The following is a 57,322-nucleotide window of genomic DNA, read 5'->3' on the forward strand; positions in this document are numbered from 1 at the left end:
GTGGGAGGGGGCTTGCCCCGGTACAAACCGGGGACATCGTTTACATTTCTAACCGGGGACATGGTTTACAGGCTAATACGCATGATCAGGAGGTAACTGATCATGCCCTGGAACCAAGAGTCCCCCATGAATCAAAGAATCAAGCTGGTAGCTGATTGGCTTTCTGGCAACTTCACCAAAAGCCAGTTGGCACGCCGCTTTGACGTTAGCCGACCTACCGTCGATAAGTGGATTGCCCGGCACGACGGCGATTTGAGGTCTTTATCCGAACTGTCCCGGCGACCTCACAACAGCCCAAATAAAACCGACGACGAGATTTTGGCCCGTGTAGTCGCGATGAAGGAGGCTCACGATAAATGGGGGCCGAAAAAGCTTCTCGAGCTATTACGGCTGGAAGATCCCTCCGTCACCTGGCCCTCTCCAAGTACGGCCGGTCAATGGCTTGACCGACTTGGGCTCGTCAAAAAGCGGCGCTTCAAACGCCGACACAGCATTTCCCACGCACAAATGCGAAAGGCCGACGAACCTAACAAGACGTGGTGTGCTGACTACAAAGGGCAGTTCAAGATGCTTAATGCTCAGATGTGCTTCCCTTTGACCGTCACAGACCATGCGTCGCGGCTGATTTTAGCGTGCAGGGCCCATCCCAAGATCATGACCCAGCCTGTAAAACAGGCCTTTGAGAGGCTTTTTCAGGAGTACGGCATGCCGGAAGTTATCCGTTCGGACAACGGGGTACCGTTCGCCTCTCCTGGCCTGGCAAGAATATCCACACTGGCAGTTTGGTGGATTCGGCTGGGTATTTATCCCGAGCGAACCATGCCGGGAAGACCCGCCCAGAATGGTCGCCATGAACGAATGCACCGTAGCTTGAAACTTGAGTTGCCCTTAGGGAAAAACTTAGTCGAGCAGCAGCTTTTGCTGGAGCATTTCAGGCATGAGTTTAATTACGTACGCCCTCACGAAGCGCTCGGCATGAAACGTCCGGGAGACTTGTATGTGCCGTCCACCCGAATTTATCCAGGATGCTTGCCCGATGTGGAATATCCGGCAGAAATGAAAGTTCGAAGCGTCAGGCAGGACGGATCGATCAAGTGGAACGGCAAGTTGGTATTTATCAGCGAGGCGCTGTCCGGGGAAAGGATAGGGCTCAAAGAAGCTGAAGATGAAGCTTGGGATTTGTACCTGTGTGATTATCCCTTGGGGAGGCTTGGACGAGGTATGACCCGCGTCCAGGCCTCAAATGTGTAAACGATGTCCCCGGTTTCAGATGTAAACGATGTCTACGGTTCTACACCCCGATGGCGGCGTAGCAGTCGATACTTCCATTGACTGACAGACCACTATCGGGGGCAAGCCCCCTCCCACATTCAAGCATTCAAGCATTCAAGCGGTGTCGTTATTGAAACAACGACTCACTCGACAAGCCATTCTTCTCCAGGATCTCGCGCAAGCGCTTGAGCCCTTCCACCTGGATCTGCCGCACCCGCTCACGGGTCAGGCCAATCTCCAGGCCTACGTCCTCCAGCGTGCTGCTCTCATGGCCACGCAGGCCGAAGCGGCGAATCACCACCTCACGCTGCTTGTCCGTGAGCTCCGACAGCCACTGGTCAATGCTTTGGGAAAGATCATCGTCCTGCAGCAGCTCGCAGGGATCCGTAGGACGATCATCCGTCAGGGTGTCCAGCAGGGTTTTATCCGAGTCCGGACCCAGCGAGACGTCGACCGAAGACACACGCTCGTTAAGACCCAGCATGCGCTTGACCTCCCCTACCGGTTTTTCCAGCAGGTTGGCGATTTCTTCGGGCGAGGGTTCATGATCGAGTTTTTGAGTGAGCTCACGTGCCGCCCGGAGGTAGACGTTGAGTTCCTTGACCACATGGATCGGCAACCGGATCGTGCGGGTCTGATTCATGATCGCCCGTTCGATGGTCTGGCGAATCCACCAGGTGGCATAGGTCGAGAAGCGGAAGCCCCGCTCAGGATCGAACTTCTCCACCGCCCGGATCAAGCCCAGGTTGCCCTCCTCGATCAGGTCCAACAAGGACAGCCCACGATTGACGTAGCGTCGGGCGATTTTCACCACTAGGCGCAGGTTGCTTTCAATCATGCGCTTGCGCCCAGCCGGATCACCCTTTTGCGACAAGCGCGCAAAATGGACTTCTTCTTCGGGAGTCAGCAGAGGGGAAAAGCCGATTTCATTGAGGTACAGCTGGGTCGCATCGAGCGCCCGCGTGTAATCAATGTATTTGTGTTGCTTTAACGCGGTGGAGTTCTTGGATTTGGTGCGAACTGAAGGTACAGCAGGTCCCTCATTCGACATCGATTCCGTAGCGATGCCGGTCTCCATAAGGAGAACCTCATCGTCGATGTCAAACTCCGGCGCTTCTTTACTGAGAGCCATTGTTATAGTCCTTTGGTGAGTTCGACCTCAAGCTCAAGCGACGCCTTTATCCTTGGCAACGCTGGAGCCTGTTCCTTCTACGTGAGGAACAGGCTGTGCAACATATCAACGACGGGGTAGGAATTGCAGTGGATCTACAGGCTTCCCTTGACGGCGAATCTCAAAGTGCAGTTTCACCCGGTCCGTACCAGTTGACCCCATTTCGGCAATTGTCTGTCCGACTTTGACCTGCTGCCCCTCCCGAACCAACAGCCTACGGTTGTGGCCGTAAGCACTGACGTAGGTATCGCTGTGTTTGATGATGACCAGTTCGCCGTAGCCCCGCAAACCACTCCCGGCGTACACCACCGTCCCATCAGACGCAGCTAAAACAGGCTGTCCCAAATCCCCGGCAATATCAATGCCTTTATTCAAACTGCCGTTTGAAGAGAATTTTCCAATTAACACTCCATTTGAGGGCCATCCCCAACCGGTCGGCGCAGGCCCTGCGGGGGGCAACGGCGCGGGTGCCGGCTTGTTCGCAGCACTCGGCGCAGCGGTACCCGCAGGCCGGGTAATGATGGTGGTTTTGCTCGAAGACGACGGCGAAGATCCGGTGTTTGTCACAACTGCCGTAGGGGTAGAACCGGTGCGACCGTCAAAGCGAATCGTCTGACCCGGATGTATCGTGTAGGGCACAGGAATATTGTTACGGGCTGCGAGGGCCTTGTAGTCCCAGCCATAACGGAAGGCAATCGAGAACAAGGTGTCGCCCTTGCGCACGACATATTGCCCGGTGGTCACCGTCGGCTTTTGTGGTGCAGCGTTATTGCGGTCAACCACCCGTGCACCGCTGCTTGGCGAGCTGGAACACCCTACCAGAAGGGAACCAAAGACAAGGCCAAGCACCAGTCGCTGAAAACTTGTTTTACTCATACGCTGCGCAAGACCTGTGAGACTCACCCGCCGCTCCCTTTGTGGTGGCTGAACATGAATGCCTGTATCAGGCTTGAAATATGACGCAAGTATAACTGGGCATTGAAGTTTTACCGTCACGCGACTGAAACGAATCATTCAGCGCGTTGAATCGCTCTGTCCATCATGTTGACTTGATAGACCCCGCCGTAAGACACATCCTCACCAACAGAATTCACTGCCCGCGAAAAATGATCAGGCCAGCGGGCCATTGAGCAACGGCACAAAGCGCACGGCACCCAGTACATGTCGGGAAAAACCGTCGTCTTCACGGACAATAAGCATCAATTGTTGCACTTCACCGGATCCCACCGGAATGACCAGCCGCCCGCCCGGGGCCAGTTGGTCGAGCAACGCTTGCGGCACATCGGTGGCCACGGCAGTGACGATAATCCCGTTGTAAGGTGCCAGTGCCGGCCACCCCTCCCAACCATCGCCCCAGCGGAATACCACGTTGCGCAGGTTCAACTCCACCAGGCGTTCCTTGGCGCGGTCCTGCAGCACCTTGATGCGCTCCACCGAGAACACCCGCTCCACCAGTTGCGACAGCACCGCCGTCTGGTAGCCGGAACCGGTGCCAATCTCCAGCACCTTGTCCAACGGCCCCGCCGCCAGCAGCAGCTCGCTCATGCGCGCAACCATATAAGGCTGGGAGATGGTCTGGTTATGGCCGATGGGCAATGCTGTGTCTTCGTAGGCACGATGGGCCAAGGCTTCATCGACAAAGAGGTGCCGAGGCGTACGCCGGATCACTTCCAACACCTGGGCGTTGGAAAGCCCCTCTTCGTACAGGCGCTGGATCAAACGCTCACGGGTGCGCTGGGAGGTCATCCCGATGCCCCGGCGCAGCAGGTCGTCTTGTTCACGAGCCATCAGCGCAGCCCCTCCAGCCAGCCATCGAGACCACTGAAGGCATCACTGAAGGTGCGATCAAGTTGCAACGGGGTAATCGACACATAGCCTTGCATCACCGCGTGAAAGTCCGTGCCTGGGCCACCGTCTTCGGCATCGCCCGCTGCCGCGATCCAGTAGCCTTCCTTGCCACGCGGGTCGACGACCTTCAACGGCGCTGCCGCGCGGGCGCGATGGCCCAGGCGTGTAAGCTGGATACCGCGAATGTGGTCGAGGGGCAAATTGGGAATGTTGACGTTGAGCACCGTGCGCGGCGGCAGGTCCAGGGCGCCATGGGCCTCCACCAGCTTGCGCGCGAAATAGGCCGCGGTGGGCAGGTTGTCCAGTTGACGCGATGCCAACGAAAACGCAAACGAGGTCCGGCCGAGGAAGCGTCCTTCAAGCGCCGCCGCCACCGTGCCGGAATACAGCACGTCGTCGCCAAGGTTGGCGCCGAGGTTGATGCCCGACACCACCAGGTCCGGCTCCTGGTCCAACAAACTGTTGATCGCCAGGTGCACGCAGTCGGTGGGGGTGCCGTTCACACTGATGAAGCCATTGGCCAGAACCTGCGGGTGCAGCGGACGGTCGAGCGTCAGCGAACTGCTGGCGCCGCTCTTGTCCTGGTCGGGGGCAACCACCACGCACTCGGCGTAATCCTGCAGCGCAGCATAGAGCGCGGCAAGACCGGGTGCGGTGGCACCGTCATCGTTTGATATCAGAATACGCATGGGCTGTCCGTCTGCCCCACCGGCACCAGATCAACAAGCTCGCGCACCAAGACAGTGGCGAAGCATCCGGCCGGCAGGACGAATTCCAATTGCAGAATGTCAGGCCCGGGATAATGCCACGTCAACCCGCCAATGGGCAGTCGCAGAATGCGACGTTCCTGGCTCATGCCGGCACTCACCAGCCAATCACGCAGGTCGGCTTCACCGGCGGCAACCGCCTGCTCCAACTCAAACGTGGCGCCTGTCGCCGGAGAATCACCCTCGCCCCACTGCGGCCCGGTGGGGTGCAGGTCCAGGATCGCCAGGCGCGGGTCGCTGCACTCAGCCTCCCCCGCCGGAAAAAAGCTGCGGCTGTCGGTAAACGCCAGCAGATCACCCACTTGCGCGCGCTGCCAGGAACCGTCGGCGACACGTGCCGCCAACACTTTGTTGAAGAGGAAGCTACGCGCGGTGGACAACAACCGCGAACGCACATTGCGTTGCTCCGGCAGGGCCTTGCGCGCGGCCCATTCGCGGGCGTCGACGACATTGCCACCGTTGTGGCCAAAACGCTGGGTGCCGAAATAGTTGGGAATGCCGTACTGGGCAATCAATTGCAGCCGCGCGTCGATGGCGGCGGTATCACCGGCCAATTGGGTCAGGCGCAAGGTAAAGCCGTTGGCCGAGTGCGCGCCACGTTGCAGCTTGCGCTTGTGGCGGGCGGTTTTCAGGATCCTGAGGGTGTCGTTTTCCGCAGCGCTCATGTCCGGATCGGCCTTGCCCGGCAGTTGTACGCTGAACCACTGGCGGGTCAACGCCTGACGGTCCTTGAGCCCGGCATAGCTGACGGTGCGCAACGGCACGCCAGCCGCCTTGGCGATACGCCGCGCGGCTTCCTCAGTATTGAGCCCGCGCTTCTCAACCCACAGCCACAGGTGCTCGCCTTCGCCGGTAAGCGGAATATCGAGCACTTCGTCGACCTGGAAATCTTCAGCCGTGGCCTTCAGGACCGCGCTGCCCAGGGCCTCGCCATAGGCACGCGGGCCCAGCAGTTGCAGGTCGTTCATGCGCGCAGCAACAAGGCGACGGAGTGCACCGCGATGCCCTCTTCACGACCGGTGAACCCGAGTTTTTCGGTGGTGGTGGCTTTCACGTTGACTTGATCCAATTCAATTTGCAGGTCTGCGGCAATCAGTGCGCGCATGGATTCGATATGCGGGGCCATTTTCGGCGCCTGGGCCACGATGGTGTTATCGACATTGCCGACCTTCCAGCCCTTGGCATGGATCAGGCCGACCACATGGCGCAGCAGGACACGGCTGTCCGCGCCCTTGAAGGTGGGATCGGTATCCGGAAAGTGCTTGCCGATATCGCCCAGTGCCGCCGCGCCGAGCAAGGCGTCGCTCAAGGCATGCAGGACAACGTCGCCGTCGGAATGGGCCAGCAACCCATGGTGGTGCGCAATGCGCACGCCGCCCAGGGTGATGAAATCGCCTTCAGCGAAACGGTGCACATCGTAGCCGTGGCCAATACGCATAAAAAAACGCCCCGATTTAATTCAGGGCGTGATTCTACCTACTTTTGCCTCACATTAACCGAGCAAAGCACGACCATGATGTCGCAAATGGTCCTCGATGAAGCTGGCGATAAAGAAGTAGCTGTGGTCGTAGCCAGGCTGCAGGCGCAGTTCCAGCGGATGGCTGGCCGCCTTGGCCGCTTGCTGCAAGGCTTCGGGCTTGAGCTGCACGGCAAGGAAATCGTCGCGGTCGCCCTGGTCCACCAGCAACGGCAGCTTTTCCGAGGCTTCGCCGATCAGCACACAGGCATCCCATTCACGCCATTTGGCGCGCTCTTCACCCAGATAACGGGAGAAAGCTTTCTGGCCCCACGGGCAATCCATCGGATTATTGATCGGCGAAAACGCCGACACCGACAGGTAACGCCCAGGGTTGCGCAGGGCACACACCAACGCACCGTGGCCGCCCATGGAGTGGCCGCTGATACCCCGTTTGTCCGAAGCCGGGAAATGCGCTTCAACCAATGCCGGCAATTCCTGCACCACGTAGTCATGCATCCTGTAGTGCTTGGCCCAAGGTTCCTGGGTGGCATTCAGGTAGAAGCCGGCACCCAGGCCAAAATCCCAGGCGTTGTCCGGGTCGCCCGGCACACCGGCGCCACGGGGGCTGGTGTCGGGCGCGACAATGATAAGCCCCAGTTCTGCAGCCATGCGCTGAGCACCGGCTTTCTGCATGAAGTTCTCATCGGTGCAGGTCAAGCCGGACAGCCAGTACAGCACCGGCAATTTGCTGCCCTGCTCCGCTTGCGGCGGCAGGTAGACGGCGAAAGTCATGTCGCAGCCGAGCACGTGGGAACTGTGTTTGTAGCGTTTGTGCCAGCCGCCAAAACTCTTCTGGCAGGAGATATTTTCCAGGGTCATGGGAGTGCTCCCAGCTGCAAGTTGCAAGCCTCAAGCGGCAAGTAAGGCGTACACCCACTTGCTGCTGATAGCTTGCCGCTTGCCGCTGCTTCAAAAGTGAATGACGGTACGAATGCTCTTGCCTTCATGCATCAGGTCAAACGCTTTGTTGATGTCTTCCAGGCCCATGGTGTGGGTGATGAAAGTGTCCAGCGGAATCTCGCCGGTCTGGGCCATTTCCACGTAGCTTGGCAATTCAGTACGGCCGCGTACGCCACCGAACGCCGAGCCACGCCAGACACGACCGGTCACCAGCTGGAATGGGCGGGTGGAGATTTCCTGGCCGGCACCGGCAACCCCGATGATCACCGATTCACCCCAACCCTTGTGGCAGCACTCGAGCGCGGCACGCATCAGTTGCACGTTGCCGATGCACTCGAAGGAAAAGTCCACGCCGCCGTCAGTCAAATCGACAATCACGTCCTGGATCGGACGGTCATAGTCTTTCGGGTTGATGCAGTCGGTGGCGCCCAGTTGCTTGGCGATCTCGAACTTGGCCGGGTTGATGTCAATCGCAATGATACGGCCGGCCTTAGCCTTGACCGCACCGATCACGGCCGACAGGCCAATACCGCCAAGACCGAAGATCGCCACGGTGTCGCCCGGCTTGACCTTGGCGGTGTTGAGCACCGCACCGATGCCGGTGGTGACGCCACAGCCGAGCAGGCAGACCTTCTCCAGCGGCGCTTCTTTAGGAATCTTGGCGACGGAAATTTCCGGCAGCACGGTGTACTCGGAGAACGTCGAAGTCCCCATGTAGTGGAAAATCGGCTGCCCCTTGTAGGAAAAGCGCGTGGTGCCATCCGGCATCAGGCCTTTGCCTTGGGTGGAACGAATGGCCTGGCACAGGTTGGTCTTACCCGACAGGCAGAACTTGCACTTGCCGCACTCCGGGGTGTACAGCGGGATCACATGGTCGCCCACCGCCACCGAAGTCACGCCCTCGCCGATGGCTTCGACCACCGCACCGCCTTCATGGCCAAGGATGGACGGGAAGATGCCTTCCGGGTCGGCGCCGGAGAGGGTGTAGGCGTCGGTATGGCAAACCCCGGAGGCGACCACACGCAACAGCACTTCGCCCGCCTTGGGCATGGCCACATCGACTTCCACGATCTCGAGGGGTTTCTTGGCTTCAAAGGCAACGGCAGCGCGGGACTTGATCATCCAGGTTTCTCCAGGGCGTTAAAAATGATGGAGAGAGTGTAAAACATGGCTCCATGATTAATAATCCAGGCAAAAGCAAAACTTTATTGCTGTACAGGGATAATCGCCATGCTGGAGAACCGCTGGGAAGGCATCGATGAGTTCGTTGCCGTCGCCGAATGCAGCCAATTTACGGCGGCTGCCGAGCGGCTGGGTGTGTCTTCGTCCCACATCAGCCGCCAGGTGGCACGCCTGGAAGAGCGCCTGCAAACGCGGTTGCTGTATCGCAGTACCCGTAAGGTGACGCTGACTGAAGCGGGTCAGACCTTTCTGCAACATTGCCAGCGCCTACAGGACGGCCGCGAAGAAGCCCTGCGCGCCGTGGGTGACCTGACCAGCGAACCGAAAGGCATGTTGCGCATGACCTGCGCGGTGGCCTATGGCGAGCGGTTTATCGTGCCACTGGTGACGCGGTTCATGGGCCTGTACCCACAATTGCGGGTGGACATCGAACTGAGCAACCGTCAATTGGATCTGGTGCACGAAGGACTCGACCTGGCGATTCGCCTGGGGCGATTGCAGGATTCGCGCATGGTCGCCAGCCGCCTCGCGCCTCGGCGCATGTACCTGTGCGCGTCGCCGTCCTACCTGGCCCGGTATGGTCGGCCACATAGTTTGTCGGAATTGAGTCGGCATAATTGCCTGATCGGCAGCTCGGACATTTGGCAACTGGCCCAGGACGGGAGGGAATTTTCCCAGCGAGTGCAAGGCAACTGGCGCTGCAACAGTGGGCAAGCGGTGTTGGATGCGGCGTTGCAAGGGGTGGGATTGTGCCAACTGCCGGACTATTACGTACTGGAGCATCTGCACAGCGGCGCGCTGGTGTCGCTGCTGGAGGCGCATCAGCCACCGAATACGGCGGTGTGGGGGCTGTATCCGCAACAACGGCACTTGTCGCCGAAGGTCAGGAAGTTGGTGGATTTCTTGAAAGAGGGCTTGGCCGAGCGGCCGGAGTACAGCGGTTGATTAACGACGATTCACCCACCGCAACCGCAGCCACTCCAGGTCTTCCGGCCGAGTCACCTTGATATTGTCCGAGCGCCCTTCGATCAAGCGCGGCGCCTGCCCGGACCACTCCATGGCCGAGGCTTCATCGGTGATCACTGCATCGGCCACCAGGCTATCAGCCAATGCGCGGTGCAAGGCCCCGAGGCGGAACATCTGCGGTGTATAGGCTTGCCAGATCAAGCTGCGGTCGACGGTTTCCACCACCCGCCCCTGCTTGTCGACGCGCTTGAGGGTATCGCGGGCCGGCACGGCCAGCAGACCGCCGACCGGGTCGTTCGCCAGTTCGGTGAGCAACTTATCCAGATCATCGCGACTCAGATTCGGCCGCGCCGCATCGTGGACCAGTACCCAATCGTCATCGCTGGCGCCCAGGGCATTGAGTTGCAGCAACGCATTGAGCACCGAGCCAGAACGCTCCGAACCACCGTCCGCACGCACGATACGCGGGTCAGCGGCACATGCCAGGCTTGGCCAATACGGGTCATCAGCAGCAAGACTGACCACCAACCCCTTGAGGTTGGGATGATCGAGAAAACAGCCAAGGCTGTGTTCGAGAATAGTGCGCCCGCCCAACTGCAAGTATTGCTTGGGACGGTCCGCGGCCATACGGGCACCGACGCCCGCGGCAGGTATCACGGCCCAGAAGGCCGGCAAACGGTAACTCATTGGGCCAACTGGTAGAGGGTTTCGCCCTCCTTGACCATGCCCAACTCATGACGGGCCCGTTCTTCAACGGTCTCGGTACCCTTTTTCAGCTCAAGCACTTCAGCATCGAGGACGCGGTTGCGCTCCAGCAGGCGTTCGTTCTCGGCGTGCTGGTCGGCAATTTGCTGGGTCAGGTCTTTTACCTGCGCAAAGCTGCCATTACCTACCCATAGGCGGTACTGCAGGCCAGCCAGCAACAAGAGCAAGACGAGGAACAACCAATTGGGACTGCGCATCGAATATCGGGTATCCAGTGGAAAAACACGCCATGCAAAACTTTTACAGCAACTGATAGCACGAAGCCTGGAAGAACCAGGCTTGTGCTTGATCGCCATCAGATTAGCGTCGAAACTCGCACCTTCGTGATCTTTCCGACGCAATCCACCGACTTTTTACCACTTACCGATCAGCCGCGAAACTCGCCGCGACCGTTGTACTTGGCTTTGCCGGCCAGTTGCTCTTCGATACGCAGCAATTGGTTGTACTTGGACACACGGTCAGAGCGGCACAGGGAGCCGGTCTTGATCTGGCCCGCCGAAGTGCCCACGGCCAGGTCGGCGATGGTCGAATCTTCGGTTTCGCCGGAGCGGTGCGAGATCACGGCAGTGTAGCCCGCAGCCTTGGCCATCTGGATGGCTTCCAGGGTTTCGGTCAGGGTGCCGATCTGGTTGAACTTGATCAGGATCGAGTTGGCGATCTTTTTGTCGATGCCTTCTTTCAGGATCTTGGTGTTGGTCACGAACAGGTCGTCACCCACCAGCTGGACTTTTTCGCCGATCTTGTCGGTGAGGATCTTCCAGCCATCCCAGTCGGACTCGTCCAGGCCGTCTTCGATCGAGATGATCGGGTAGCGCTGGGTCAGGCCCTTCAGGTAGTCGGCAAAGCCTTCGGAGTTGAACACCTGGCCTTCACCGGACAGGTTGTATTTGCCATCTTCGTAGAACTCGCTGGCAGCGCAGTCCAGGGCCAGGGTCACGTCGGTGCCCAGTGTGTAGCCGGCGTTGGCCACGGCTTCGGAGATCACTTTCAGTGCATCTTCGTTGGACGCCAGGTTCGGTGCGAAACCACCTTCGTCACCCACGGCAGTGCTCAGGCCACGAGCTTTCAGCACGGCTTTGAGGTGATGGAAAATCTCGGTGCCCATGCGCAGGCCTTCGGAGAAGGTCTTGGCGCCGACCGGCTGCACCATGAATTCCTGGATGTCGACGTTGTTATCGGCATGCTCGCCACCGTTGATGATGTTCATCATCGGAACCGGCATCGAGTAGACACCCGGCGTACCGTTCAAGTTGGCGATGTGGGCGTAAAGCGGCAGGTCCTGGTCCTGGGCGGCGGCCTTGGCAGCAGCCAGGGACACGGCGAGGATGGCGTTGGCGCCGAGGCTGCCTTTGTTTTCAGTGCCGTCGAGCTTGATCATCGCGTGGTCCAGGGCTTTCTGGTCCAGCGGGTCCTTGCCCAGCAGCAGGTCACGGATCGGGCCGTTGATGTTGGCTACAGCCTTGAGGACACCCTTGCCCAGGTAACGGCTCTTGTCGCCATCACGCAGTTCCAGCGCTTCGCGCGAACCTGTGGAGGCACCGGACGGCGCGCAGGCGCTGCCGATGATGCCGTTATCGAGAAGCACGTCGGCTTCGACGGTGGGGTTACCACGGGAGTCGAGAACTTCACGACCTTTGATGTCGACGATTTTTGCCATTGTTGTAAACACTCCAAAGTTGACGAAAACGACGCAGCTGAAGGAAATCTTTTGACCGACCGCAAGGGTGGAACAACGGGGCAGGCTTGCAGGCGACAAGGCTCAGGCCCGTAGGCCTGAGCGTAAAGCGTGGGAAAGTCTACCGGAGAATCAACGCTTACGCGGTCTCTACCGTCGGAAAACTCTTGACCAGTTCGTCCAACTGCTTGAGCTGGGCCAGGAATGGCTCCAGCTTGTCCAGGCGCAGGGCGCATGGGCCGTCGCATTTGGCGTTGTCCGGGTCCGGGTGGGCTTCGAGGAACAGGCCCGCCAGGGACTGGCTGATGCCGGCTTTGGCCAGGTCCAGTACCTGGGCACGGCGACCACCGGCGGAATCGGCACGACCACCGGGCATTTGCAGCGCGTGGGTCACGTCGAAGAACACCGGGTATTCGAACTGCTTCATGATGCCGAAACCGAGCATGTCCACCACGAGGTTGTTGTAGCCGAAGCTAGAACCACGCTCGCAGAGGATCAACTGGTCGTTACCCGCTTCCACGCACTTGTTCAGGATGTGTTTCATCTCCTGGGGCGCGAGGAACTGGGCTTTCTTGATATTGATCACCGCACCGGTCCTGGCCATCGCGACCACGAGGTCGGTCTGGCGCGACAGGAAGGCCGGCAGCTGGATGATGTCGCACACCTCGGCGACCACGGCAGCCTGTTCAGGCTCGTGGACGTCGGTGATGATCGGCACGCCGAAGGCTTGCTTGATGTCCTGGAAGATCCGCATGCCTTCTTCAAGGCCCGGGCCGCGATAGGAGGTCACGGACGAACGGTTGGCCTTGTCGAAGCTGGCCTTGAACACGTAGGGGATACCCAGTTTCTCGGTAACCTTGACGTACTCTTCACAGACCTGCATCGCCATGTCACGGCTTTCCAGCACGTTCATGCCGCCGAACAGCACCATGGGCTTGTCGTTGGCAATCTCGATGTCGCCTACGCGAATGATCTTCTGGGCCATCAGGTTTACGCCTTCTTCTGGTGTTGCGTCAGTGCAGCCTTGACGAAACCGCTGAACAACGGGTGACCGTCGCGCGGTGTCGAGGTGAACTCAGGGTGGAACTGGCAAGCGACGAACCATGGATGATCCGGGGCCTCGACCACTTCAACCAGCGCGCCATCACCGGAGCGACCGGAGATTTTCAGGCCAGCCTCTTTGATCTGCGGCAGCAGGTTGTTGTTCACTTCGTAGCGGTGACGGTGACGTTCGACGATCACGTCCTTGCCATAGCAGTCGTGAACCAGGGAACCCGGCTCCAGCAGGCAGTCTTGCGCGCCAAGGCGCATGGTGCCGCCCAGGTCGGAGCTTTCGGTACGGGTTTCGACGGCGCCGGTGGCGTCTTCCCACTCGGTGATCAGGCCCACGACCGGGTGGCCGCTCTTGCTGTCGAACTCGGTGGAGTTGGCGTCTTTCCAGCCCATCACGTTACGGGCGAACTCGATAACGGCCACTTGCATGCCCAGGCAGATGCCCAGGTACGGCACCTTGTTCTCGCGAGCGTACTGCACGGCAGTGATCTTGCCTTCCACGCCACGCAGGCCGAAACCGCCTGGAACGAGGATCGCATCGACACCTTCGAGCAGCGCGGTGCCCTGGTTCTCGATGTCTTCTGAATCGATGTAGCGCAGGTTGACCTTGGTACGGTTGCTGATACCCGCGTGGCTCATCGCTTCGATCAGCGACTTGTACGCGTCCAGCAGTTCCATGTACTTGCCGACCATGGCGATGGTGACTTCGTGCTCAGGGTTGAGCTTGGCGTCAACCACGGCTTCCCACTCGGACAAATCCGCGCCGTTGCACTGCAGGCCGAAACGCTCGACCACAAAATCATCCAGGCCTTGCGAATGCAGGATGCCCGGGATCTTGTAGATGGTGTCGGCGTCTTCCAGGGCGATCACTGCACGTTCTTCAACGTTGGTGAACTGCGCGATCTTGCGACGCGAGGAAATATCGATCGGGTGGTCGGAGCGGCACACCAGCACGTCCGGCTGCAGGCCGATGGAACGCAGTTCCTTGACCGAGTGCTGGGTAGGCTTGGTTTTGGTTTCGCCGGCGGTGGCGATGTAAGGCACCAACGTGAGGTGCATCAGCATCGCGCGCTTGGCGCCGACTTCGAAACGCAACTGGCGGATGGCTTCGAGGAACGGCTGGGATTCGATGTCACCCACGGTGCCACCGATCTCGACCATCGCAACGTCGGCATCGCCTGCACCCTTGATGATGCGGCGCTTGATTTCGTCGGTGATGTGCGGGATCACCTGGATGGTTGCACCCAGGTAGTCACCACGGCGCTCTTTGCGCAGCACGTGCTCGTAGACGCGGCCAGTGGTGAAGTTGTTGTTCTGGGTCATGGTCGTGCGGATGAACCGCTCGTAGTGGCCCAGGTCCAGGTCGGTCTCGGCGCCGTCGTGTGTGACGAACACTTCACCGTGCTGGAACGGGCTCATGGTGCCCGGGTCGACGTTGATGTACGGGTCCAGCTTGAGCATGGTGACTTTAAGCCCCCGCGCCTCCAGGATGGCCGCCAATGAAGCGGAGGCAATGCCTTTCCCCAATGAAGAAACAACACCGCCCGTGACGAATATGTAGCGCGTCATGAAAAACCCTAGAAGTCTGCGTTAAAGCGGTCCGAGCCGCCGGGGAAAGCGAAGAGAGGCCGAAGCCCCCGATCACCTGCATTAATCACAGTGCACCTTTCAAAAAAACCGCCGCGTTGTGACAGACCAGCAGTGAAACTGCCGGTACGTTGATCGCTACACATTTTTTGGAATCGCCCAGCAAAGACTGCTTGGTAATCGGCAACTGCTGCGATTCAGGCGAATCCACAGAAGTTGTATCAAGAAGGGAGCGTAGTCTACCGGAAAGGCGCTATCAGCTCAAACCTTGATCGCAGCTCCGTGGCATCCAATGTAATTGCCAAGCTTCACTCGGTGCGGCCCAGAGTCCAGCGAGGAGGGGCACACCGAGCAATTGCTCGCCCTGATACAGCAGCGGCAATCTGCCACGGATGAAGCCCGGCACCCCCTGTTCATTAAGCAGGCGCTTCAAGTCACGCCGGCCTCGGCCTGGTAGTTCAAGCATTTCGCCGCCCTGGCGATAACGGACCTCCAGCGGGCCTTCGGGCACCTCGCCGCTCATTTCCAGCAGGCCATTACCGGGTAACTCTAGTGGCTTTTGCGGATCAGGCCAGCTCACCGATGCGTGGGAAAACTCCGACCAGCCGCGAGGCAACCACCAGATGCGTGCGCCGCAACGTTGCAAATCTCCATCAGCCAGACGCCATAAGGGCTGTGCGTCGCCCTTGGCGTCGCGCAGGGAATACCAGCCGGCCCAATGGTCGCTGTCGGGTAACCGGGTCAACGGCGCCAGCCAATGGCGCAGGACATTGCGCTGACGAGCATCGGAAAGTTCGCGCAGTGGACCAAGGACCAATGATGGCACCGCCAGCCAAGGAAACCGCGAAGGCTGATCGGCGGCTTGCAGGTCCATGCAGGCCAATTCGCCCAGCAGCGCCTGGGCTTCACCGAGGTGGTCGGCAGTCCGGGCCAGACTGGAGATGGCTTGGGGCCAACGCGCCGTCAGCGTCGGGATCACGCGGTGACGCAGGTAATTACGGGAGAAACGTGGATCGGTGTTGGAAGGATCTTCAATCCACTTGAGTTGATGCTCATCGCCGTAGGCTTCCAGCTCGGCGCGCGAGAGCTCCAGCAACGGCCGCACCAGGAAACCACCTGCCAACGGGCGATGCGTAGGCATTGCGGCGAGCCCTCGCACTCCGGCACCGCGCAGCAGACGGAATAGCAGCGTTTCGGCTTGATCATCGCGATGCTGGCCGGTGAGTAACACTTCCCCTGCCCCGATCACCTCGGTAAACGCCCGGTAACGCGCATCACGCGCTGCACGCTCAAGACTGGCGCCGGGCTGCACGTGCACGCGCATGACCCGCAAGGGGACGCCCAGGCTGTCGCACACCGACTGGCAATGACCTGGCCAGGCGTCGGCGACAGCCTGCAGGCCATGATGGACATGGACAGCGCTTAGAGGCGGAAGGGCTTCGGCGTTGGCCAGGAGATGCAGCAGGACAGTGGAATCAAGACCACCAGAGAAGGCGATATGCCAAGCCGGGGCGTTGCGCCAGGGGGCTAGGGCGTGCAGGAGCTTGGCGGATAAAGTCGGTTTCATCACAGGTTACCGCCGCAAATCTGGAATACCCAAGCCAAGCATACACAAAGCAAATGTGGGAGGGGGCTTGCCCCCCGATAGCGGTGCACCAGCCAGTGAATACAGTGACTGACACTCAGCAATCGGGGGCAAGCCCCCTCCCACATTAGTGCTGCTGCGACCTTAGAGACCGTAGCTCATCAGGCGCTCGTAGCGACGGGCCAGCAGCGCTTCGTTATCCAGCTTTTTGAGCATCGCCAGTTGCGAACCCAGTTCGGCACGGATAGTGGCAGCGGCGGCGGCCGGATCGCGGTGGGCGCCGCCCAATGGCTCGGCGATCACTTTGTCGACGATACCCAGGCCCTTGAGGCGATCGGCAGTGATGCCCATGGCTTCGGCAGCGTCCGGCGCCTTCTCTGCGGTTTTCCACAGGATCGAGGCGCAACCTTCCGGCGAGATCACCGCGTAGGTCGAATATTGCAGCATGTTCAACTGATCGCAGACGCCAATGGCCAGTGCACCGCCGGAACCACCTTCACCAATCACGGTAGCGATGATCGGGGTTTTCAGGCGGGCCATCACTCGCAGGTTCCAGGCAATCGCTTCGCTCTGGTTGCGCTCTTCGGCATCGATACCCGGGTAAGCACCCGGGGTGTCGATGAAAGTCAGGATCGGCATCTTGAAGCGCTCGGCCATTTCCATCAGGCGGCACGCCTTGCGGTAGCCTTCCGGACGCGGCATGCCGAAGTTGCGGCGTACTTTCTCGCGCACTTCACGGCCTTTCTGGTGACCGATGACCATGACCGGCTGGTCGTCCAGGCGAGCGATACCGCCCACGATGGCCGCGTCGTCGGAGAAATGGCGGTCGCCGTGCAGCTCGTCGAACTCGGTGAAGATGTGCTGAATGTAGTCCAGGGTATACGGACGGCGCGGGTGGCGGGCCAGGCGCGCGATCTGCCAGCTGGTCAGCTTGCCGAAGATGTCTTCGGTGAGCGTGCTGCTCTTGTCTTGCAGGCGAGCGATCTCATCGCCGATATTCAGCGAATTGTCATTGCCGACCAGGCGCAGCTCTTCGATCTTGGCTTGCAGGTCAGCGATCGGCTGTTCGAAATCAAGAAAATTCGGGTTCATAAGCGTCCGTCTTGGGTCGACGGCCAAGGGTTGCCTGGCCAGCCGGTTGTCTATTCGCGCCCTACCTTAAGGGAGAGGCGCGTTTAGGTCGAGATTAAATGTTCAGCCGAGGTCAGGCGTTCTGACCGTCAACGGTATTGGAGGAAGACGTTGTCACGGCCGAACTGGTCACGCAAAGCTTGAATCAAGCCGTCAGCGGGATCAATTCGCCACGTCTCGCCAAACTGCAACATGGCCTTGGCGTCGTTGCCGGTGTACTCCATGGTCACCGGGCAGGCGCCACGATGACGCTTGAGCAGGTCACCCAACCAGCGTAGCTGATCGCCCTTGAGGGCTTCGGTCTTCACCTTCAGGCGCAGGCTTTCGGCCAGGTTGGTGCGCGCATCTTCCATGCTCATCACCCGCTTGATCCGCAGGCGCAAGCCGCCGGAGAAGTCATCGTTGCTGACCTCCCCTTCCACCACCACCATGGCGTCGGTTTGCAGCAGCGATTGCGCAGAGTGAAAGGCGTCGGCAAACAGCGACGCCTCGATCCGGCCCGAGCGGTCGTCGAGGGTGATAAAGCCCATCTTGTCGCCCTTTTTGTTTTTCATCACCCGCAGGGCGATGATCATGCCGGCGACGGTCTGGGTATCCCGCGCCGGTTTCAGGTCGATGATGCGTTGACGAGCGAAACGACGGATCTCGCCTTCATATTCGTCAATCGGGTGACCGGTGAGGTACAGGCCCAAGGTGTCTTTCTCACCCTTGAGGCGCTCCTTGAGGGTCAGTTCCTTGGCCTTGCGGTGGTTGGCGTACACATCCGCATCTTCTTCGACGAACAACCCGCCAAACAGGTCGGCGTGGCCGCTGTCGTGGGTGCGGGCGGTCTGTTCGGCGGCCTTGATCGCTTCTTCCATGGCGGTGAGCAGCACCGCGCGATTGCGATCGATATTCGCCTGATACGCCTTCGGCTCATCGTGGAAATACGGCCCGAGACGGTCGAGCGCACCGCTGCGGATCAGGCCATCGAGGGTACGTTTGTTGATGCGCTTGAGGTCAACCCGTGCGCAGAAGTCGAACAGATCCTTGAACGGCCCGTCCTGGCGCGCTTCGGTGATGGCTTCCACCGGGCCTTCGCCCACGCCCTTGATCGCGCCCAGGCCATAGATGATGCGACCTTCGTCGTTCACCGTGAACTTGAACTCCGAGGCGTTCACGTCCGGTGCGTCGAGGCGCAGCTTCATGGTGCGCACTTCCTCGATCAAGGTCACGACCTTGTCGGTGTTGTGCATATCCGCCGAGAGTACCGCAGCCATGAACGGCGCCGGGTAGTGGGCTTTCAGCCAGGCCGTCTGGTACGACACCAGGCCGTAGGCGGCGGAGTGGGATTTGTTGAAGCCATAACCGGCGAATTTTTCCACCAGGTCGAAAATGTTACCGGCCAGGTCGGCGTCGATATTGTTGGTGGCGCACCCTTCAATGAAACCGCCGCGTTGCTTGGCCATTTCCTCGGGCTTTTTCTTACCCATGGCCCGCCGCAGCATGTCCGCGCCACCGAGGGTGTAGCCGGCCATCACCTGGGCGATCTGCATCACCTGTTCCTGGTACAGGATGATGCCGTAGGTCGGCGCCAATACCGGCTTGAGGCCTTCGTACTGGTAATCGGAGTGCGGGTACGCCAACTCGGCGCGGCCGTGCTTACGGTTGATGAAGTCATCCACCATGCCCGATTGCAGCGGGCCCGGACGGAACAGGGCCACCAGTGCGATCAAGTCTTCCAGGCAGTCGGGCTTGAGCTTTTTGATCAGCTCTTTCATGCCGCGGGATTCAAGCTGGAACACCGCCGTGGTTTCGGCTTTTTGCAGCAAGGTGTAGGTCGGCTTGTCGTCCAGCGGGATGAAGGCGATATCCAGCGGTTCTTCGTTGACCTTGGCGCGGTCGCGGTTGATGGTCTTGAGCGCCCAGTCGATGATCGTCAGGGTGCGCAGGCCGAGGAAGTCGAACTTCACCAGGCCGGCCGCCTCCACATCGTCCTTGTCGAACTGGGTGACCAGGCCGCCGCCCTCTTCATCGCAATAGATAGGCGAAAAATCAGTCAGCTTGGTCGGCGCGATCACCACGCCACCGGCGTGCTTACCGACGTTACGCACCACGCCCTCGAGCTTGCGCGCCATCTCCCAGATTTCGGCGGCCTCTTCATCGACCTTGATGAAGTCGCGCAGGATCTCTTCCTGCTCGTAGGCTTTTTCCAGGGTCATGCCGACTTCGAACGGGATCATCTTCGACAGGCGGTCCGCCAGGCCGTAGGACTTTCCCTGCACCCGCGCTACGTCACGGATAACCGCCTTGGCCGCCATGGAACCGAAGGTGATGATCTGGCTCACGGCGTTGCGGCCGTATTTCTCGGCCACGTATTCGATCACACGGTCGCGGCCGTCCATGCAGAAGTCGACGTCGAAGTCGGGCATGGAGACCCGTTCCGGGTTCAGGAACCGTTCGAACAGCAGGTCATATTCCAGGGGGTCGAGGTCGGTGATCTTCTGTACATAGGCGACCAGCGAGCCGGCGCCCGACCCCCGGCCCGGACCTACCGGCACGCCGTTGCTCTTGGCCCACTGGATAAAGTCCATCACGATCAGGAAGTAACCGGGGAACCCCATCTGGATGATGATATCCAGCTCGAAATTCAGCCGATCGACATAGACCTGGCGCTTGGCCTCGTAATCTTCGGTGGTGTCCTTGGGCAGCAGGACGGAGAGACGCTCCTCCAGACCATCAAACGACACCTTGCGGAAATACTCGTCGATGGTCATGCCATCGGGAATCGGGAAGTTGGGCAAAAAGTGCTTGCCCAGCTTCACTTCGATATTGCAGCGCTTGGCAATCTCGACGGAGTTTTCCAGGGCCTCGGGCAGGTCGCTGAACAGCTCGGCCATTTCGTCCGCGCTCTTGAGGTACTGCTCTTCGCTGTAGTTCTTGGAACGACGCGGGTCATCCAGGGCCCGGCCTTCACCGATGCACACGCGGGTTTCGTGGGCCTCGAAATCTTCCTTCTTGATAAAGCGCACATCGTTGGTCGCCACCAAGGGCGCGCCCAGCTTGTCGGCCAGGGCTACGGCGGCGTGCAGATGCTCTTCATCGTTGGGGCGGTTGGTGCGCTGGACTTCCAGGTAGAAACGGTCGGGGAAGACCTGCATCCACTCCCTCGCCAGCACTTCGGCTTCATGGGGATTGCCACCCAGCAGTGCGATACCGATCTCGCCCTCCTTGGCGGCCGACAGCATGATCAGGCCTTCGCTGGCCTCGGCGACCCATTCGCGCTCGATGATGATCGAGCCGTTGCGCTGGCCGTCGATAAAGCCACGGGAAATCAATTCGGTGAGGTTGCGATAACCCACGCCATTCATCGCCAGCAGGCTGATGCGGCTCAGGGGGTTATCCGGGTCTTTGTTGGACAGCCACAGGTCGGCGCCGCAGATCGGCTTGATGCCGGCGCCCATGGCGTTCTTGTAGAACTTGACCAGGGAGCACATGTTGTTCTGATCGGTAACCGCGACCGCAGGCATGTTCATGCCCACCAGGGTCTTGACCAGCGGTTTGATCCGTACAAGGCCGTCGACCAGGGAGTATTCAGTGTGCAGGCGCAGGTGAACGAATGAAGCCGGCATAGTGATCCTGTCCAGAAACTTAGAAACAACAAGGCCCGGGATTGTACCGGGCCTTGGCAAAAACATCAGCCTTGCGACTAAACCTCGCTGAGGTTCTCGCGCAGCTCATAAGCCTGGCGCACCGGGGCAAACGAGCGCCGATGGATCGGCGTTGGGCCGAGACGGGCCAGGGCTTCCAGATGAACGGGCGTCGGATAGCCTTTATGGCCCCCGATGCCGTAGCCGGGGTAAATCAATTCGAAGGCAGCCATTTCACGGTCTCGGCTGACCTTGGCCAGGATCGACGCGGCGGCAATGGCTGGAACCTTGCTATCGCCCTTGACCACCGCCTCAGCCGGCATCGCCAGCTTCGGGCAACGGTTGCCGTCGATCATCGCCAGTTTTGGCGTGATATGCAGGCCTTCAACGGCACGCTGCATGGCCAGCATCGTGGCGTGCAGGATGTTCAATTCGTCGATTTCTTCGACTTCGGCCCGAGCGATATGCCAGCTCAAGGCCTTTTCACAGATTTCGTCGTAGAGTTTTTCACGACGCGCTTCGGTGAGTTTTTTCGAGTCGTTGAGGCCCAGGATCGGGCGGTTCGGATCCAGGATCACGGCCGCCGTCACCACCGCGCCACACAGCGGGCCGCGCCCCACTTCGTCAACGCCGGCCACAAGTTCGTGGGTTTGGGCAACCAGGCTGAAATCCAGGCCTATTTGCGTGCTCATAAAGCTTCCTGTTTTTGGCCGATCAAGGTCAATACGGCGTCGGCCGCCTGGTTCGATGCATCACGGCGCAGGGTGCGGTGAATGTCGTCAAAACCGCGGGTCTGTTCTTCGCCGCCGTCGATCAAGGGTAGTAGGGTTTGCGCGAGGGCTTCGGGCGTTGCATCGTCCTGCAACAACTCCGGCACCAACAGACGCTGGGCCAGCAAGTTGGGCAAGGAGATGTAGGGACTTTTGACCATGCGCTTGAGAATCCAGAAGGTCAGTGGCGCCAGGCGATAGGCCACGACCATCGGGCGCTTGTAGAGCAGGGCCTCCAAGGTCGCGGTACCTGAAGCGATCAGCACCGCATCACAGGCCGCCAGGGCCAGGTGCGACCGACCGTCGAGCAGGGTCAATGGCAGATTGCGACCGACCAGCAGTGTCTCGATTTGTGCACGCCGTTGCGGGCTGGCGCAGGGCAACACGAACCGTACCCCGGGCTTCAAGGCTTGAAGGCGCTCGGCAGCATCGAAAAACACGCTGGCAAGACGGCCCACTTCGCCGCCTCGACTGCCCGGCATCAGCGCAACGAGCGGGCCTTCGGGCAACCCCAGTTCGGCACGCGCGGCTGCGCGGTCAGCCTGCAAAGGAATGCTGTCGGCCAGGGTATGCCCGACAAACCTTACCGGCACGCCCTTCTCCTCGTAGAACCTGGCTTCGAACGGCAGCAGGGTCAACATCAGGTCGCAGCCTTCGCGGATCTTCAACACACGCTTCTGCCGCCACGCCCACACAGAGGGGCTGACGTAGTGCACGGTCTTGATCCCGGCCTGACGCAACTTGAGTTCGATATTGAGGGTGAAGTCCGGCGCATCGATGCCGATAAAGACATCGGGCTTTTCTTCGATCAACGTCTGGATCAGCAGCTTGCGACGAGCCAGGAGCTCACGCAGGCGACCCAGCACCTCGACCAGGCCCATGACCGACAGACGCTCCATAGGGAAGTACGACGTCAGGCCTTCGGCCTGCATCAGCGGGCCGCCGACGCCGATAAACTCCACCGCAGGGTGCCGGGCCTTGAGTGCCCGCATCAGACCTGCGCCCAAAATGTCGCCGGAAGCTTCTCCGGCCACCAGCGCGATACGCAGAGTAGCCATGATCAGCGGGTGATGCCGCGGGTCGACGCCTGGATCGAGTCACGGAACACCGCGACTTCCGGAAACAACGCTGCCGGCTCGGCCAGTTGGATCAACGCCTGGTCCACCGTCAGCCCCTGACGGTAGACCACCTTGTAGGCGCGGCGCAGGGCGTGGATCGCCTCTTCGCTGAAGCCACGACGGCGCATGCCTTCGAAGTTCATGCTGCGGGCTTCGGCCGGGTTGCCGAACACCGTGACGAACGCCGGAACGTCCTTGCCGATGGCAGTGCCCATGCCGGAAAAGCTGTGGGCGCCGATATGGCAATACTGATGCACCAGGGTAAAACCGGACAGGATCGCCCAATCGTCAACGTGTACATGGCCAGCCAACGCGGTGTTGTTGACCAGGATGCAGTGGTTGCCGATCACGCTGTCATGACCGATATGGGCATAGGCCATGACCAGGTTGTGATCACCCAGCGTGGTCTCGGCACGATCCTGCACGGTGCCACGGTGAATGGTCACGCCTTCACGGATGATGTTGTGATCACCGATTACCAGGCGGGTTTCTTCACCCTTGTACTTCATGTCCGGGGTGTCTTCGCCTACCGAGGAAAACTGGTAGATGCGGTTATGTTTGCCAATGCGGGTCGGACCCTTGAGGATCACGTGCGGCCCGATGACAGTCCCCTCGCCGATTTCCACACCTGCGCCGATGATCGACCAGGGGCCGACCTCAACGTCGGCGGCCAGTACGGCCGACGGATCGATGATTGCGCGAGGGTCAATCAAACTCATAGTTTGCGTTCCGCACAGATGATCTCGGCAGAGCAAACCGGCTTGCCATCTACCGAGGCCTGGCATTCGAACTTCCAGATCTGGCGCTTGCAGCTGATGAACTTGGCTTCCAGGATCAACTGGTCACCCGGGGTAACCGGGTTGCGAAAGCGCAACTTGTCGGAGCCGACGAAATAGTAAAGCGTGCCGTCGGCAGGCTTGAGGTCGAGCATTTTGAAACCAAGGATACCGGCAGCCTGGGCCATTGCTTCGATGATCAATACGCCCGGCATGATGGGATGCGCGGGAAAGTGACCGTTGAAGAACGGTTCGTTGATGCTGACATTCTTGTAGGCACGAATGCGCTTTTCCTCAACATTGAGGTCCACTACACGGTCCACCAGCAGGAACGGGTAACGGTGAGGCAGGTATTCGCGAATCTCGTTGATGTCCATCATTTCGGGGGGAAGCCTGTAATAAAGATTGGGGGCGGGCGACTAAACGCACGCCCCGCTAGCAAATCAAGGAGGCAGTCTAGCGGCTGTGCACACTTGATATGGAAATGGTATCAGCCTTCTGATGAAGCATTACCGCCAGGGGTCACGTCCCCAACACGCTTTTCCAGCTGTTTGAGACGTCGAGCCATGTCGTCGAGCTGCCTCAAACGTGCTGCGCTCTTGCGCCATTCAGCTGCGGGCTGCATGGCGGTACCAGATGAGTAGGCCCCCGGTTCGGTAATCGAGTGGGTCACCATGGTCATACCGGTGATGAAAACGTTGTCGCAAATATCGATATGCCCCACCAGCCCTACGCCACCGGCGAGCATGCAATGCTTGCCGATCCGGGTGCTGCCGGAAATGCCTACACACGCGGCCATGGCGGTGTGATCGCCAATCTGCACGTTGTGGGCGATCTGGATCTGGTTGTCGAGCTTCACGCCGTTACCGATCACGGTATCGGCCAGGGCTCCGCGATCGACAGCCGTGTTGACACCGATTTCCACGTCGTCGCCGATCAATACACCGCCGACCTGGGCAATCTTGTGCCAGACGCCCTTGGCGTTGGCAAAACCGAAGCCTTCACCACCGATCACGGCACCCGACTGAATGACCACACGTTCACCGATGCGCACGTCGTGGTACAGGGTCACGCGAGGTGCCAGCCAACCGTCGGCGCCGATTACACAGCGAGCGCCGATAAAGCAATGCGCACCGACCGTTACACCGGCCGCGATGCGTGCACCGCTCTCGATCACCGCAAACGCACCGATGCTGGCCGCAGGGTCAACCTGGGCATCATCGGCGATAACCGCAGACGGATGAACACCACCTGCTGCCTTGGGCTTCGGGTCGAACAGATGCGACGCCTTTGCGTACGACAAGTAGGGGTCAGCCACTACCAGGGCATCCCCGGCATAACTCTCGGCGTCAGCGGCCTTCAGCAACACGGCTGCGGCCTGGCAGTCGACCAGGTATTTACGGTATTGGGGGTTTGCGAGGAAGCTCAACTGAGCTGGGCCAGCCTCCTGCAAGGTGGCTAGCCCAGTAATTTCCTTCTCCGGGGAACCACGCAAGGTGGCTCCCAGGAACTCGGCCAACTCGCCGAGCTTGATAGTCGCGGTCATGGCTTACTTCAGCTGGTTCATGCGCTCGATCACCTGACGGGTGATGTCGTATTGAGGCTTGACGTCAATCACTGCGCCACGCTCGAACACCAGGTCAAAGGCACCTTTCTTGATGACTTCTTCCACGGCGCTGTCGAGTTTAGGCTTCAGCTGTTTCAGCATTTCACGGTCGGCAACAGCCTTGGCTTCGTTCAGCTCCTTGGATTGGAACTGGTAGTCACGGGCCTTTTGCTTGAACTCAAGCTCCAGACGCTCGCGCTCGCCTTGCTGCATCTTGTCGCCACCCGCTACCAGACGGTCCTGGATACCCTTGGCGCTGCTTTCCAACGTCTTGAGCTTGGTCAGTTGCGGACCGAATTTTTTCTCGGCATCCACGGCGTATTTCTTGGCCGCATCGGATTCCAGCAGGGCCATCTGATAGTTCAGGACGGCGATTTTCATTTCGGCGAAGGCCGGGGTGGCTACCAGCACGGTGGCCAGCAGAACCAATTGAGTCAACTTACGCACGATGTACTCCTACAGAATCCGTTGTCGTTATCTTGGGTCAGACGCTTAGAACGTCTGGCCGAGGGAGAATTGGAAAATCTGGGTTTCAGCGTTATCCGGTTTCTTGATCGGCATGGCCAGAGCAAAGCTCAACGGGCCAAGCGCAGTCACCCAGGTCACACCGACACCCACCGAGCTCGCCAGGTTGCTGAGGCTCACGTCGTTGCACTCAGTCCGTGACTTCACGCCGCTTGGGTTGGTGATCTGTTCGCACTTGGAGTCGAAAACGTTACCCACATCCCAGAAGACCGAAGTACGCAGGGACCGCTGATCCTTGACGAACGGCAGCGGGAACAGGATTTCCGCACCACCCTGGATCAACACGTTACCACCGAATGGCAGCGGGTCGTTGTCGGAGTCAGCTACGGTGCCCTGGTTACCGGTCACACCAACGCCACGGCTCGGTGTACCACGTGGACCCAGGGTGCTGTCCTTGAAGCCCCGCACGGAGTTGAAGCCACCCGCGTAGTAGTTCTCGTAGAACGGCAGCCCATTGGTGGAACCATAACCGTCGCCATAACCCAGCTCGGTGTGCAGGCGCATGGTGTAGTTATCGCTCAGCGGCTGGAACAACTGGCCACGGTAATCGAGCTTGAAGAACGACAGGTCGCTGCCCGGCGTCGTTGCTTCCAGCGTCAGGCTCTGGGAATGGCCACGGGTGGCAAGCACGCCTTTGTTCAGGGTCGACTCGGACCAGCCGGCGGACGCCTTGAAGTTCAGGAACTTGTCGCCTTCCTTGCGAGTGAAGTCGAAGATCTCGTCCACGGTGTACACACCGGTCTTGATCTCATCCTGTTGCGCAGTCAGGCCGAAGGTCAGGCGCGAGGTCTCGCTGATCGGGTAACCGATGTTGGCGCCTACGCCCAGGCTGTCGATTGCATAGCTGGCTACGTCGACGTCAAGGTCTTTGTAGTCGGTGGTGCGATAGAAGGCGTTGTAGCCCAGGCTGACACCGTCCGCGGTCCAGTAGGGGTCGACATAACCGAAGTTATAACGGCTCTGGTATTCGCTTCGGGTCAGGCCGATGGACACCTTGTTACCGGTACCCAGGAAGTTGTTCTGGGTGATGGAACCACCGAGGATCAGGCCGGCACTCTGTGCGAAACCGACACTGGCGGTGATCGAACCCGACGCTTGCTCTTCCACGGCGTAGTTCACGTCAACCTGGTCATCCACACCCGGTACGGCTGGCGTTTCGACGTTCACTTCCTTGAAGAAGCCCAGGCGCTCAAGACGGGTCTTGGACTGGTCGATCAGGTAAGTCGATGCCCAGCCACCTTCCATCTGGCGCATTTCGCGGCGCAGCACTTCGTCCGCGGACTTGGTGTTGCCACGGAAGTTGATGCGGTTCACGTAGGCACGCTTGCCTGGGTCGACGACAAAGGTGATGTCCACGGTGTGGTCTTCATCGTGGGGGGTAGGCACGCCGTTGACGTTGGCGAAGGTATAGCCTTCGTTACCCAGGCGACGGGTGATCAGTTCGGACGTGGTGGTCATCAGCTTGCGCGAGAACACCTGGTCTTTCTGCACCAGCAACAGGGCCTTGACCTGGTCTTCAGGCACTTTCAAGTCGCCGCTGAGCTTCACGTCACGAACCTTGTACTTCTCGCCTTCGTTGACGTTGACAGTAATGTAGACGTGCTTCTTGTCCGGGGTGATGGACACCTGGGTCGAAGCGATATCCATGTTGATATAGCCACGGTCCAGGTAGTAGGAACGCAGGCGTTCCAGGTCACCGGAGAGTTTTTCGCGGGCGTACTTGTCATCGTTCTTGAAGAAAGACAACCAGTTGGTGGTCTTGAGCTCGAACAGGTCGATCAGGTCTTCATCAGCGAACTTGGTGTTGCCCACCACGTTGATGTGCTGAATGGCCGCCACAGTACCTTCGTTGATGTTGACCTTGAGGCCGACACGGTTACGAGGCTGCGGCACGACTTCCGTTTCCACGGTCGCGGAGTAGCGACCCTGGGCAACGTACTGGCGCTGCAGTTCGTTACGCACACCTTCAAGGGTGGCGCGCTGGAAGATCTCGCCCTCGGCCAGGCCGGATTGCTTCAAGCCTTTCATCAGGTCTTCAGTGGAGATCGCCTTGTTGCCTTCGATCTCGATACTGGCGACGGAAGGTCGCTCGACGACGGTGATGACCAGGACGTTACCTTCGCGACCCAGTTGGATGTCTTGAAAGAACCCGGTTTTGAACAGCGCACGAGTGGATTCCACCAGGCGACGGTCATCAGCCTGTTCCCCGACGTTCAACGGCAAGGCACCAAAGACACTACCCGCGGAAACCCGCTGGAGGCCGTTGACGCGAATATCGGAGATGGTGAAGGACTCGGCGTGAACTTCGGCGATCATCAATACGGTGAGAACCGCAGTTAGCAGCAGACGTTTCATGAAGTCCTTTCTTATTCCAACTGGCAATAAACAAACTGCCGCAAAATGCGGCAGATTCGCAATTCAGCGAAGCGTTACAGTCGACCCAGATCGTTGACCAAGGCTAATAACATCACCCCGACCACCAAGCTGATACCGATCTGTATCCCCCAACCCTGCACCCGATCCGACAAGGGGCGACCACGCACCCACTCGACCAGATAAAACAACAGATGCCCCCCATCCAATACTGGAATGGGCAGCAAATTCAGAACACCCAGGCTGATACTCAGATAAGCCAGGAAATTCAGGAAATCCGCGACACCCGACTGGGCAGAAGCGCCCGCCACTTTAGCAATGGTTATCGGTCCACTCAAGTTTTTTACCGAGAGCTCGCCGAACAACATTTTCTTGAGGGATTCGAGGGTCAGCACACTCATGGTCCAGGTGCGTTTTGCACCCTCGCCAATGGCCGCCAGCGGCCCGAAACTGACCTCACGCACCATCGAGGGCGGCCACTCCGGACTCTTGACGCCTGCACCCAGGTAACCCCCGGCCGCCTTGGCTTCCCCACGTACAGCCAGGGTCACGGGGACGTCAATTTGAGCACCGTCACGCTCAATTTTCAGCACAATCCTTGTATCAGGGCGTACGCGCACCAGGTCGACTACCTGCTGCCACTCACCCAACGCCTGGCCATCGAGGGCCAGCAAGCGATCGCCGGTTTTCAGACCCGCGGCCTGGGCCGGACCCTTCGGATCCAGCTCGGCAAGCACTGGCGGCAGCGCAGGACGCCATGGACGGATGCCCAGGGACTTGATCGGATCAGGCTCGTCAGCGCCCTTGAGCCAATGGTCCAAGGCCAACGTGCGCGGGGTCTCGGCACTGGAATCCTGCTCACGCACCACGACGTTGACGGTGCCGCTTTCACCCAAACGACGTACCAGCTGCAAATTGACCGCGCCCCAACCCGTCGTCGGCTCACCATCAATGGAAACAATTTCCTGCCCTGCGACCAGACCTGCCTTGGCGGCGATACTGTCCGCCTCGACCGCGCCGATGACAGGACGCACCTGCTCGCTGCCGAGCATGGCCAGGACCCAGAAAAACAGCATCGCCAGGAGGAAGTTGGCGATCGGACCGGCCGCAACAATGGCGATACGCTGACGAACGGTCTTGCGATTGAAGGATTGGTCCACCTGATCGGCCGGCACTTCGCCTTCACGCTCATCGAGCATCTTGACATAGCCACCCAACGGGATGGCCGCGATCACGAACTCGGTGCCGTGCCGGTCGTGCCAGCGAACCAGCGGCATGCCGAAGCCGACGGAAAAGCGCAGTACCTTGACGCCGCAACGACGTGCCACCCAGAAGTGGCCGAATTCGTGGAAGGTAACCAGCACACCCAGAGCAACCAGGGTGCCGACAATCATGTAAAGCGCACTCATCTAATTTCTCCGCATTCCAATCCAGTGCCCCAAGGCTCAATCGCGCCCACAAGACTAACGCGCGTTGCGGTCCAACCATTGCTCGGCCAAGGCGCGCGCCTTGGTGTCCGCCTCGAATACCGCGCCGAGGTCGTTCACCGCGACCACGGGCTCAAGACTCAGGACGTCCTCGATGATACTCGCGATCTGCGGAAAGCGGATGCGCCGTTCGAGAAACGCCGCCACGGCCACTTCATTCGCCGCATTGAGCATCGCCGGCGCGCTGTTACCCGCCTCCGCGGCCTCACGTGCCAGACGCAGGCACGGAAAACGTTGCTCGTCCGGCGCCTCGAAGTCCAAGCGGGCAATGGCAAACAGATCCAGTGGCGCCACGCCGGAATCAATTCGCTCCGGCCAGGCCAGGGCATTGGCGATCGGGGTGCGCATATCCGGATTGCCCAATTGGGCCAATACCGAGCCATCCACGTAGTCGACCAGTGAATGAATCACACTTTGCGGGTGAATCACCACCTCGACCTGATCCGGTCGCGCATCGAACAACCAGCAGGCTTCGATCAACTCCAGGCCTTTATTCATCATGCTTGCCGAGTCCACGGAGATCTTGCGCCCCATCGACCAGTTAGGATGAGCGCACGCCTGGTCCGGAGACACCTGCTCCAACTCCCCCAAGGGAGTTTGCCGGAAAGGACCACCCGACGCGGTCAGCAGAATCCGACGCACACCCACCTGGCCCAGACCGCGAGCAAAGTCGCCGGGCATGCATTGGAAGATCGCATTGTGTTCACTGTCGAGGGGCAGCAGTACGGCGCCGCTCTTGCGCACCGCCTGCATGAAGAGCGCGCCGGACATCACCAACGCTTCTTTGTTGGCCAGCAGGATTTTCTTGCCCGCATCCACGGCAGCCAAGGTCGGACGCAAGCCGGCGGCACCGACGATAGCGGCCACCACCGTATCCACCTCGGCATCGGCCGAGACCTGGCACAACCCCTCCTCCCCCACCAGCACCTGAGTGGCCAGCCCGGCAGCCCGCAGATCATCCTGCAGGCCCCGTGCCGCCGAACGCCCGGGCACCACGGCAAAGCGCGGCACGTGACGCACGCACAGTGCCAGCAGTTCGCTGAGGCGGGTGAACCCGGTCAGGGCAAACACTTGATAGCGGTCAGGATGACGAGCGATCACATCCAGGGTGCTCAACCCTACCGAGCCGGTTGCACCCAGCACGGTCACTTGTTGCAGGCGGCTCACGAAGCGGTCATCCACAACAGCACGGCAAAGATCGGGATGGCTGCGGTAAGGCTATCGATACGATCCAGCACCCCGCCATGACCCGGCAGCAGGTTGCTGCTGTCCTTGATCCCGGCCTGGCGCTTGAACATGCTTTCGGTGAGATCACCGACCACCGAGATAAATACGACGATGGCCGTGCCCAGCAGGGCCAGGAAGATTTCCTTCGCCGACCAGTCGCGCACCAGACCCACCACAAGCGTGATCACCAGCGTCAACGCCAGGCCGCCATACACGCCTTCCCAACTCTTGCCCGGACTGACTGACGGCGCCAGCTTGCGCTTGCCGAATGCCCGGCCAGAGAAGTAGGCGCCGATGTCTGCACCCCAGACCAGCACCATCACCGCCATGATCAGCCAGTTACCCATCGGCGAATTCTTGATCTCCACCAGCCCTTGCCAGGCAGGCAACAGAATCAACAAGCCAATCACCAGCTTGCTGGCGACACTGGACCACTGGCCACTGCTGCGCGGAAAAGTCAGCACCAGGTAGGTCGCAAGCGCCCACCACAGCACCGCTGCCCCCAACACCCAGGGCACGATAATGCTCGACAGGGTATGCATCAGAAACAGCAGTACCGCCACCACAAGGGCATACGCCACACGCGGCAGCTGCGCATTGAAACCTGCCAATCGCGCCCATTCCCAGGCACCCAGGGTGACCACCAGGCCGATAAACAGCGCAAAGCCGGAGCCATCCAGCAGGAAAAACCCGCACAAGGCAATCGGCAACAGTATCAGTGCTGTGATGATTCGTTGTTTAAGCATTTAAACCCGGGCTCCAGCTTCGATCTGCTCACTCGTTTTACCGAAGCGACGCTGACGGGAAGCGAAATCGGCCAGCGCAGTGCGCATGGCATCGTGTTTGAAGTCCGGCCAGAACAGGTCGGAGAAGTACAGCTCGGTATAGGCCAATTGCCATAAGAGGAAATTGCTGATGCGATGCTCACCACCGGTACGGATACACAAGTCAGGCAACGGCAGGTCGCCGGTCACCAGGCAGGTCTGTAACAGTTCAGGCGTGATGTCGTCCGGCCGCAGATGACCGGCCTGCACTTCGCGGGCCAGTCGCTGCGCAGCCTGGGCAATGTCCCACTGGCCACCGTAATTGGCGGCGATTTGCAGCACAAAGCGGTCAGTGCCGGCAGTGATCGCCTCGGCTTCACGCATGGCCGCCTGCAGTTCCGGGTGAAAGCGCGAGCGGTCGCCGATGATGCGCAGGCTGATGTTGTTGTCATTCAGGCGCTTGGCCTCACGACGCAGGGCCTTGAAGAACAGATCCATCAAGGCACTGACTTCTTCGGCGGGCCGCTGCCAGTTTTCACTGGAGAACGCGAACAGGGTCAATACCTCGACCTTGGCCTCGGCACACACCTCGATCACGGCCCGTACCGCATCGACACCCGCCTTATGCCCGGCAACACCCGGCATAAAACGCTTCTTCGCCCAGCGATTATTCCCATCCATGATGATCGCGACATGGCGCGGCACCACGGAGGGCACAGTCTGCTTGGTCTTTTCCATGAAGGCGTCCTGACCCCTTATACGGCCATCAGGTCCTTTTCTTTTTCTTCGGTTGCCTGGGTGATCTTCGCCTCGGCTTCCTTGGTCAGCTTGTCGATATCGGCGACGGCACGACGCTCTTCGTCTTCGCTGATTTCCTTGTCCTTGACCAACTTCTTCAGCTCGCCCAAGGCATCACGACGAATGTTACGCACTGCAACACGCGCATCTTCAGCCGCGCTGCGGGCCTGCTTGGTGAAGCCCTTGCGGGTTTCTTCAGTCAGGGCCGGCATGGAGATCAACAGCAACTCACCCAGGTTGGTCGGGTTGAGGTTCAGGCCGGCGCTCTGGATGGCCTTGTCGACTGCAGCGAGCATGTTGCGCTCGAAAGCCACGACCTGCAGGGTGCGCGAATCCTTTACGGTAACGTTGGCCACGCCGCTCAGCGGGGTATCAGCGCCGTAATAAGGCACCATCACGCTGCCCAGGATGCTCGGGTGCGCCTTGCCGGTACGAATCTGGCCAAATGCGTGGCTCAGAGACTCCAGGGATTTCTGCATACGCGCTTGGGCGTCTTTCTTGATTTCGTTGATCATTGTTGGCCTTCCTCGATCAGAGTCCCTTCCGCGCCGCCGTGTACGATATTCAGCAGGGCACCGGGCTTGTTCATGTTAAATACGCGCAGCGGCATCTTGTGGTCGCGGCACAGGCAAATAGCCGTCAGGTCCATCACGCCCAGCTTGCGATCCAGCACTTCATCGTAGGTCAGATGATCGAACTTCTCGGCATGCGGGTCTTTGAATGGGTCTGCGGTGTACACGCCATCTACCTTGGTCGCCTTGAGCACCACGTCGGCATCGATCTCGATGGCGCGCAGGCAAGCAGCCGAGTCCGTGGTGAAGAACGGGTTGCCGGTACCGGCAGCGAAGATCACCACCTCTTTGGCGTTCAGGTGGCGCATGGCTTTGCGACGATCATAGTGATCGGTCACACCCACCATGGAAATAGCCGACATCACGATAGCCGAGATATTGGCACGCTCCAGGGCGTCACGCATGGCCAGGGCGTTCATCACAGTGGCCAGCATGCCCATGTGGTCGCCGGTGACCCGATCCATGCCGGCCGCACTCAGTGCTGCGCCGCGGAACAGGTTACCGCCACCGATCACCAGGCCGACCTGTACGCCGATGCCGACCAACTGGCCGACTTCCAGCGCCATGCGGTCGAGTACCTTGGGGTCGATCCCGAACTCTTCCGAGCCCATCAGGGCCTCGCCGCTAAGCTTGAGTAGAATGCGTTTATAGCGAGCCTGATAACCACTGCCCTGCTGAGCCATTGCGAATCTCTCCTGCGGCGTATTTTTAAAAAATTCTTGGCGAGCCGTTTACGGCTTGCGTTCACTCTAGCTGGACGCTCTCACAGCGCCATCGGAACACGGCTTTGTAAGCCAGTTCCGAGGGTAAGCCAAATTAAATCGGCCTGCCCATTTGAAAAGAGGCTGCGCGCGTGAGCGGGCAGCCTCTTTCGGGCGACAGTTAAAAACTGTCTTATTGCTTGGCGGCAGCCAGCTGGGCAGCAACTTCTTCAGCGAAGTTGTCGACCGGCTTCTCGATGCCTTCGCCTACCTTGAAGTAAGTGAAGGAAACGATTTCAGCACCGGCTTTCTTGGCCAGTTCGCCAACCTTGACTTCAGGGTTCTTGACGAACGCCTGCTCAACCAGGCTTGCTTCGGCCAGGAACTTGCTGATACGGCCCTTGACCATGTTCTCAACAATGTTTTCTGGCTTGCCTTTGATTTTTTCTTCGTTCAGCTGCAGGAACACAGCTTTTTCACGCTCGATCGCTTCGGCAGAAACTTCCGAAGGCAGCAGGAACTCAGGGTTGCTGGCCGCTACGTGCATAGCGATGTCTTTGGCCAGCTCAACGTTGCCGCCTTTCAGGACCACTGCAACGCCGATCTTGTTGCCGTGCAGGTAACCACCGACAACATCACCTTCAACGCGTACCAGGCGACGGATGTTGACGTTTTCGCCAACCTTGCCGACCAGTACCAGGCGATCAGCTTCTTGAGCGGCGATCAGCGGAGCGACGTCAGTCAGCTTGTCGGCGAACGCTTTTTCAACGCTGGCAGCAACAAATGCCTTGAAGTCGTCCTGCAGGGCCAGGAAGTCGGTCTGGGAGTTCACTTCCAGCAGAACAGCAGATTTGCCGTCTTCTTTCAGAGCGATAGCGCCTTCAGCAGCCACGTTGCCTGCTTTCTTGGCAGCCTTGATGGCGCCGGAAGCACGCATGTCATCAATGGCTTTTTCGATGTCGCCGTCAGCCTTTTCCAGGGCTTTCTTGCAATCCATCATGCCTTCGCCGGTACGCTCACGCAGTTCTTTAACCAACGCTGCAGTAATTGCTGCCATTTTCAAATTCCTCTTGGATAGGTTTTCAACCATTCCACCCGATCGAACGGGGGATCAATTCTTCCCGAACCACCCTTGTTAGCCGCTGCACGTTACAGGTGATGTAGCTGCGCTGCTGACAAATGGTTTTCGAGGTGGCAAAAAGGGGGCCAAGCCCCCTTTTTGCTTACTGAGTCAACGCCAGGGCGTCAATTACTCAGCTGCGGCTACCGGAGCTTCTTCAACGAACTGCTCGGTGCCACCAGCAACGTGGTTGCGACCACGGATGACAGCGTCAGCCATCGAACCCATGTACAGCTGGATGGCGCGGATGGCGTCATCGTTGCCTGGGATGATGTAGTCAACGCCTTCCGGGCTGCTGTTGGTATCGACTACGCCGATAACAGGAATGCCCAGCTTGTTGGCTTCGGTGATCGCGATGCGCTCGTGATCAACGTCGATAACGAACAGTGCGTCAGGCAGACCGCCCATGTCCTTGATACCACCCAGGGAACGATCGAGCTTTTCCAGGTCACGAGTGCGCATCAGCGCTTCTTTCTTGGTCAGCTTGGCGAAAGTACCGTCTTCGGCCTGCACTTCAAGGTCACGCAGACGCTTGATGGAAGCACGGATGGTTTTGAAGTTGGTCAGCATGCCGCCCAACCAGCGGTGATCGACGTACGGCGAACCGCAACGTGCTGCTTCTTCAGCAACGATCTTACCAGCGGAACGCTTGGTGCCGACGAACAGGATCTTGTTTTTGCCCTGGGCCAGGCGCTCTACGAAAGTCAGAGCTTCGTTGAACATTGGCAGGGTTTTTTCAAGGTTGATGATGTGGATCTTGTTACGCGCGCCGAAAATGTACTTACCCATTTTCGGGTTCCAGTAACGGGTCTGGTGACCGAAGTGCACACCGGCCTTCAGCATATCGCGCATGTTGACTTGGGACATGATAGTTCCTTAATAAGTCGGGTTTGGCCTCCACGTATCCCAATGACCAACCAGCGGCATCAAGGCCTCCGGCACCCAGGTCATCGTGTCGACACGTGTGTGGATTTAAGCTTTTCGGGGTATCCCCGGAAAGCGGCGCATTTTATACCACACGAAGGGCGAAAACGAAACACGCAATCACATTTGGCGTGGGCGACGTGTACGCAACCCTTTGAATAGAGCCGATATAACCCCATTTGATAGAGAGAAGCGATCGTCGGGGGCTCATGATTTGCCGCCCGCGTCTGTTAGAATCGCGTTTTTTGGCGCTTGTGCGAACTCTGCAACCTTTTGTCGCACGCCCGTAAACCGTATTGATTTCAGCGCATCGCGCTAGAGAGAGCCTGTATGACCGTTAGTTTGAAAACCGCCGAAGACATCGCCGGCATGCGCATTGCCGGCAAACTGGCTGCCGACGTGCTGGAAATGATCGCCGAGCACGTCAAGCCCGGCGTTACCACGGAAACCCTGAACCAGATCTGCCACGACTATATAGTCAATGTGCAGGGCGCCATTCCTGCGCCGCTGAACTACAAGGGCTTCCCCAAGTCGATCTGTACTTCGGTCAATCACGTGGTCTGCCACGGGATTCCGGGCGACAAGCCGTTGAAGGACGGCGACACCCTGAACATCGACGTCACCGTGATCAAGGACCGCTACTTCGGCGACACCAGCCGCATGTTCCACGTCGGCACCGTGCCGGTGTGGGCCGAGCGCCTGTCCCAGGTCACCCAGGAATGCATGTACAAAGCCATCGAGATCGTCAAGCCTGGCTGCCGCCTGGGCGACATCGGTGAAGTGATCCAGAAGCACGCCGAAAAGAACGGTTTCTCGGTGGTGCGCGAATTCTGCGGCCACGGTATCGGCACGGTCTTCCACGAAGAACCGCAGATCCTGCACTACGGCCGCGCCGGCACCGGCATGGAGCTCAAGGCAGGCATGACCTTTACCATCGAGCCGATGATCAACCAGGGCAAGGCCGACACCAAGGTGCTGGGCGACGGCTGGACCGCCATCACCAAGGACCGCAAGCTCTCGGCCCAGTGGGAACACACCCTGCTGGTCACCGAGACCGGCTACGAGATCTTCACCCTGCGCGCCGACGACACGATCCCACGCGTTTCGGCGTGAAGGGCTGCCAAGGTTTTCCCAAACTGTGTTGTGACTGACTGATAGATAGAAAGGAAAGCCGATCAATGCCCCAGGTGGATCCCGAACTCTTCGACCGTGGCCAGTTCCAGGCCGAGCTGGCACTGAAAGCGAGCCCCATCGCCGCATTCAAAAAGGCGATCCGCCAGGCCCGCGAGGTGCTCGACGAGCGCTTTCGCAGCGGCCGGGACATCCGCCGGCTGATCGAAGACCGCGCCTGGTTCGTCGATAACATCCTGCAAAAAGCCTGGGAACAGTTCAGTTGGAGCGAAGACGCCGATATTGCCCTGGTGGCGGTCGGCGGCTACGGTCGTGGCGAGCTGCACCCGTACTCCGACATCGACCTGCTGATCCTGCTGGACAGCGCCGACCATGAGATCTTTCGCGACTCCATCGAGCGCTTTCTGACACTGCTGTGGGACATCGGCCTGGAAGTCGGCCAGAGCGTGCGCTCGGTGGATGAGTGCGCCGAAGAGGCCCGCGCCGACCTGACCGTCATCACCAACCTGATGGAAAGCCGCACCATCGCCGGCCCCGAGCGCCTGCGCCAGCGCATGCTCGAAGTCACCAGCACCGCGCACATGTGGCCGAGCAAGGATTTCTTCCTGGCCAAGCGTGCCGAGCAGAAGGCCCGGCACCACAAGTACAACGACACCGAATACAACCTCGAACCCAACGTCAAAGGCTCGCCGGGCGGGTTGCGCGACATCCAGACGATTCTGTGGGTCGCACGTCGCCAATACGGCACCCTGAACCTGCGCGCCCTGGCCGGCGAAGGCTTCCTGGTAGAGAGCGAAAATGCCCTGCTGGCGTCGTCCCAGGAATTCCTGTGGAAAGTGCGCTACGCCCTGCACATGCTCGCCGGGCGCTCCGAAGATCGCCTGCTGTTCGACCACCAGCGCTCCATCGCCACCCTGCTGGGGTTTGAAGGCGAAGACGCGAAGACCAGCATCGAAAGCTTCATGCAGCAGTACTACCGGGTGGTCATGAGCATTGCCCAGCTCAGCGACCTGATCATCCAGCATTTCGAAGAAGTGATCCTCGCTCCGGAAGACGAAGCACCGCCGCAGCCGATCAATTCGCGCTTCCAACTGCACGACGGCTATATCGAGGCACGCAACGACAACGTGTTCCGCCGCACTCCGTTCGCCATGCTGGAAATCTTCGTGCTGATGGCCCAGCAGCCGGAAATCAAGGGCGTACGCGCCGACACCATCCGCCTGCTGCGGGAAAACCGTCACCTGATCGACGACGACTTTCGCAACGACATTCGCAACACCAGCCTGTTTATCGAGCTGTTCAAGTGCAAGATCGGCATCCATCGCAACCTGCGGCGCATGAACCGCTATGGCATCCTCGGGCGTTACCTGCCGGAGTTCGGGTTTATCGTCGGGCAGATGCAGCACGACCTGTTCCACATCTACACCGTGGACGCCCACACCCTCAACCTGATCAAGCACTTGCGCAAGTTGCAGTACACCCAGGTATCAGAGAAATTCCCGCTGGCCAGCAAGCTCATGGCCAAGCTGCCCAAGCCGGAGTTGATCTACCTCGCCGGCCTGTACCACGACATCGGCAAGGGCCGGCATGGCGACCACTCGGAAATCGGCGCGGTGGATGCCGAGGCGTTCTGCCAGCGCCACCAGTTGCCACTGTGGGACAGCCGCCTGATCGTGTGGCTGGTGCAGAACCACCTGGTGATGTCGACCACTGCCCAGCGCAAGGACTTGTCCGACCCGCAGGTGATCCACGACTTCGCCGGGATCGTCGGCGATGAAACCCGCCTCGACTACCTGTACGTGCTGACCGTCTCCGACATCAACGCCACCAACCCGACCCTGTGGAACTCCTGGCGCGCCAGCCTGTTGCGCCAGCTCTACACCGAGACCAAGCGCGCGCTGCGCCGTGGCCTGGAAAACCCGGTGGACCGCGAAGAGCAGATCCGCCGCACCCAAAGCGCCGCCCTGGACATCCTGGTGCGCGGCGGCAACGACCCGGACGACGTCGAGCAGTTGTGGTCGCAATTGGGGGACGATTACTTCCTGCGCCACACCGCCGGCGATGTCGCCTGGCACAGTGACGCGATCCTGCAGCAGCCGGCCGATGGCGGCCCGCTGGTGTTGATCAAGGAAACCACCCAGCGCGAATTCGAAGGCGGCACGCAGATCTTCATCTATGCACCCGACCAGCACGACTTCTTCGCCGTGACCGTGGCGGCCATGGACCAGCTCAACCTGAATATCCATGACGCCCGGGTCATCACCTCCAGCAGCCAGTTCACCCTCGACACCTATATCGTGCTCGACACCGAAGGCGAGTCCATCGGCGATAACCCGGCGCGGGTGAAAAAGATCCGCGAAGGCCTGACCGAAGCCCTGCGTAACCCCGACGACTACCCGACGATCATCCAGCGCCGGGTACCGCGTCAGCTCAAGCACTTTGCCTTTGCGCCCCAGGTGACCATTTCCAACGATGCACAGCGCCCGGTGACCGTACTGGAACTCAGCGCGCCGGACCGGCCAGGCCTGCTGGCGCGGATCGGCGGCATTTTCCTGGAATTCGATTTGTCACTGCAGAACGCCAAGATTGCGACCCTCGGCGAGCGGGTGGAGGACGTGTTCTTTATTACCGATGCCGATAACCAGCCGCTGTCCGACCCGGAGCTGTGCCTGCGCTTGCAGGCGGCGATCGTGCAGCAGTTGAGCGTGCCCCAGGAACCCGGTGTCGAGCTGACGCGCCTGACGATTTGATACCAGGAGCGGCCCACCGCTCCCTCCCAGTTTTTAACGCCTTGCACGAGATCCACCGATGAACAACGCCCTGAACCAGCTCCAGCCCTACCCGTTCGAAAAGCTGCGCGCCCTGCTGGGCAGCGTCACGCCGAACCCGGACAAGCGCCCGATCGCGTTGTCCATCGGCGAACCCAAGCACAAATCGCCGCAGTTCGTTGCCGATGCCCTGGCTAACAACCTCGACCAGATGGCGGTCTACCCCACCACCCTGGGCATCCCGGCCTTGCGCGAGGCCATCGGTGGCTGGTGCGAACGCCGCTTCGACGTCCCCAAGGGCTGGCTGGATCCGGCGCGCACTATGCTGCCGGTCAACGGCACCCGTGAAGCGTTGTTCGCCTTCACCCAGACCGTGGTCAACCGGGGCGATGACGCGCTGGTGGTCAGCCCGAACCCCTTCTACCAGATCTACGAAGGCGCCGCGTTCCTGGCCGGGGCCAAGCCGCACTACCTGCCATGCCTGGATGAAAACGGCTTCAACCCGGATTTCGACGCGGTATCGCCAGACATCTGGAAACGCTGCCAGATCCTGTTCCTCTGCTCCCCCGGCAACCCGACCGGTGCACTGATCCCGGTCGACACCCTGAAAAAACTCATCGCCCTGGCCGACGAATATGACTTCGTTATCGCCGCCGACGAGTGCTACAGCGAACTGTACTTCGACGAACAAACCCCGCCACCGGGCCTGCTCAGCGCGTGCGTCGAGCTGGGCCGCCAGGACTTCAAGCGTTGCGTGGTGTTCCACAGCCTGTCCAAGCGCTCCAACCTGCCAGGCCTGCGCTCCGGTTTTGTTGCTGGCGACGCCGAGATCCTCAAGGGTTTCCTGCTGTACCGCACTTACCATGGCTGTGCGATGCCGGTGCAAACCCAGCTGGCAAGCATCGCGGCCTGGCAGGACGAGGCCCATGTGCAGGCCAACCGCGACCTGTACCGCGAGAAGTTTGATGCCGTGCTGGCGATCCTCAAGCCGGTGCTGGACGTACAGGCCCCGGACGGCGGCTTCTACCTGTGGCCGAATGTGCAAGGCGATGATGCCGCGTTCTGCCGCGATTTGTTCGTGGAGGAACACGTGACCGTGGTGCCGGGTTCGTACCTCTCCCGGGAAGTGGATGGCGTAAACCCCGGCGCCGGGCGCGTACGCCTGGCGTTGGTTGCGCCGCTGGCCGAATGTGTGGAAGCGGCTGAGCGTATTCGGGACTTCATTCAGCGTCGTCGATAGGCAACCGGGTCATTTCATCTGGCCCAGATTCGCCTCACTCATATCCAGCTCCGCCAACACTTCCCTCAAAACGTCATCACCAATTTGGTGATGACGGCTCAAGCTGTACAACTCCAAGCGTTGCGCACGCAGGGCCTTGAGCCGCAGTTTTCGCTCAAGCAGGTCCATCTGCATCGCGAGCGCCTGGGCTTCGGCCGAGTCGTTGAACACTTCCAACTGATGGCGGTATTCCGACATCAACCGTGCCTTTAGCTCCGTAGCCAGCGCCGCCTGGGCGGCGTCGGACGTTTCCGAGTCTAAGGGCTCTTCCGCCTCCAGTGCGTGAATCGCTGCCACGGCGGTTTTTTTCCAGGCCTCGCGCACTTCGTTATGGCGCTTTTCATCCGGACTCTTTTCAACGCCCCGCAAGAGCAGCGGCAGGGCGATGCAGGCAGCGATCAGTGACAGCAGGATCACACCGGCCGCGATAAAGATCAGCAGGTCGCGCTCGGGGAAATCCTGGCCTGGCACCAGCAGCAATGGCACCGACATTACACCGGCCAGGGTCACCGCACCGCGCACACCGCCCACGGTCAACAGCCAGCAGGAACGCGCAGTGGGCACCAGGGTCAACTCACTTTTCCCACGCAGTCGCCGGAGCAAACCCGATAGGCGCCAGATGCTCTGCACCCAGATAAAACGCAGCACCACCAACACCAAGAAAATAGCAATCACATCCAGGCAGCGATACAACAAGGTGGGCCACAGCGTCGGCTCATGACTGGCCACGGCCTTGATAATGTCCGGCAGTTGCAGGCCCAGCAGCAGGAAGATCAGGCCATTGAAGGCAAATTCCAGCAATGACCAGACACTGCGATTGAGCAGGCGCGTACTGGTCTGGCGAGGCAGCAGGTCGAGCCAGCTTTGCATCATGCCCGCCGCGACCGCCGACAAGATGCCCGAGGCGCCGAGCCGTTCGGCCAACACGTAGGCCGCAAACGGCAACAGCAACATGAACACCACATGCGTTGCCGGGTCGTCCCAGCCCCGGGCAATCATCCAGGCACGCAGGCGGCCGACCAGCCAACTCAGCGCCACCCCCACCGCCAGGCCGCCCAAGGCCACCAAGACAAAGGTCAGGCTGGCATCGGCCAACGAGAACACACCGGTCAACGCGGCCGCCAAGGCGAACTTGAAGGTCACCAGGCCCGAGGCGTCATTCATCAACGCTTCGCCCTGAAGCATATGCATCAGCGGCGTCGGCAAGCGGTTCTGGGCAATTGCCGACACGGCCACGGCATCTGTCGGCGACAACACGGCCGCGAGGGCGAAGGCCACCGGCAGCGGGATCGTCGGCAATAGCCAATGAATGAAGTAGCCAGCACCGACCACGGTGAACAGCACCAACCCGACGGCCAGCGTCAGGATCGGCCCACGCAGGCGCCACAATTCGCGCTTGGGCATGCGCCAGCCATCGGAGAACAGCAGCGGTGGCAGGAACAGAAACAGGAACAACTCCGGGTCCAGCGCCACGTGCAGCCCCAGCGTGGGCCAGGCCAGCAAGGCGCCGGCGGCAATCTGCACCAGGGGTAACGGCAGAGGGATGACACGCCCGACCAGACGCGAAACGCTGACCAGCATCAGCAGGATAAGAACGGTGTAGGCGGTTTGCATAACGCGGGTTTCCCGGACGATCGGCTTGCAACGACACACATCAGGCAACAACTGGCCGTTGAAGTGCCATATTACCCGGCTATCTTACCGGCCTATGCTGCGCGCTGGCTTTTGCACAAAAGTCGCACGCTGCTGACGAGCGGCACCCAAAATCTCTGGGCGTGGCATAATCCGTGACCTTTCATTTTCATTGGCACTTGCATCAGTAAAGCAGGGGGGGCAATTCCTTGACCGCTTCAAGCAAAACGTTGCACCTTTTCGGCATCAAAGCCTGGGATGCCGCATAAGAAGCGCTCAAGGCCTTTAATATCAAGGCCTTGAGCCTGAAAACACCCTCCAAAAACACCATCTTTTGCGACTCATCTAAACCCAATAAACATTGGTCCAAACGGTTGCGTTTTGGGGAAGATTTCCCCAGGGCAAATACCGCCACGGCGTCCTGCCGACGAACACCACTCCCAAATCCGGCAAACCTCGACTACTGTACGTACATACAGCATTTGAGCGCACGACCATGAACATCGACGAAGACACCTGCGAGTGGCTGGGCTGCACCACGCCGCTTGAAATGTACAAGCACCAATGCGCCCTTCTGGAGGACGAGATCAGCGACTTGCAGCGCCACCTGGCCAAGGCCCGGGCTAACGTCGCCGGCCTTGTTCATATGAACGACCTATTGATCGCAGGGAAGGCCGCAGCGGAGGAACAGCTCAGGTCTATATCTTCACAACTCAGCCTTGCGAACGTGCACAGCTCTGAGCAGAGCAAAGAGATCATGGGCCTTAAAATTATCGCCAGCCAGAACTCACACCTTCGCGTAGAAAACCAGCGGCTTCTCCTGGAACTGACCGTCCTCAGGGGGCCACAGCCCTGATGTACGCCAAATGAACATGGGTCACGGCACGTCCCTGAAAAAGACATGGTGACCGAGGCGCAGAGTCTCCTTTGCCTTGGCCGCCCACGCAGGTGGCTTTAGCATGGTAGTGGCGTAATAGTGGGTAGCGCCGCCGGTTGGATCTGGCACCGTGCCGGACATCACCTGGTCAGCCGCCTTCTGAGCCTGGGCGAACTGCGCGGCCGGGATCGGCTTAGCGCCACTCAGGTAGGCGTAGTTCGGGTCGTTCTGGTTCCAGCAGCTGAACTGCCACGGCTTCAGGCAAACCCCGGCATAGCCCTCCCCCCACCAGGACTTGGCCTTGCCGTCGAACACCCGATTGCGGATGGTCCAGGCAACTGCGATCTGACCCGCCAGGCCTTCTCCGCGCGCCTCGCCCCACAGCGTCCGGGCCAGAACATCACGATCTTTCTCAACTGCGCTCATAATTTTCTCCAGGCAAAAAAAAGCCCGCGTGAGCGGGCGAATAGATTTCACTTAACAATACTAATCCGGCAACTGCTGCTGGGTGATCGGCATAGCGTTCTGCCTCAAAAGAATTCGTCGTATAACTGGGCCATAGTCCCGTCATAGTGAAACGTATTTCGCCTGGCGATTGTTTGTTGATCGCCAGTCAAGTAGACGCCGTAGACTTTTCCATCAAATTCAACCATGGACAGGTCACTGGTATTTTTACCCTCAGTGCCAGGTTCTGCATCAAGCAAATAGCTACCTGCCGGGTTTTGCCCCTTGCTGGTGAAATAGCTGAACGTGAAACAGTTATCAGATGACTTCGCCGCGCGCGTGACGAATTTACCGGATACTGATTTCAAGAACGTCAGCAGGAATGCGTTGCGATCGGGCACCCAGTGGATACTTGGGCAGCCTACGTATTCCCCCGGAGCGCCGAGGCGGCCACCCTTGTAAACCCAGCTCACCAGATCTGGAGATTCCGCAAAGTAAATAGCTGGGCCTTGATCATTGGATATCTCAACAATGGCGCGCCACTTGCTACCGCTCTTTGTAATGTCCAAGTTATAGAATTTGAACGGCGAGTTGACCAGTAGCGCGTCAATGGGGGCAGATGGCGCAAAGGTGATAGGGTCAAGCGTGGACTTTATGATTTTGTTGTTATACGACGCCCAGTTCGTATTGCCGAACACGTGGATAACCTGCGCATCGTCAACCACTACAGTACCCATGCCGCCTGACCATGGGTGTGATGCTAGCAATTGGTCTGTAAAATAATCCCGGATTTCGAGCGTGTGCGCGAATGTCGAAAACCAGTCTCGCCTGAATGCTGCTTCTAGCAGCCTTCCTTGGTGAACGAAAAGCGCACACTCCAAACGACTATCTAGCTTGGTTTTTTCGATTGAGCTTATTGTGGTCAAAAGGTTAATCCTCTCGCGTTAAAGATATGGTTTAATCTTTGTAACTAAAGCGCATTTCGCATACTTTCAACATGTATTACGCCAACATAATTTAATTGCTAAATTATTCAGAAATATTTTCTCGCACGCATGATTTGCAAAATCAGATTTATTTCGAGAGAATGCGCCTTATCACTAAAAGGATTTTAACTGTGTCCATACCTAGAATCTTGGCAGCATTGGCATTTATCTGTGTATCCGCTCACACCCAGGCCTCAAGTTCAAGCCACCCACCGCTGGTTGATTTTTCACTACAGAGCGGAAATTACAAAATATCTGAAGCGGCGCTAGGGGGTGGAAGTTATGTGGTTGAGGTCCACCTCGTTAAAAATGGCGATGGGTACGATCTCTTTCATCAGTGCGAAATAAACAAGGTTTGTCTGATAAAAGATGCGCAGATTAGTACATCACCGCAGAAGTCATCACCACCAATAATGAAGGAATCTTGCAGGTTTCCTTATTTCTTTACTTATAAAGAAACATTTTATTTAACTTGTGGAAAATCAGAAGGCTCCGATGATATGTATCTGTATTCATCGAAGGATCAAAAAAATTGGCTCCCGGCAAATGGGGGCGAGCCAATTGTCAAGCAATCCCCTGGTACAAACTGGGGGCATATCTGGAATGTAGCAATTTTACCTGTCGGCAATAGATGGCACATGCTTGCAGAAACTTCGATATCTTTAGACAGAATGGATATTGCATACAGCTATGTTGACTTCGGTGAAAAAATAGACTTCACACCAAATCAATCTGGTGTCGTCATAAAGAACGGTGGCAACCCCGAGCTAATCATGAAAGAAGGAAAAATGATTGCCTTGCATGGGCTTTATCACGATAGGAGTTCAGAAGATGCTTGGTATGTCACCATGAGCACAGCCTCCCCTGAAAAACCTCTTGAGTGGACTACTCGCCGCGACAAGCTTTTAATCGAACAAAAAGGAATCCACATAGCGGACCCAACTTACATAGAGTTCAATGGCAAGGGCTTACTTGGAGTAAGCTACAACCAAAACAGAGTTCTTATGTTAGAGGGCCCGCCAATAGAGCCTTAATGCAATTTATTTAGTGGCCAATGTCTAATCTGGAGATACTGGCCACGTTATATCAAGCGGGTACCCTGGCGCGCTTGATATCCGGTTAACAGCTACTCTATATTTCTTCCAGAGATTTAGCCTTTCGATATCATCCTGGGAGGCCAAGTCCAGATCAATTGCGTCCTGCAAAGGTGCAATTCTTAGCGCTGCAACTGCCAAAAGCTCATCGCGTTTTAGGTCGGCTGAGGCTTTCGCTTGCTCTTCAGTAAGAGGTAGCGCGATAGGCTCTGGTGGTGGCCCATCGGCTGTAGCCATATAACGTTCAAATCCTTTAATGACATCTTCTGGAGAGTCCACCGACCTGCAGCCGGCGCCGTCTAATCTTATTGCCCAACTCATAAGCCGTCCTCCCAGCCAAAAACTTGCGTAAAATTGGTCGATGTTTGTTGTGCGACGTACACGCTCCCAGACTCAAGAGCCATGGAAATAAATCCAGTGTTTGTTGTGCCTGTTCCAGACTGTCCAACTACTAATGGCGGTGGATTGGTTGCAGAGTTGGAAGCTCCAAAAGAGTTATTTGGAGCGACCAGCAGCGTGCCTGTGCCTGTGCCAGTAGTGGCGACAATGCAGATTTTACAGGCGGTAGGCGGAACCAGGGCAGACACAGATACAGGAACATAGGTAGGGGTGTTGATAGCCCCCTGGATACCACTGGCAATCAATGGGAGTGCCGGCAAGTTTGAGCCTGTAGCTACCTTATATTGCGCATACTTTCCGTATTGGATATATGAAATTGGGTATTTATTCGCCGTTGAATCTGTTTTCACCCAGGCAACCCGTGCCGCGTGCGTGTAACCGGCTGGCAACGTTGGAGCTGTACCGCTCAAGGAAAGCAGTCCGGCCTTGGTGGTGCCGTTCCAGATCACCCAAACCGCGTACCAAGTCGAGGCCGTTTGTGAGTTTGCAGCGCCTACGTCCAGCCCATCCACACCAGCAGTCGCGAACGATGGTGCCACGGCTACCGCGCGAAGAGTCGTGTAGGCATTGGCTGTGCTTTCGACCTCGAGCTCGTCAGCGGACACCGTAACGACTGCGCTTGTGCCGGTGGTCGAAACCCTCAAATTCTTCGCTGAGCCTGCGATACCAACCAAATTGTTTGTAGTGGTGGGCAGCTGGTCCAGCAGAACGCAATCGGTGCCGTCATAGACCACATCGCCAACTTGGCCGGCGAAAAACACCGCTGCAACCTTCGCGCCTGATGCACTGTATTGCTTGAGCAGCTTCGCACCTTTCGCAGAGACGTTCAGCGTTGGGTCTGCACCACTGTCCACATGAAACGTCACGCTGAACCGCTGCTTCGCGGCGTATGCAGGAATTGCAGGCGACGGCGTCAGGGTAAGCGCTGTTCCCGTCCCGCTCGTGGTGAACGCCTGCGTCGCCTGATTCTGCAGAGCAGTTGACAGCTTTTTCGATGTCACTGCCGCAGTATCATCCGAACCTGCGTTAACCTGCGGCTGAGTTGCAATCTTGAGCCACCCGAACGCTGACTCAGTAGCCTGAGTAACAACTTTGGCGATAGCCTGGAAAACCCTTAGCGGGCTCATCGCTTTGGTCTCTGACTCGCCGGCCTCAGCCTCGGGCTGACTTGCAAACGCAACGGAGGCTCCGGATATCTTCTGATCGATGGCCGCGTTCAACTGGGTGTTGTCGTCTTCGTCCGGTTCCAGCCCAGCTTCCTGAATTACTTTTAAAATTTCCTGGGTTACAGCATTCCCCCAGGCGGACGGAATCAGCGAGCCGGGCGTACCGGCGACTGCGTCCTCATCGATAAATTTGCCATCTACCAACCCAACGCTGGGCACACTTTTCGGAAAATCCACGTTCTTACCCCTCAGTCGTAATTGATGTGCACAACGGTGTGCGCCGGCGCCGGTCGCCGGATAAGGCATTCCAGTGCGTTGCCCGGGTTGGTGCCGAATCGCTCGCCCCAGTAGCTAACGCCGAACCGGCGACCCTGCCGCTGCCGGCCGCCTGTGTTAAGCGTCCACATAAACTGGGCGTTCCAGGTACCGAAATGAGCGGAGCCAAAACGAGAACGCCCCATACGGGGCGCTCTATGCTCGGTGATATTCGCGTTTGGGTATCCCTGGCTTACCGCGATCTCTATGAAGTAGCCGCGGCTCTGCCCGCCCACCTCCACCAATCTCCGGCGAACAGCCAGGCGTCGATCCTCAAACGCTGGGTTCGGACCGAGGCAGGTGTCTGGCAGGCCCATGATTGATTCCCAATCGGGGACAAGCTCGCTCACACCTGCCGGGTCCATTTCGTTCAGCAGCGCCACGGCCCGCGCATCCACGCGGGAGAACTCCAGAGCCACGCCGGATAGCACCAGCGCGACTTCGGGCACAAGCTCAGGATCCCAGGCGGGGCCAGATGGAAGCAGCCCCTGAAGCTGCACTCGATACTCTTCCGCCGTTCTGATCACAGCCATGTGATGCCCCCGAAGGTAAGAAGCTGGTTGGCAGCGGGCACAACGTTTGCTGACGGCACGATGAGCTGGTGATCACTCTCGCCGGCAGACCCACTGATAGCCTCGGCTATGTGGGTGAGCAAAAGCGTTTCACCGAGTCCCGCTTCACGCTCATGAAGGTCCACAAGCTGGGCCTGGATGGCGGCGCGTACTGCTGACGTGTCGGGTATGGCGTGGATCTGGTAGAACACCGGCACTTCAACCGGCGCCAGCACATAAAGCTCAGCAGTAACTGGCCGTAGTGGATCGATATAGGCCTTCACCTCAGCCAGTTGCGTGGGATTTGGCACTGGCTCGGCGTCACCATCACGCATCACGAACAAACCAACGGTGCCTGGCCCAAGGTAATTGCCACGGCACCATGCTCGCGTGACGCCGGGCACCTCTAGCGCCCAGGTTTCGTAGTCATCTTTTGAGCCGCCATGCGGGATCACGCGGTAGGACCGAACAACGCGAGCGCGGAGCGATTCAACGCTCTCTTGAGCAATACCCCCGGTGAGCCCTGGAGCGAGCACGGTGAAGGTATTCACCACGCCCTCCACTGGCTGGATCAACTTCAACGTCAGGCCTGCGTCGGCATTTCCGAGAACGCCCGCATCAACGGCAGCAATCGTGGTGGTGTTTACCCCTGCCGTAGTGGTTAACCCGGCAGTGACCTTGTAGGTTCGGCCGTCATCGGCCTGGAGCACCACGTCGACATCGAGCACCGCCAGCGCTGCAGCAGCGAATCCGACGGAGCCTTCAGCGGGCTGCGCAGGATTTCGGGGCTGGCTCAATCGCAGGATCGCTATGCGCTCAAGGGTTTCCTCGTCAGCGCGGTCGGGCAGGATCTGGTCAACGATCCAGTCGAGGTATCCGTACAGCCCGTACGCGGTGCCGCTGAGGGTTCTGGCCAGCACCTGGGCGTCGGATCGGCGTAGCACATCACTTGCAAGGTCGCTTTGGGTGCGGCTGATGAGTACCGGCAGAGACGGCGTTTCAAACGGCATAGATCACCTGCCATGGAGAAGAGGGTTTGATTTCGAGCCGAGCGCCGCCAAGAATCGTCAGGATCACAACAAGGTTCAGGCGGTTAATTCCGACTTTCTCACTGCTGATATCGATACCCACCACCTGCTCATCGGCGAGCAACCAGCGCAGCGCTTCGTCGGCGTAAAACTCGGCATCTCGCTGAGTGGCCTCGGTGAGCTTTACCCTGCGCAGCAGCCACAGGCGGGAGCCGATCTTGTCGTCAGCGGTCGCTGGGTAGCTGTCACCCCACCAGCCATAGCGCTCCTCGTCATCGACCGGGTCATCCGTGGCCGCGCGGCGCCAGGTGAAAAGGCTGATCATCACCGCGCGCGTGAGACCGGCCTCCACTGTGTTTGAAATAATCATTCAGCCTCCGGCACAGCAGGACCACTTTGTCCGTTGCCGGGCATCACCCCGCTATGGGGGTGGTCAATTTGGCTGACACCGCCGGCCACCTGGTCACCCTCGGAAACGATTCGGCCGGTCTGGGTGATCAACGGGGTATCAAAATTCACTGAGGTGCCGGCCTTGATGTTCAGCGTTTGGGTTTCGATGTCGATGACATGGCCACGCTTGAAGTGGATCTTGTCCCCTTCGTCCGTGAAGATGACCACCTCGCCCGGGGCAACTTCGCTGATGCGGTAGCGGCGGTCAGAAGCGACCACAACAACCGCGTGGGATCGATCACCACCCAGGAACGCAGTCAGCACCTCGGCGCCGGCCAGCGGATTGCTTGTGAAGCCGTATGGTTCGAAATGCTCGACACCGTCTTTCAGCTCACCTGCCGTCAGGCGAATTTGCAGCGACTGCATCTTCTTCCCGGCGTTTGCGAGCACGACGGTGCCGCGGGCCAGCATGCTTTTCAGGCTCATTGTTTTGGCTCGTAGTCTGCTGGGATGAGGTATTCGAAGTTGTCGCCCTTGCCACCTTTCTTCAGCTTGCGGTTTTTCAGCGAGTCGTTCGGTTCCGGCTCGTAACTGTCAGGTGGGCCGACTTCCATTTTTGTGACCATGCCGCCCTCGCCCAGGATGTATGTCACCCGGGCTATGAGCATCCAACGGTCGTATCCGATGATCGAGTCGATGACCCGGACCAGCATGTTGTGCTTCCAGAGCTGGCCGTTTGTTTGCCTCCACCCCTGAACCTCATACGTGGTGGTCAGCGCCTTTCCCATGCGAGTTACGCTTTCCCAGTGAGCCCGTGCCTGGGCCAGCTCAGTCGTAAGCTGGCCGGACTGCTGGATGACCATCACCCGCCGGCGAGCAATCCGGGGATCAGTGGCCGTTGCCGAAACCTCGGCTGCCGCAGCGCCGAACTCGTCATCGGTGCCGCTCTTCTGCCCGAGCACTCGGTACTCGGAAAACACCGCGGAAAAGTCGAGCCCCGCACTGCCGGCCTTGATGTTCTTGCCCACCTCGAGCGCGTCGAACGCTCGCCCCTCACTTCCCGGCCTGGCCAGCACCACCATCCCGGTGGCGTCGTCAGTCGAGAAAACCCTGAACAGAGTGAGCAGTCGATCGATGGATTCGAAAACCGTCTCGCCAGGCTCGATGGTGTGATCCGAGAGCTTTGCGCCTTCAGGGATCTCGCTGCGCACCTTCAACCCATAGGGCGCCGCAAGCGCTGAAACGATCGACAAGACGCTCTGATTGTTCCACTGACCCGGTTCATTGATTGCCGCGCAATCGACCAGGTCGGCAGTCAGCGACCTGCCGCTGATGGACATGGTGATCTGTTTGTCGTCGTAATCGATCGGCGTGGCGAACACCCAGCCAGTAAGCACTAGGTCATCACCGATTCGAATTTGGCACTTGTCCCCCTCTTTGATCGGCCTCCCTATGGTCTGCCCTGGCCACTTCCAGGTGACGCTTAAATTGAACGACCCGGCCTGATCCTCAAGTCCGGGCGCGATCTCGACCGATTTCCAGCCAGAGTAATCCGAACCGTTGACGCTGAGCGTTACGGTGTTTTCATCTTCGTCCACGGGTTACCTCTGGGCTATTTTGATCGGCCGTGCGGGCACAAACCCTGGGTGATGAATGCGGTTTCGCTCTACGACCTCGGACTCGCGCGTAGCGTCGCCGAAGCGCCGGTATGCCAGGACCAGCGCAGAAAGGGTTTCCGGCGGGGTAATTTCCACGAGGCGAACGCCGGAAGCAGCGACCGCCGTCAGGTGCTTGACGATTGTCTGCCGCAGGGCATTGAGCACCATGTAATGAGCCGAGTCGGCTTTCAGTGATGCCTCAAGCATCGCCTCGTTCAATCCGTCGCGCAGCTCGAGCACATCATCTGCCACCGGCACCTCAGGCCTTTCGAAGGGCTGGACGGCCTGCTGATCTACCGACGGCGTTGTATCAGTCGACACGGGCTGCGAGGCGATCGGCATTTCGCTGACGATCAGAGCAATCTGAACGAGCAGCGCGTCCTGTACAAAATCGGCCGTGGCCTTCGATGCTGCGGCCGAATCGACACCGCCAATCGTGCTGACGGTATTAATGCTGCTCACCGCTTCAGCCTGCTGACTCGCAGTGGCTACGGTGTTGCGATAGCTGGAGTCGCTGCCCAGGTAATCCTGAACCGAGAAGTCGCTGAAATAGCTGGAGAACAGTGCCGACAGCGAGCTGGGGGCATTCATGATCGACTGCGCCAGCCCGGTCAGGTCTGTGAAGACAGACACGAACGGCGCGAACTGGCGCTGGATTACTGTGTACACCGCCGACAGGTTGTTGCGCAGCCGAGCCAAGCCCAGCCTTGCCTGGTCAACCTTGGCCATCGCAGCCTTGTAGCGCGCCAGCGCCGAATCCCACATGCTCTCCGAGGCCTTAACCACCTGCTGCTGAGTATTGACCCGGGCCACGGGGAACTTGAGCGGCCTGTCCGGGTAGAACGTGACCAGCATGCTGACCATGCCGCCCTGCTGGTAGTCGTGGGTCAACTCTGCTTCGCCGGCCTTGACCTGCATTCGCCCCAGCCAAGGGTGAACCAACTCTCCCGCGCCTGGCGTTTGAATTGCCTCGAGGAACTTGTCCCGTCGCTCGAAGCAATCGTCGCCGATAATCCAAATCGTGAGCCGGTGCACCTGGGACTGCTTGCCCAACTGCTCGAAGTAAGGGTCATCCCGCTGAGGGAACTCGTGCAACTGCCCTTTCATGCCCACCGGCACCGAGGCCTGGGGGATCAAGAAGCTGACCCCCCGGAACGAGGCCGGCAGCAGTTCGTCACGCCACGTTCTTTCTGCCATTTACTGCGCCCTCATCACGCCAACAGTTCGCGTACCGACGTTGGGCTTTATTTTCAGACCGGTTTGGCTGGCCTGCGGCTGATCGACGGTCGTGCCAGGCGGCGCGCCTTTTATGTTTACGTTTATCTCGCCGTTGACCTTCTGCGCCTGGGTAGCAGCGGTTTGCTGCAGCAGGCTGCCAGAAGGCGGCAATTGCCCTGGCCGGCTCAGCAGTCGGTTGTTATCGATGCCAAATGCTTCGTTGTTGTCCGCCCGCCGCGACTGAGCGGCCAACGCCGCGTCGGACTGGAGAAACTCACCAGTACCGCCGCCGGCGCCGGCATTGCGTTTCTGCTGGGCCTCCGTGAAAGCGTTCACCTTGTTGGTCGCGGTCTGGATGATCCCATCACCCCCATCGCCACCGCCGAACCATTTCATGATCGGCTCAATGATTGGCTTGAGCTTTGCCCACAACGATTGGAACCAGGCGGTGATGGGCCCCCAGTGCTTGACGATCAAGCCCAGGGGGCTCCAGTCGAAGATCAACTTGAAGAAGTCCATGGCAGGAACCGACAGAGCTACCAGCAGATCCCACAGGGCCCCGAAGAACTTCGTCAGCGGCTCCCAATTCGCTGTGATCAGCGCGAGCGGCGTGTACTCGGCAAACTTCTTGAACCACTCCCAGGCCTGCATCACAGGCCCTCCTATTTTTGCCCACACCGCTTCGAAGAACGGTGCGACCTTGGACCAGTTCGCAATGAGAAGGCCGGCAGCCAGCGCTATCCCCCGGATAACTAGACCGACAATCGACTTCTTGGTCACGGCGTTGAACAGGGTCATCGCCATGGTGGTGGCTATCACGGCCACGCGGAGCACGCCGTAGGCCAGTGCGGCGGCGACGATACCTTTGATCAAGCCAGGGTGCTGAGCAACCAGGGTGGCAAGCTTGGATACCAACGGGCCGATGATCGTCAGGAAGTCGTTAAACGGTGGCAGCAGCGCACTACCCACCTCAACGCCCAGCCGTGTCACTTTGTTCTGCAGCAACTGCATCGCATTGGCCGTGGTGGCCGAACGCGCGGCATATTCCTTTTGCATGGATCCGGCGTAGCCTGAGCCCTCGGCGACATCCCGAAAACTCTTCTTCAGAAGATCGAGGTTCGTCAGTAGTGGAGCGATCGCTGTAACAGATTCCGAGCCAAACAGCTGCGTTAAAAGGCCGGCCTGCTTATCCGGCGAAACCAACGCGATGCGGGCGAGCACGTCCTCGATAGTGCCCTGAGCATCCTTCTGCATGCTCTTGGAAACTTTCGTCACATCGAGGCGCAGCGACTTGAAGGCCTCTGCCTGTTGCTTGGTGGCTGCACTCCCCTTCGTCAGGGCTAGCATGAAGTTTTTCATGCCGGTTGCAGCTACCTCGCTGGGCACGCCGACGCCCGCCAGGGTGGCACCCATGGCGGCGATCTGCCCGGACGCGAGACCAGCAATTGCACCAAGCGGGCCGATGCGCGTCACAATGTCGGAGATTTGTGCGGCCGAAGACGGGCCCACGTTGCTCAGGTAGTTGATCTGGTCCGCCAGCTTGACCACTTCGGGCTGGGTCAGCTTGAACGACGTGCGCCACTTGGCCATCATGTCGCCCGACTGCTCGGCGGTCTGATCAAAGGCAACGCCCATCTTCACGGCGTCTTCGGCAAATTGTTTCAACTCACCGCGAGCAAAGCCGGCCTGGCCGCCGGCGGCGACGATTGCGGCAATGCCGCTCGCCGCCATCGGCATGTTCTCCGACAGGTCGAGTACGTCCTGCCCCATCTGCTTGAACTGCTGAGGGGTGTCAAAGTCGACCACCTTCTTCACGTCCGCCATGGCGGTTTCGAACTCGATGGCCGCCCGGGCGCCTGCAATGAACGGGGCCGCCAGGGCCCCGCCCTGCAAAGCCTCCTTGAACCCGATCTTGCCCAGCCCCGAGTTGTTCATCTGCTTGGTGAAACCCGCAACGTTCTTCCGGATCCCCGCCAGCGTCGGCGACAGCTTGTCGACGCCGGTGATCAACGCCTTGAGCTGGAACTTGTCCGCCATCACTACACCTGCTGGGATTGGTTAATGCGCTGGGCGTGCTCCAGCGATTCAAGGAGCACGTCCAGTGGCCGGGCCATTAAGAGCTCCGGATCAACTTTCCAGAACCACGCCAGGTCATACGCGACCTCGATCAGCTGCTCGGTTGTGCTGATGCCGCGCTCATGAAAAAACCGGCCACCTGCCAGCTCAGCGTGTTGAGGTCCGCCAGATCGAGCTGGTTGACCGACGACGGAGGGATGCCGGCGCACACCGCGATGTATTTCGCGGCGACGTCCATGTCGAGGCTGACCTCTTCGTTTTTGTCGATCTTGTACGGCAAGGCCTTGATGGCCCGAACTTCCTGCACGGTCGGGCGGCGCAGGTTCAGTTCGGTCAGGGGCTCGCCATGCGCTTCAATAGGCGCCTGCAGCTTTACGGAGTCACTCATTGCCAGCTCCCTTTGATGCCGTCGAATTGCAGCTCTACCGTGCCGTCGTCAGCCTTGAACGATGGCTCATCTACCAGGTAGGCACCCGAAAGCACGTAGACGCGACCGTTGTTGAATTCGCACGTGACCGTCATGTCGCGGCCATTCGCCAGCGTCTTGATCGGAAAGCTCGCCTCAACGATGGCTGTCATCTTCAAGTACGGCGCCAGTTCTTCTTCCTTGAAGAAGCCCGGATAAACCGTCTCCCGCTTCACTTCCATCAACGGGGCTTCCGCGCCGCCGGTGATAGTGAGCTGCGTGCCGTCCACTTTTACGTAGGCGGTACCCGCTACTTTTTGACCCATGGCCTTTTCCTCTGGAATGAAAAAGCCCGCTCAAGGCGGGCCGGGTGATCAGGGTCAGCGTTACGCCGCGGCGTCGTACTGAAGACGGAATTGGTTGAGCATCGCGAAGATGCGCAGACCGTTTATGTAGTCCGGCGGGAACAGCACGTTGATTCGACTCGGATCCTGGGGATCGCGCTCGACCACCAGGTGCTCGGCAAAAAGCTCGGAATTCTCAACGTGCCCCTCAAACTCGAGCTTCCCATACTCGGAATTGAACTCGGCCCGAAAAGTATTCGGCGTCGCGATTGGCTGTCCGGCTCCAAATCGCGTGCCATCGTTTGCGATCTTGTGGCGCCCGTACTTGCTTGTAACCACGCCGCGCATCCGCCGGATGATGTATGCCGATTGGTGCATAGTCTCGCTATCGAGGTAAGAATCGTCGTCCTGACCAAACGCATTCTTCTGGTAGGTAGTAACAGAACGCTGAATGCGCACGTAGCCGCCTTCGTAATACGCAGTGGCATAACCGTAGCTCAGCAGCGACTGCCGCTCGGTTAGCGTAAACCGATCACTTGCCGGAGCAGGATCAATGCCAGGCATGCTGCCGCTTTGGGTAGGGCGGCTGGCATCGGCGGAGATGAAAACGGCAGTACGCGCCGCCAAAGCGGCCGCCTGCACCCACACCGGTTTAGGCACGCCGACTTCCATAGCTTGGATGGTCATGTGCGGATCGTTACGAGCCTGCCCGGCGGCGACCAACGTGCCGATCGTTCCGCGCTTCGCGCTGTAAACGTGCCCGAACAGCTGCTTGGCCCAGCTCCAGCGACCGACGTTGTCGTCCATCGCATCCTTCCAGGCATTCAGCGAAGTCGTGTCGGTCCACGGCTGGCACAGGAACTCGAAGGGTTCATCACCCAGTGCGGCGATCGCGTCCACCTGATCTGGAGTGCCGACGCCTGCAGTCATTTGCGTGACCGCAACGGTCATACCGGCCGGCGTCATTTCGCCATTGGACTTGCCCAGGCGATTAAGCGCGATGCTGATGTCGTTGCCGCTTTCGCCGGTCCACTTGCAGGTCAAAGTAACAACGCCCGCCGCTGCGACCGCTGTCACTGGCAGATCTGGTGAGGCATTGATCTTGACCGCCAGGGCGGCGGCCGCAGCCGTCGGTGTTGCGGCAGACGGCACCACGGATTGCACTCGCACACCGCCGACATACAGGTTCAGCAAGCCAGCCTCAGTGGACGTGCCGGTGATGGTGATAGTTGCAGAAGCAACCTCACCGGTTTCGTTTTGCAGCGGCAGGCACCAGATCTCGCCGATCGGATCAGTCTTGCGCCAGGCTTCGTACATTGCGGCGAGCATGGAGCCCTGACCGCCAATTTCCTTGGCCAGGGCGAGACTGGTGACCAACACCAGCTTGCCGATGCTTTCGCCGACGGCGCTGTCGTTTACTTGGCCGACGATCAGCCGGCGCATGGCCGACGATGCGCTGTTTGCTGCCGAGTTATCCATCTCCGCATAGAACAGCGGCACACGGATATCGGCCGGGATGTTGCTGAATCCGATAGGCATTATTTGGCCACCTCGGTTTTCGCCGCGACTGCAGCTTTGGTGGTTGTGGGTTCAACGTCTTTCAACTTGACGTCGCCGTCAGCTTGGCGGCGGCGCCACCAGACGTTGTCGGGTACGTCCCGGCCTTCAACAGGCAACAGGTCGCCGGCCTCCGGATCGGGCACAGAGCGGCCTTTGGCCGGCACCACAGTGATGCGCTTGGTCATGGTG

General features: G+C 59.2%; 55 protein-coding genes (1 of these 55 cut by a window edge). 7 read left to right on the top strand and 48 right to left on the bottom strand.

Annotated features, from left to right (window positions below):
• The first annotated feature begins 102 nt into the window (after positions 1-102).
• Positions 103-1,251 carry an integrase core domain-containing protein gene (locus BFP99_RS28905; RefSeq protein WP_065924691.1) on the top strand — a complete coding sequence of 383 codons (1,149 nt, stop codon included), beginning with the start codon at positions 103-105 and terminating at the stop codon, positions 1,249-1,251.
• A 148-nt stretch (positions 1,252-1,399) separates the two neighbouring features.
• Here BFP99_RS28905 and rpoS read toward each other — a convergent pair whose 3' ends face one another.
• The 8 genes from rpoS to BFP99_RS28945 all read right to left on the bottom strand — a co-directional run bounded on the left by rpoS (position 1,400) and on the right by BFP99_RS28945 (position 8,599).
• A complete protein-coding gene (gene rpoS / locus BFP99_RS28910) occupies positions 1,400-2,404 on the bottom strand; it encodes an RNA polymerase sigma factor RpoS (RefSeq protein WP_025855149.1) in 1,005 nt (334 codons plus the stop codon).
• Between the two features lie 105 nt (positions 2,405-2,509).
• Positions 2,510-3,346 carry a peptidoglycan DD-metalloendopeptidase family protein gene (locus BFP99_RS28915; protein ID WP_065948790.1) on the bottom strand — a complete coding sequence of 279 codons (837 nt, stop codon included), beginning with the start codon at positions 3,344-3,346 and terminating at the stop codon, positions 2,510-2,512.
• 207 nt (positions 3,347-3,553) lie between these two features.
• Positions 3,554-4,189, bottom strand: a complete 636-nt coding sequence (locus BFP99_RS28920; protein ID WP_169899534.1) for a protein-L-isoaspartate(D-aspartate) O-methyltransferase — start codon at positions 4,187-4,189, stop codon at positions 3,554-3,556.
• A gap of 41 nt (positions 4,190-4,230) precedes the next feature.
• The gene (gene surE, locus BFP99_RS28925) at positions 4,231-4,980 is read right to left on the bottom strand and encodes a 5'/3'-nucleotidase SurE (RefSeq protein WP_065926446.1); all 750 of its coding nucleotides are present in this window, start codon (positions 4,978-4,980) and stop codon (positions 4,231-4,233) included.
• Entirely contained in the window at positions 4,968-6,026 is a 1,059-nt protein-coding gene (gene truD / locus BFP99_RS28930) for a tRNA pseudouridine(13) synthase TruD (protein ID WP_065948791.1), read from the bottom strand. The genes surE and truD overlap by 13 nt, the downstream gene beginning before the upstream one ends.
• A complete protein-coding gene (ispF, locus tag BFP99_RS28935; protein WP_012722614.1) occupies positions 6,023-6,496 on the bottom strand; it encodes a 2-C-methyl-D-erythritol 2,4-cyclodiphosphate synthase in 474 nt (157 codons plus the stop codon). Before ispF ends, truD begins: the two co-directional genes overlap by 4 nt.
• A 54-nt stretch (positions 6,497-6,550) precedes the next feature.
• Complete coding sequence (gene fghA / locus BFP99_RS28940; RefSeq protein WP_065926448.1) at positions 6,551-7,396, bottom strand: S-formylglutathione hydrolase; 846 nt, start codon at positions 7,394-7,396, stop codon at positions 6,551-6,553.
• A 90-nt stretch (positions 7,397-7,486) separates the two neighbouring features.
• Entirely contained in the window at positions 7,487-8,599 is a 1,113-nt protein-coding gene (locus tag BFP99_RS28945) for an S-(hydroxymethyl)glutathione dehydrogenase/class III alcohol dehydrogenase (protein WP_065926449.1), read from the bottom strand.
• 108 nt (positions 8,600-8,707) lie between these two features.
• Here BFP99_RS28945 and BFP99_RS28950 point away from each other — a divergent pair, with 108 nt between their 5' ends.
• Positions 8,708-9,604, top strand: coding sequence for a LysR substrate-binding domain-containing protein (locus tag BFP99_RS28950; protein WP_065926450.1), 897 nt, complete (start codon positions 8,708-8,710; stop codon positions 9,602-9,604).
• On the opposite strand, the gene ispD is transcribed toward BFP99_RS28950, so the two are convergent.
• From ispD to rpsB, 23 genes are all read right to left on the bottom strand, one after another.
• Positions 9,605-10,312: a 2-C-methyl-D-erythritol 4-phosphate cytidylyltransferase gene (ispD, locus tag BFP99_RS28955; protein WP_065948792.1), complete on the bottom strand. Its 708-nt coding sequence runs from the start codon at positions 10,310-10,312 to the stop codon at positions 9,605-9,607.
• Positions 10,309-10,587 (bottom strand): cell division protein FtsB, encoded by a 279-nt coding sequence (gene ftsB, locus BFP99_RS28960; protein ID WP_003172294.1) that lies wholly within the window; start codon positions 10,585-10,587, stop codon positions 10,309-10,311. Before ftsB ends, ispD begins: the two co-directional genes overlap by 4 nt.
• A 170-nt stretch (positions 10,588-10,757) precedes the next feature.
• Positions 10,758-12,047 carry a phosphopyruvate hydratase gene (eno, locus tag BFP99_RS28965; protein WP_027604464.1) on the bottom strand — a complete coding sequence of 430 codons (1,290 nt, stop codon included), beginning with the start codon at positions 12,045-12,047 and terminating at the stop codon, positions 10,758-10,760.
• Positions 12,048-12,204: 157 nt separating this feature from the next.
• A complete protein-coding gene (gene kdsA, locus BFP99_RS28970; RefSeq protein WP_027604465.1) occupies positions 12,205-13,050 on the bottom strand; it encodes a 3-deoxy-8-phosphooctulonate synthase in 846 nt (281 codons plus the stop codon).
• 5 nt (positions 13,051-13,055) lie between these two features.
• Positions 13,056-14,687, bottom strand: a complete 1,632-nt coding sequence (locus BFP99_RS28975; protein WP_053137224.1) for a CTP synthase — start codon at positions 14,685-14,687, stop codon at positions 13,056-13,058.
• 274 nt (positions 14,688-14,961) lie between these two features.
• Positions 14,962-16,272: a tRNA lysidine(34) synthetase TilS gene (gene tilS / locus BFP99_RS28980; RefSeq protein WP_065948793.1), complete on the bottom strand. Its 1,311-nt coding sequence runs from the start codon at positions 16,270-16,272 to the stop codon at positions 14,962-14,964.
• A 162-nt stretch (positions 16,273-16,434) separates the two neighbouring features.
• The gene (locus BFP99_RS28985) at positions 16,435-17,382 is read right to left on the bottom strand and encodes an acetyl-CoA carboxylase carboxyltransferase subunit alpha (RefSeq protein WP_016976871.1); all 948 of its coding nucleotides are present in this window, start codon (positions 17,380-17,382) and stop codon (positions 16,435-16,437) included.
• A 128-nt stretch (positions 17,383-17,510) separates the two neighbouring features.
• On the bottom strand, positions 17,511-21,032 hold the full coding sequence (dnaE, locus tag BFP99_RS28990; RefSeq protein WP_065926453.1) for a DNA polymerase III subunit alpha: 3,522 nt from the start codon (positions 21,030-21,032) through the stop codon (positions 17,511-17,513).
• A 77-nt stretch (positions 21,033-21,109) separates the two neighbouring features.
• Positions 21,110-21,742 (bottom strand): ribonuclease HII, encoded by a 633-nt coding sequence (rnhB, locus tag BFP99_RS28995; RefSeq protein WP_027604470.1) that lies wholly within the window; start codon positions 21,740-21,742, stop codon positions 21,110-21,112.
• Positions 21,739-22,878: a lipid-A-disaccharide synthase gene (gene lpxB, locus BFP99_RS29000; RefSeq protein ID WP_065926454.1), complete on the bottom strand. Its 1,140-nt coding sequence runs from the start codon at positions 22,876-22,878 to the stop codon at positions 21,739-21,741. The genes rnhB and lpxB overlap by 4 nt, the downstream gene beginning before the upstream one ends.
• Positions 22,879-22,880: 2 nt before the next feature.
• Positions 22,881-23,657 (bottom strand): acyl-ACP--UDP-N-acetylglucosamine O-acyltransferase, encoded by a 777-nt coding sequence (gene lpxA, locus BFP99_RS29005; protein WP_027604472.1) that lies wholly within the window; start codon positions 23,655-23,657, stop codon positions 22,881-22,883.
• A complete protein-coding gene (gene fabZ / locus BFP99_RS29010) occupies positions 23,654-24,094 on the bottom strand; it encodes a 3-hydroxyacyl-ACP dehydratase FabZ (protein WP_003172281.1) in 441 nt (146 codons plus the stop codon). Before fabZ ends, lpxA begins: the two co-directional genes overlap by 4 nt.
• A gap of 110 nt (positions 24,095-24,204) precedes the next feature.
• On the bottom strand, positions 24,205-25,260 hold the full coding sequence (gene lpxD, locus BFP99_RS29015) for a UDP-3-O-(3-hydroxymyristoyl)glucosamine N-acyltransferase (RefSeq protein WP_065948794.1): 1,056 nt from the start codon (positions 25,258-25,260) through the stop codon (positions 24,205-24,207).
• A 3-nt stretch (positions 25,261-25,263) separates the two neighbouring features.
• Complete coding sequence (locus BFP99_RS29020) at positions 25,264-25,767, bottom strand: OmpH family outer membrane protein (RefSeq protein ID WP_003219314.1); 504 nt, start codon at positions 25,765-25,767, stop codon at positions 25,264-25,266.
• Positions 25,768-25,812: 45 nt separating this feature from the next.
• Positions 25,813-28,200: an outer membrane protein assembly factor BamA gene (bamA, locus tag BFP99_RS29025; RefSeq protein ID WP_053137245.1), complete on the bottom strand. Its 2,388-nt coding sequence runs from the start codon at positions 28,198-28,200 to the stop codon at positions 25,813-25,815.
• Between the two features lie 74 nt (positions 28,201-28,274).
• Positions 28,275-29,627 (bottom strand): sigma E protease regulator RseP, encoded by a 1,353-nt coding sequence (rseP, locus tag BFP99_RS29030; RefSeq protein WP_065926456.1) that lies wholly within the window; start codon positions 29,625-29,627, stop codon positions 28,275-28,277.
• A 54-nt stretch (positions 29,628-29,681) separates the two neighbouring features.
• The gene (ispC, locus tag BFP99_RS29035; RefSeq protein ID WP_065948795.1) at positions 29,682-30,872 is read right to left on the bottom strand and encodes a 1-deoxy-D-xylulose-5-phosphate reductoisomerase; all 1,191 of its coding nucleotides are present in this window, start codon (positions 30,870-30,872) and stop codon (positions 29,682-29,684) included.
• Positions 30,869-31,678 (bottom strand): phosphatidate cytidylyltransferase, encoded by an 810-nt coding sequence (locus tag BFP99_RS29040; RefSeq protein WP_065926458.1) that lies wholly within the window; start codon positions 31,676-31,678, stop codon positions 30,869-30,871. The genes ispC and BFP99_RS29040 overlap by 4 nt, the downstream gene beginning before the upstream one ends.
• Entirely contained in the window at positions 31,679-32,434 is a 756-nt protein-coding gene (gene uppS / locus BFP99_RS29045; protein WP_027604478.1) for a polyprenyl diphosphate synthase, read from the bottom strand.
• Positions 32,435-32,451: 17 nt separating this feature from the next.
• Positions 32,452-33,009: a ribosome recycling factor gene (gene frr / locus BFP99_RS29050; RefSeq protein WP_065926459.1), complete on the bottom strand. Its 558-nt coding sequence runs from the start codon at positions 33,007-33,009 to the stop codon at positions 32,452-32,454.
• Complete coding sequence (gene pyrH, locus BFP99_RS29055; RefSeq protein ID WP_003172271.1) at positions 33,006-33,749, bottom strand: UMP kinase; 744 nt, start codon at positions 33,747-33,749, stop codon at positions 33,006-33,008. Before pyrH ends, frr begins: the two co-directional genes overlap by 4 nt.
• 211 nt (positions 33,750-33,960) lie before the next feature.
• The gene (gene tsf / locus BFP99_RS29060) at positions 33,961-34,824 is read right to left on the bottom strand and encodes a translation elongation factor Ts (protein ID WP_065926460.1); all 864 of its coding nucleotides are present in this window, start codon (positions 34,822-34,824) and stop codon (positions 33,961-33,963) included.
• 192 nt (positions 34,825-35,016) lie between these two features.
• Positions 35,017-35,754, bottom strand: a complete 738-nt coding sequence (gene rpsB / locus BFP99_RS29065) for a 30S ribosomal protein S2 (RefSeq protein ID WP_003219330.1) — start codon at positions 35,752-35,754, stop codon at positions 35,017-35,019.
• A 387-nt stretch (positions 35,755-36,141) separates the two neighbouring features.
• Between rpsB and map the strand changes: the two genes are divergently transcribed.
• The 3 genes from map (at position 36,142) to dapC (ending at position 40,950) form a co-directional block, all read left to right on the top strand.
• Positions 36,142-36,924: a type I methionyl aminopeptidase gene (gene map / locus BFP99_RS29070; protein ID WP_012722594.1), complete on the top strand. Its 783-nt coding sequence runs from the start codon at positions 36,142-36,144 to the stop codon at positions 36,922-36,924.
• Positions 36,925-36,989: 65 nt separating this feature from the next.
• The gene (locus BFP99_RS29075) at positions 36,990-39,692 is read left to right on the top strand and encodes a [protein-PII] uridylyltransferase (protein ID WP_027604481.1); all 2,703 of its coding nucleotides are present in this window, start codon (positions 36,990-36,992) and stop codon (positions 39,690-39,692) included.
• A gap of 58 nt (positions 39,693-39,750) precedes the next feature.
• Complete coding sequence (dapC, locus tag BFP99_RS29080) at positions 39,751-40,950, top strand: succinyldiaminopimelate transaminase (RefSeq protein ID WP_065948796.1); 1,200 nt, start codon at positions 39,751-39,753, stop codon at positions 40,948-40,950.
• Between the two features lie 9 nt (positions 40,951-40,959).
• Here dapC and BFP99_RS29085 read toward each other — a convergent pair whose 3' ends face one another.
• The gene (locus tag BFP99_RS29085; RefSeq protein ID WP_065948797.1) at positions 40,960-42,603 is read right to left on the bottom strand and encodes a Na+/H+ antiporter; all 1,644 of its coding nucleotides are present in this window, start codon (positions 42,601-42,603) and stop codon (positions 40,960-40,962) included.
• A gap of 514 nt (positions 42,604-43,117) precedes the next feature.
• Between BFP99_RS29085 and BFP99_RS29090 the strand changes: the two genes are divergently transcribed.
• Complete coding sequence (locus BFP99_RS29090) at positions 43,118-43,477, top strand: hypothetical protein (RefSeq protein WP_065948798.1); 360 nt, start codon at positions 43,118-43,120, stop codon at positions 43,475-43,477.
• Between the two features lie 21 nt (positions 43,478-43,498).
• On the opposite strand, the gene BFP99_RS29095 is transcribed toward BFP99_RS29090, so the two are convergent.
• Together BFP99_RS29095 and BFP99_RS29100 are read right to left on the bottom strand one after the other, a co-directional pair.
• Positions 43,499-43,924 carry a cell wall hydrolase gene (locus tag BFP99_RS29095; protein ID WP_065948799.1) on the bottom strand — a complete coding sequence of 142 codons (426 nt, stop codon included), beginning with the start codon at positions 43,922-43,924 and terminating at the stop codon, positions 43,499-43,501.
• Positions 43,925-44,028: 104 nt separating this feature from the next.
• Positions 44,029-44,868, bottom strand: a complete 840-nt coding sequence (locus BFP99_RS29100) for a hypothetical protein (RefSeq protein ID WP_141690843.1) — start codon at positions 44,866-44,868, stop codon at positions 44,029-44,031.
• A 191-nt stretch (positions 44,869-45,059) separates the two neighbouring features.
• On the opposite strand from BFP99_RS29100, the gene BFP99_RS33115 reads away from it, so the two are divergent.
• A complete protein-coding gene (locus BFP99_RS33115) occupies positions 45,060-45,962 on the top strand; it encodes a hypothetical protein (protein WP_141690844.1) in 903 nt (300 codons plus the stop codon).
• Positions 45,963-45,986: 24 nt separating this feature from the next.
• Here the strand turns inward: BFP99_RS33115 and BFP99_RS32520 are convergent, their stop codons facing one another.
• The 14 genes from BFP99_RS32520 to BFP99_RS29170 all read right to left on the bottom strand — a co-directional run.
• Positions 45,987-46,343: a tail fiber assembly protein gene (locus tag BFP99_RS32520; protein ID WP_370737683.1), complete on the bottom strand. Its 357-nt coding sequence runs from the start codon at positions 46,341-46,343 to the stop codon at positions 45,987-45,989.
• On the bottom strand, positions 46,340-47,824 hold the full coding sequence (locus tag BFP99_RS33380) for a hypothetical protein (protein WP_065948802.1): 1,485 nt from the start codon (positions 47,822-47,824) through the stop codon (positions 46,340-46,342). Before BFP99_RS33380 ends, BFP99_RS32520 begins: the two co-directional genes overlap by 4 nt.
• An 11-nt stretch (positions 47,825-47,835) precedes the next feature.
• A complete protein-coding gene (locus BFP99_RS29115) occupies positions 47,836-48,435 on the bottom strand; it encodes a YmfQ family protein (RefSeq protein WP_065948803.1) in 600 nt (199 codons plus the stop codon).
• Complete coding sequence (locus tag BFP99_RS29120) at positions 48,426-49,463, bottom strand: baseplate J/gp47 family protein (RefSeq protein WP_065948804.1); 1,038 nt, start codon at positions 49,461-49,463, stop codon at positions 48,426-48,428. The genes BFP99_RS29115 and BFP99_RS29120 overlap by 10 nt, the downstream gene beginning before the upstream one ends.
• Positions 49,453-49,851, bottom strand: a complete 399-nt coding sequence (locus BFP99_RS29125; protein ID WP_065948805.1) for a phage GP46 family protein — start codon at positions 49,849-49,851, stop codon at positions 49,453-49,455. Before BFP99_RS29125 ends, BFP99_RS29120 begins: the two co-directional genes overlap by 11 nt.
• Complete coding sequence (locus BFP99_RS29130; RefSeq protein ID WP_065948806.1) at positions 49,848-50,357, bottom strand: phage baseplate assembly protein V; 510 nt, start codon at positions 50,355-50,357, stop codon at positions 49,848-49,850. The genes BFP99_RS29125 and BFP99_RS29130 overlap by 4 nt, the downstream gene beginning before the upstream one ends.
• The gene (locus BFP99_RS29135; RefSeq protein WP_065948807.1) at positions 50,354-51,469 is read right to left on the bottom strand and encodes a phage baseplate assembly protein; all 1,116 of its coding nucleotides are present in this window, start codon (positions 51,467-51,469) and stop codon (positions 50,354-50,356) included. The genes BFP99_RS29130 and BFP99_RS29135 overlap by 4 nt, the downstream gene beginning before the upstream one ends.
• A 3-nt stretch (positions 51,470-51,472) precedes the next feature.
• The gene (locus BFP99_RS29140; RefSeq protein ID WP_065948808.1) at positions 51,473-52,726 is read right to left on the bottom strand and encodes a DNA circularization protein; all 1,254 of its coding nucleotides are present in this window, start codon (positions 52,724-52,726) and stop codon (positions 51,473-51,475) included.
• A complete protein-coding gene (locus BFP99_RS29145; RefSeq protein WP_065948809.1) occupies positions 52,727-54,784 on the bottom strand; it encodes a phage tail tape measure protein in 2,058 nt (685 codons plus the stop codon).
• 130 nt (positions 54,785-54,914) lie between these two features.
• Positions 54,915-55,211, bottom strand: coding sequence for a phage tail assembly protein (locus BFP99_RS29150; RefSeq protein WP_065948810.1), 297 nt, complete (start codon positions 55,209-55,211; stop codon positions 54,915-54,917).
• Positions 55,208-55,555, bottom strand: coding sequence for a phage tail tube protein (locus BFP99_RS29155; RefSeq protein ID WP_065948811.1), 348 nt, complete (start codon positions 55,553-55,555; stop codon positions 55,208-55,210). Before BFP99_RS29155 ends, BFP99_RS29150 begins: the two co-directional genes overlap by 4 nt.
• Before the next feature lie 60 nt (positions 55,556-55,615).
• On the bottom strand, positions 55,616-57,112 hold the full coding sequence (locus BFP99_RS29160; RefSeq protein ID WP_065948812.1) for a phage tail sheath subtilisin-like domain-containing protein: 1,497 nt from the start codon (positions 57,110-57,112) through the stop codon (positions 55,616-55,618).
• Positions 57,112-57,318: a DUF2635 domain-containing protein gene (locus BFP99_RS29165; RefSeq protein WP_065948813.1), complete on the bottom strand. Its 207-nt coding sequence runs from the start codon at positions 57,316-57,318 to the stop codon at positions 57,112-57,114. The genes BFP99_RS29160 and BFP99_RS29165 overlap by 1 nt, the downstream gene beginning before the upstream one ends.
• Positions 57,315-57,322, bottom strand: partial view of a phage tail terminator protein gene (locus tag BFP99_RS29170; RefSeq protein ID WP_034112028.1) — the end only. It continues 583 nt past the right edge of the window; only the last 8 of its 591 coding nucleotides appear in the window; the start codon falls outside the window, past its right edge; it ends in the stop codon at positions 57,315-57,317. Before BFP99_RS29170 ends, BFP99_RS29165 begins: the two co-directional genes overlap by 4 nt.

The sequence above is a fragment of the Pseudomonas sp. 1 R 17 genome (assembly GCF_900067035.1).
In the GTDB taxonomy this organism is placed as follows: domain Bacteria; phylum Pseudomonadota; class Gammaproteobacteria; order Pseudomonadales; family Pseudomonadaceae; genus Aquipseudomonas; species Aquipseudomonas marginalis.

What these genes read in the sequence shown, in the direction of transcription:
- BFP99_RS28950 (WP_065926450.1), top strand. Translation starts at nt 8,708, where the DNA reads ATGCTGGAGAACCGCTGGGAAGGCATCGATGAGTTCGTTGCCGTCGCC.
- frr (WP_065926459.1), bottom strand. Translation starts at nt 33,009, where the DNA reads ATGATCAACGAAATCAAGAAAGACGCCCAAGCGCGTATGCAGAAATCC.
- rpoS (WP_025855149.1), bottom strand. Translation starts at nt 2,404, where the DNA reads ATGGCTCTCAGTAAAGAAGCGCCGGAGTTTGACATCGACGATGAGGTT.
- lpxA (WP_027604472.1), bottom strand. Translation starts at nt 23,657, where the DNA reads ATGAGTTTGATTGACCCTCGCGCAATCATCGATCCGTCGGCCGTACTG.
- BFP99_RS29075 (WP_027604481.1), top strand. Translation starts at nt 36,990, where the DNA reads ATGCCCCAGGTGGATCCCGAACTCTTCGACCGTGGCCAGTTCCAGGCC.
- map (WP_012722594.1), top strand. Translation starts at nt 36,142, where the DNA reads ATGACCGTTAGTTTGAAAACCGCCGAAGACATCGCCGGCATGCGCATT.
- rseP (WP_065926456.1), bottom strand. Translation starts at nt 29,627, where the DNA reads ATGAGTGCGCTTTACATGATTGTCGGCACCCTGGTTGCTCTGGGTGTG.
- fghA (WP_065926448.1), bottom strand. Translation starts at nt 7,396, where the DNA reads ATGACCCTGGAAAATATCTCCTGCCAGAAGAGTTTTGGCGGCTGGCAC.
- BFP99_RS28905 (WP_065924691.1), top strand. Translation starts at nt 103, where the DNA reads ATGCCCTGGAACCAAGAGTCCCCCATGAATCAAAGAATCAAGCTGGTA.
- BFP99_RS28975 (WP_053137224.1), bottom strand. Translation starts at nt 14,687, where the DNA reads ATGACGCGCTACATATTCGTCACGGGCGGTGTTGTTTCTTCATTGGGG.
- uppS (WP_027604478.1), bottom strand. Translation starts at nt 32,434, where the DNA reads ATGGAAAAGACCAAGCAGACTGTGCCCTCCGTGGTGCCGCGCCATGTC.
- BFP99_RS29115 (WP_065948803.1), bottom strand. Translation starts at nt 48,435, where the DNA reads ATGGCTGTGATCAGAACGGCGGAAGAGTATCGAGTGCAGCTTCAGGGG.
- BFP99_RS29125 (WP_065948805.1), bottom strand. Translation starts at nt 49,851, where the DNA reads ATGATTATTTCAAACACAGTGGAGGCCGGTCTCACGCGCGCGGTGATG.
- lpxB (WP_065926454.1), bottom strand. Translation starts at nt 22,878, where the DNA reads ATGGCTACTCTGCGTATCGCGCTGGTGGCCGGAGAAGCTTCCGGCGAC.
- pyrH (WP_003172271.1), bottom strand. Translation starts at nt 33,749, where the DNA reads ATGGCTCAGCAGGGCAGTGGTTATCAGGCTCGCTATAAACGCATTCTA.
- lpxD (WP_065948794.1), bottom strand. Translation starts at nt 25,260, where the DNA reads ATGACCGCGACTATCAAGCTCGGCGAGTTGGCCGAGTTCCTGGGAGCC.
- tilS (WP_065948793.1), bottom strand. Translation starts at nt 16,272, where the DNA reads ATGAAACCGACTTTATCCGCCAAGCTCCTGCACGCCCTAGCCCCCTGG.
- rpsB (WP_003219330.1), bottom strand. Translation starts at nt 35,754, where the DNA reads ATGTCCCAAGTCAACATGCGCGATATGCTGAAGGCCGGTGTGCACTTC.
- BFP99_RS28920 (WP_169899534.1), bottom strand. Translation starts at nt 4,189, where the DNA reads ATGACCTCCCAGCGCACCCGTGAGCGTTTGATCCAGCGCCTGTACGAA.
- BFP99_RS29095 (WP_065948799.1), bottom strand. Translation starts at nt 43,924, where the DNA reads ATGAGCGCAGTTGAGAAAGATCGTGATGTTCTGGCCCGGACGCTGTGG.
- BFP99_RS29085 (WP_065948797.1), bottom strand. Translation starts at nt 42,603, where the DNA reads ATGCAAACCGCCTACACCGTTCTTATCCTGCTGATGCTGGTCAGCGTT.
- BFP99_RS29150 (WP_065948810.1), bottom strand. Translation starts at nt 55,211, where the DNA reads ATGAGTGACTCCGTAAAGCTGCAGGCGCCTATTGAAGCGCATGGCGAG.
- fabZ (WP_003172281.1), bottom strand. Translation starts at nt 24,094, where the DNA reads ATGATGGACATCAACGAGATTCGCGAATACCTGCCTCACCGTTACCCG.
- BFP99_RS29165 (WP_065948813.1), bottom strand. Translation starts at nt 57,318, where the DNA reads ATGACCAAGCGCATCACTGTGGTGCCGGCCAAAGGCCGCTCTGTGCCC.
- bamA (WP_053137245.1), bottom strand. Translation starts at nt 28,200, where the DNA reads ATGAAACGTCTGCTGCTAACTGCGGTTCTCACCGTATTGATGATCGCC.
- BFP99_RS29130 (WP_065948806.1), bottom strand. Translation starts at nt 50,357, where the DNA reads ATGAGCCTGAAAAGCATGCTGGCCCGCGGCACCGTCGTGCTCGCAAAC.
- kdsA (WP_027604465.1), bottom strand. Translation starts at nt 13,050, where the DNA reads ATGGCCCAGAAGATCATTCGCGTAGGCGACATCGAGATTGCCAACGAC.
- eno (WP_027604464.1), bottom strand. Translation starts at nt 12,047, where the DNA reads ATGGCAAAAATCGTCGACATCAAAGGTCGTGAAGTTCTCGACTCCCGT.
- BFP99_RS29040 (WP_065926458.1), bottom strand. Translation starts at nt 31,678, where the DNA reads ATGCTTAAACAACGAATCATCACAGCACTGATACTGTTGCCGATTGCC.
- ispD (WP_065948792.1), bottom strand. Translation starts at nt 10,312, where the DNA reads ATGAGTTACCGTTTGCCGGCCTTCTGGGCCGTGATACCTGCCGCGGGC.
- BFP99_RS32520 (WP_370737683.1), bottom strand. Translation starts at nt 46,343, where the DNA reads ATGAGTTGGGCAATAAGATTAGACGGCGCCGGCTGCAGGTCGGTGGAC.
- surE (WP_065926446.1), bottom strand. Translation starts at nt 4,980, where the DNA reads ATGCGTATTCTGATATCAAACGATGACGGTGCCACCGCACCCGGTCTT.
- BFP99_RS29090 (WP_065948798.1), top strand. Translation starts at nt 43,118, where the DNA reads ATGAACATCGACGAAGACACCTGCGAGTGGCTGGGCTGCACCACGCCG.
- BFP99_RS29145 (WP_065948809.1), bottom strand. Translation starts at nt 54,784, where the DNA reads ATGGCGGACAAGTTCCAGCTCAAGGCGTTGATCACCGGCGTCGACAAG.
- dnaE (WP_065926453.1), bottom strand. Translation starts at nt 21,032, where the DNA reads ATGCCGGCTTCATTCGTTCACCTGCGCCTGCACACTGAATACTCCCTG.
- BFP99_RS29140 (WP_065948808.1), bottom strand. Translation starts at nt 52,726, where the DNA reads ATGGCAGAAAGAACGTGGCGTGACGAACTGCTGCCGGCCTCGTTCCGG.
- BFP99_RS29120 (WP_065948804.1), bottom strand. Translation starts at nt 49,463, where the DNA reads ATGCCGTTTGAAACGCCGTCTCTGCCGGTACTCATCAGCCGCACCCAA.
- BFP99_RS29155 (WP_065948811.1), bottom strand. Translation starts at nt 55,555, where the DNA reads ATGGGTCAAAAAGTAGCGGGTACCGCCTACGTAAAAGTGGACGGCACG.
- BFP99_RS28985 (WP_016976871.1), bottom strand. Translation starts at nt 17,382, where the DNA reads ATGAACCCGAATTTTCTTGATTTCGAACAGCCGATCGCTGACCTGCAA.
- BFP99_RS28945 (WP_065926449.1), bottom strand. Translation starts at nt 8,599, where the DNA reads ATGATCAAGTCCCGCGCTGCCGTTGCCTTTGAAGCCAAGAAACCCCTC.
- ftsB (WP_003172294.1), bottom strand. Translation starts at nt 10,587, where the DNA reads ATGCGCAGTCCCAATTGGTTGTTCCTCGTCTTGCTCTTGTTGCTGGCT.
- truD (WP_065948791.1), bottom strand. Translation starts at nt 6,026, where the DNA reads ATGAACGACCTGCAACTGCTGGGCCCGCGTGCCTATGGCGAGGCCCTG.
- tsf (WP_065926460.1), bottom strand. Translation starts at nt 34,824, where the DNA reads ATGGCAGCAATTACTGCAGCGTTGGTTAAAGAACTGCGTGAGCGTACC.
- dapC (WP_065948796.1), top strand. Translation starts at nt 39,751, where the DNA reads ATGAACAACGCCCTGAACCAGCTCCAGCCCTACCCGTTCGAAAAGCTG.
- rnhB (WP_027604470.1), bottom strand. Translation starts at nt 21,742, where the DNA reads ATGAGCACGCAAATAGGCCTGGATTTCAGCCTGGTTGCCCAAACCCAC.
- BFP99_RS29160 (WP_065948812.1), bottom strand. Translation starts at nt 57,112, where the DNA reads ATGCCTATCGGATTCAGCAACATCCCGGCCGATATCCGTGTGCCGCTG.
- ispF (WP_012722614.1), bottom strand. Translation starts at nt 6,496, where the DNA reads ATGCGTATTGGCCACGGCTACGATGTGCACCGTTTCGCTGAAGGCGAT.